The 57451-nt window shown below is 63.8% G+C and carries 49 protein-coding genes and 2 tRNA genes (2 of these 51 cut by a window edge); 17 read left to right on the top strand and 34 right to left on the bottom strand.

Annotation, left to right across the window (positions count from 1 at the left end; translation table 11 throughout):
* The 7 genes from secA to mtrA form a co-directional block, all read right to left on the bottom strand.
* Positions 1–194, bottom strand: the start of a protein-coding gene (secA, locus tag ACIPV6_RS04965; protein ID WP_400269798.1) for a preprotein translocase subunit SecA. The gene continues 2548 nt to the left of window position 1, outside the view; 194 of the gene's 2742 nt are visible here — the first part of the coding sequence; the start codon lies at positions 192–194; its stop codon lies beyond the left edge, outside the window.
* A gap of 42 nt (positions 195–236) precedes the next feature.
* Positions 237–1517, bottom strand: coding sequence for a winged helix-turn-helix domain-containing protein (locus ACIPV6_RS04960; RefSeq protein ID WP_400269797.1), 1281 nt, complete (start codon positions 1515–1517; stop codon positions 237–239).
* Positions 1518–1546: 29 nt separating this feature from the next.
* On the bottom strand, positions 1547–2275 hold the full coding sequence (gene hpf, locus ACIPV6_RS04955; RefSeq protein ID WP_400269796.1) for a ribosome hibernation-promoting factor, HPF/YfiA family: 729 nt from the start codon (positions 2273–2275) through the stop codon (positions 1547–1549).
* 143 nt (positions 2276–2418) lie between these two features.
* On the bottom strand, positions 2419–3438 hold the full coding sequence (locus ACIPV6_RS04950; RefSeq protein ID WP_400269795.1) for a ComF family protein: 1020 nt from the start codon (positions 3436–3438) through the stop codon (positions 2419–2421).
* 67 nt (positions 3439–3505) lie between these two features.
* Positions 3506–5218, bottom strand: coding sequence for an LpqB family beta-propeller domain-containing protein (locus ACIPV6_RS04945; protein WP_400269794.1), 1713 nt, complete (start codon positions 5216–5218; stop codon positions 3506–3508).
* The gene (gene mtrB, locus ACIPV6_RS04940) at positions 5215–7011 is read right to left on the bottom strand and encodes an MtrAB system histidine kinase MtrB (RefSeq protein WP_400269865.1); all 1797 of its coding nucleotides are present in this window, start codon (positions 7009–7011) and stop codon (positions 5215–5217) included. Before mtrB ends, ACIPV6_RS04945 begins: the two co-directional genes overlap by 4 nt.
* Positions 7012–7150: 139 nt before the next feature.
* On the bottom strand, positions 7151–7825 hold the full coding sequence (mtrA, locus tag ACIPV6_RS04935) for an MtrAB system response regulator MtrA (RefSeq protein ID WP_347107889.1): 675 nt from the start codon (positions 7823–7825) through the stop codon (positions 7151–7153).
* 223 nt (positions 7826–8048) lie between these two features.
* Here mtrA and ACIPV6_RS04930 point away from each other — a divergent pair, with 223 nt between their 5' ends.
* From ACIPV6_RS04930 to ACIPV6_RS04905, 6 genes are all read left to right on the top strand, one after another.
* Positions 8049–9344 (top strand): glycerophosphoryl diester phosphodiesterase membrane domain-containing protein, encoded by a 1296-nt coding sequence (locus ACIPV6_RS04930; protein WP_400269793.1) that lies wholly within the window; start codon positions 8049–8051, stop codon positions 9342–9344.
* Entirely contained in the window at positions 9341–10021 is a 681-nt protein-coding gene (locus ACIPV6_RS04925; RefSeq protein WP_400269792.1) for a DUF4129 domain-containing protein, read from the top strand. The genes ACIPV6_RS04930 and ACIPV6_RS04925 overlap by 4 nt, the downstream gene beginning before the upstream one ends.
* Positions 10018–11220, top strand: a complete 1203-nt coding sequence (locus ACIPV6_RS04920; protein ID WP_400269791.1) for a DUF4350 domain-containing protein — start codon at positions 10018–10020, stop codon at positions 11218–11220. The genes ACIPV6_RS04925 and ACIPV6_RS04920 overlap by 4 nt, the downstream gene beginning before the upstream one ends.
* A gap of 77 nt (positions 11221–11297) precedes the next feature.
* Positions 11298–12302 carry an AAA family ATPase gene (locus tag ACIPV6_RS04915; RefSeq protein WP_400269864.1) on the top strand — a complete coding sequence of 335 codons (1005 nt, stop codon included), beginning with the start codon at positions 11298–11300 and terminating at the stop codon, positions 12300–12302.
* Positions 12303–12354: 52 nt separating this feature from the next.
* The gene (locus ACIPV6_RS04910; RefSeq protein ID WP_400269790.1) at positions 12355–13647 is read left to right on the top strand and encodes a DUF58 domain-containing protein; all 1293 of its coding nucleotides are present in this window, start codon (positions 12355–12357) and stop codon (positions 13645–13647) included.
* Between the two features lie 15 nt (positions 13648–13662).
* The gene (locus ACIPV6_RS04905; protein ID WP_400269789.1) at positions 13663–14373 is read left to right on the top strand and encodes a DUF4166 domain-containing protein; all 711 of its coding nucleotides are present in this window, start codon (positions 13663–13665) and stop codon (positions 14371–14373) included.
* Here ACIPV6_RS04905 and ACIPV6_RS04900 read toward each other — a convergent pair.
* Together ACIPV6_RS04900 and ACIPV6_RS04895 are read right to left on the bottom strand one after the other, a co-directional pair.
* Complete coding sequence (locus ACIPV6_RS04900) at positions 14370–15398, bottom strand: hypothetical protein (protein ID WP_400269788.1); 1029 nt, start codon at positions 15396–15398, stop codon at positions 14370–14372. The genes ACIPV6_RS04905 and ACIPV6_RS04900 overlap by 4 nt on opposite strands.
* A 2-nt stretch (positions 15399–15400) precedes the next feature.
* Entirely contained in the window at positions 15401–15790 is a 390-nt protein-coding gene (locus tag ACIPV6_RS04895) for a chorismate mutase (RefSeq protein WP_400269787.1), read from the bottom strand.
* 148 nt (positions 15791–15938) lie between these two features.
* Here ACIPV6_RS04895 and ACIPV6_RS04890 point away from each other — a divergent pair, with 148 nt between their 5' ends.
* Positions 15939–16595, top strand: coding sequence for an NADPH-dependent F420 reductase (locus ACIPV6_RS04890; RefSeq protein WP_400269786.1), 657 nt, complete (start codon positions 15939–15941; stop codon positions 16593–16595).
* A gap of 2 nt (positions 16596–16597) precedes the next feature.
* On the opposite strand, the gene ACIPV6_RS04885 is transcribed toward ACIPV6_RS04890, so the two are convergent.
* From ACIPV6_RS04885 to ACIPV6_RS04870, 4 genes are all read right to left on the bottom strand, one after another.
* The gene (locus ACIPV6_RS04885; RefSeq protein WP_400269785.1) at positions 16598–18304 is read right to left on the bottom strand and encodes an ABC transporter ATP-binding protein; all 1707 of its coding nucleotides are present in this window, start codon (positions 18302–18304) and stop codon (positions 16598–16600) included.
* On the bottom strand, positions 18301–19281 hold the full coding sequence (locus tag ACIPV6_RS04880; protein WP_400269784.1) for an ABC transporter permease: 981 nt from the start codon (positions 19279–19281) through the stop codon (positions 18301–18303). The genes ACIPV6_RS04885 and ACIPV6_RS04880 overlap by 4 nt, the downstream gene beginning before the upstream one ends.
* A gap of 2 nt (positions 19282–19283) precedes the next feature.
* Positions 19284–20375: an ABC transporter permease gene (locus tag ACIPV6_RS04875; protein ID WP_400269783.1), complete on the bottom strand. Its 1092-nt coding sequence runs from the start codon at positions 20373–20375 to the stop codon at positions 19284–19286.
* A gap of 125 nt (positions 20376–20500) precedes the next feature.
* On the bottom strand, positions 20501–22129 hold the full coding sequence (locus tag ACIPV6_RS04870; RefSeq protein ID WP_400269782.1) for an ABC transporter substrate-binding protein: 1629 nt from the start codon (positions 22127–22129) through the stop codon (positions 20501–20503).
* Between the two features lie 319 nt (positions 22130–22448).
* Here ACIPV6_RS04870 and ACIPV6_RS04865 point away from each other — a divergent pair, with 319 nt between their 5' ends.
* Entirely contained in the window at positions 22449–23276 is an 828-nt protein-coding gene (locus ACIPV6_RS04865; RefSeq protein ID WP_400269781.1) for a caspase domain-containing protein, read from the top strand.
* Between the two features lie 24 nt (positions 23277–23300).
* Here the strand turns inward: ACIPV6_RS04865 and ACIPV6_RS04860 are convergent, their stop codons facing one another.
* Both ACIPV6_RS04860 and mnmA read right to left on the bottom strand, forming a co-directional pair.
* A complete protein-coding gene (locus tag ACIPV6_RS04860) occupies positions 23301–24926 on the bottom strand; it encodes a hypothetical protein (protein ID WP_400269780.1) in 1626 nt (541 codons plus the stop codon).
* Between the two features lie 92 nt (positions 24927–25018).
* Entirely contained in the window at positions 25019–26158 is a 1140-nt protein-coding gene (gene mnmA / locus ACIPV6_RS04855; protein WP_400269779.1) for a tRNA 2-thiouridine(34) synthase MnmA, read from the bottom strand.
* A gap of 162 nt (positions 26159–26320) precedes the next feature.
* Between mnmA and ACIPV6_RS04850 the strand changes: the two genes are divergently transcribed.
* On the top strand, positions 26321–27574 hold the full coding sequence (locus ACIPV6_RS04850; RefSeq protein ID WP_400269778.1) for an NAD(P)/FAD-dependent oxidoreductase: 1254 nt from the start codon (positions 26321–26323) through the stop codon (positions 27572–27574).
* A gap of 9 nt (positions 27575–27583) precedes the next feature.
* Here the strand turns inward: ACIPV6_RS04850 and ACIPV6_RS04845 are convergent, their stop codons facing one another.
* The 4 genes from ACIPV6_RS04845 to ACIPV6_RS04830 form a co-directional block, all read right to left on the bottom strand.
* Complete coding sequence (locus tag ACIPV6_RS04845; RefSeq protein ID WP_400269777.1) at positions 27584–28807, bottom strand: cysteine desulfurase family protein; 1224 nt, start codon at positions 28805–28807, stop codon at positions 27584–27586.
* A gap of 26 nt (positions 28808–28833) precedes the next feature.
* Complete coding sequence (locus ACIPV6_RS04840) at positions 28834–29514, bottom strand: helix-turn-helix transcriptional regulator (RefSeq protein ID WP_400269776.1); 681 nt, start codon at positions 29512–29514, stop codon at positions 28834–28836.
* A 63-nt stretch (positions 29515–29577) separates the two neighbouring features.
* Positions 29578–30255, bottom strand: a complete 678-nt coding sequence (locus tag ACIPV6_RS04835) for a hypothetical protein (RefSeq protein ID WP_400269775.1) — start codon at positions 30253–30255, stop codon at positions 29578–29580.
* A gap of 45 nt (positions 30256–30300) precedes the next feature.
* Entirely contained in the window at positions 30301–31224 is a 924-nt protein-coding gene (locus ACIPV6_RS04830; RefSeq protein ID WP_400269774.1) for a diacylglycerol/lipid kinase family protein, read from the bottom strand.
* Between the two features lie 121 nt (positions 31225–31345).
* On the opposite strand from ACIPV6_RS04830, the gene ACIPV6_RS04825 reads away from it, so the two are divergent.
* The 4 genes from ACIPV6_RS04825 (at position 31346) to ACIPV6_RS04810 (ending at position 34453) form a co-directional block, all read left to right on the top strand.
* Positions 31346–32281: a J domain-containing protein gene (locus tag ACIPV6_RS04825; RefSeq protein ID WP_400269773.1), complete on the top strand. Its 936-nt coding sequence runs from the start codon at positions 31346–31348 to the stop codon at positions 32279–32281.
* Between the two features lie 46 nt (positions 32282–32327).
* Positions 32328–32795, top strand: coding sequence for a tRNA (cytidine(34)-2'-O)-methyltransferase (locus ACIPV6_RS04820; protein WP_400269772.1), 468 nt, complete (start codon positions 32328–32330; stop codon positions 32793–32795).
* Positions 32796–32982: 187 nt separating this feature from the next.
* Positions 32983–33588: an ECF RNA polymerase sigma factor SigK gene (sigK, locus tag ACIPV6_RS04815; protein ID WP_400269863.1), complete on the top strand. Its 606-nt coding sequence runs from the start codon at positions 32983–32985 to the stop codon at positions 33586–33588.
* 1 nt (position 33589) lies between these two features.
* Complete coding sequence (locus ACIPV6_RS04810; protein ID WP_400269771.1) at positions 33590–34453, top strand: anti-sigma factor domain-containing protein; 864 nt, start codon at positions 33590–33592, stop codon at positions 34451–34453.
* Between the two features lie 84 nt (positions 34454–34537).
* Here ACIPV6_RS04810 and ACIPV6_RS04805 read toward each other — a convergent pair whose 3' ends face one another.
* From ACIPV6_RS04805 to ACIPV6_RS04780, 6 genes are all read right to left on the bottom strand, one after another.
* Positions 34538–35953 carry a gluconate:H+ symporter gene (locus ACIPV6_RS04805; protein WP_400269770.1) on the bottom strand — a complete coding sequence of 472 codons (1416 nt, stop codon included), beginning with the start codon at positions 35951–35953 and terminating at the stop codon, positions 34538–34540.
* Positions 35950–36498 carry a gluconokinase gene (locus ACIPV6_RS04800; protein ID WP_400269769.1) on the bottom strand — a complete coding sequence of 183 codons (549 nt, stop codon included), beginning with the start codon at positions 36496–36498 and terminating at the stop codon, positions 35950–35952. The genes ACIPV6_RS04805 and ACIPV6_RS04800 overlap by 4 nt, the downstream gene beginning before the upstream one ends.
* Before the next feature lie 74 nt (positions 36499–36572).
* Complete coding sequence (locus tag ACIPV6_RS04795) at positions 36573–37352, bottom strand: PIG-L deacetylase family protein (protein WP_400269768.1); 780 nt, start codon at positions 37350–37352, stop codon at positions 36573–36575.
* A gap of 4 nt (positions 37353–37356) precedes the next feature.
* The gene (locus tag ACIPV6_RS04790) at positions 37357–38310 is read right to left on the bottom strand and encodes an electron transfer flavoprotein subunit alpha/FixB family protein (RefSeq protein WP_400269767.1); all 954 of its coding nucleotides are present in this window, start codon (positions 38308–38310) and stop codon (positions 37357–37359) included.
* Positions 38311–38326: 16 nt separating this feature from the next.
* Complete coding sequence (locus ACIPV6_RS04785; RefSeq protein ID WP_400269766.1) at positions 38327–39142, bottom strand: electron transfer flavoprotein subunit beta/FixA family protein; 816 nt, start codon at positions 39140–39142, stop codon at positions 38327–38329.
* Between the two features lie 248 nt (positions 39143–39390).
* Positions 39391–40980 carry a S1C family serine protease gene (locus ACIPV6_RS04780; protein ID WP_400269862.1) on the bottom strand — a complete coding sequence of 530 codons (1590 nt, stop codon included), beginning with the start codon at positions 40978–40980 and terminating at the stop codon, positions 39391–39393.
* Positions 40981–41466: 486 nt separating this feature from the next.
* On the opposite strand from ACIPV6_RS04780, the gene ACIPV6_RS04775 reads away from it, so the two are divergent.
* Together ACIPV6_RS04775 and ACIPV6_RS04770 are read left to right on the top strand one after the other, a co-directional pair.
* Positions 41467–43521: a TPM domain-containing protein gene (locus ACIPV6_RS04775; RefSeq protein ID WP_400269765.1), complete on the top strand. Its 2055-nt coding sequence runs from the start codon at positions 41467–41469 to the stop codon at positions 43519–43521.
* 118 nt (positions 43522–43639) lie between these two features.
* On the top strand, positions 43640–44428 hold the full coding sequence (locus ACIPV6_RS04770; protein ID WP_400269764.1) for a PspA/IM30 family protein: 789 nt from the start codon (positions 43640–43642) through the stop codon (positions 44426–44428).
* A gap of 91 nt (positions 44429–44519) precedes the next feature.
* Here ACIPV6_RS04770 and ACIPV6_RS04765 read toward each other — a convergent pair whose 3' ends face one another.
* The 5 genes from ACIPV6_RS04765 to ACIPV6_RS04745 all read right to left on the bottom strand — a co-directional run bounded on the left by ACIPV6_RS04765 (position 44520) and on the right by ACIPV6_RS04745 (position 50160).
* Entirely contained in the window at positions 44520–45317 is a 798-nt protein-coding gene (locus ACIPV6_RS04765; RefSeq protein WP_400269763.1) for a GntR family transcriptional regulator, read from the bottom strand.
* A gap of 116 nt (positions 45318–45433) precedes the next feature.
* Positions 45434–45507 (bottom strand) — tRNA-Met (locus ACIPV6_RS04760).
* Between the two features lie 164 nt (positions 45508–45671).
* A tRNA-Met gene (locus tag ACIPV6_RS04755) sits at positions 45672–45745 on the bottom strand.
* Positions 45746–45896: 151 nt separating this feature from the next.
* Complete coding sequence (locus ACIPV6_RS04750) at positions 45897–48893, bottom strand: UPF0182 family protein (RefSeq protein ID WP_400269762.1); 2997 nt, start codon at positions 48891–48893, stop codon at positions 45897–45899.
* 130 nt (positions 48894–49023) lie between these two features.
* Complete coding sequence (locus tag ACIPV6_RS04745; protein ID WP_400269761.1) at positions 49024–50160, bottom strand: PDZ domain-containing protein; 1137 nt, start codon at positions 50158–50160, stop codon at positions 49024–49026.
* 211 nt (positions 50161–50371) lie between these two features.
* Here ACIPV6_RS04745 and ACIPV6_RS04740 point away from each other — a divergent pair, with 211 nt between their 5' ends.
* On the top strand, positions 50372–51808 hold the full coding sequence (locus ACIPV6_RS04740; protein WP_400269760.1) for a zinc-dependent metalloprotease: 1437 nt from the start codon (positions 50372–50374) through the stop codon (positions 51806–51808).
* A gap of 44 nt (positions 51809–51852) precedes the next feature.
* Here the strand turns inward: ACIPV6_RS04740 and ACIPV6_RS04735 are convergent, their stop codons facing one another.
* Genes ACIPV6_RS04735 through nudC form a run of 3 tightly spaced genes read right to left on the bottom strand, consistent with a single transcriptional unit; the run spans position 51853 to position 55564 of the window.
* Positions 51853–52446 carry a M48 family metallopeptidase gene (locus ACIPV6_RS04735; RefSeq protein ID WP_400269759.1) on the bottom strand — a complete coding sequence of 198 codons (594 nt, stop codon included), beginning with the start codon at positions 52444–52446 and terminating at the stop codon, positions 51853–51855.
* Complete coding sequence (locus tag ACIPV6_RS04730) at positions 52446–54566, bottom strand: ATP-dependent DNA helicase UvrD2 (RefSeq protein WP_400269861.1); 2121 nt, start codon at positions 54564–54566, stop codon at positions 52446–52448. The genes ACIPV6_RS04735 and ACIPV6_RS04730 overlap by 1 nt, the downstream gene beginning before the upstream one ends.
* Positions 54567–54574: 8 nt before the next feature.
* The gene (gene nudC, locus ACIPV6_RS04725) at positions 54575–55564 is read right to left on the bottom strand and encodes an NAD(+) diphosphatase (RefSeq protein ID WP_400269758.1); all 990 of its coding nucleotides are present in this window, start codon (positions 55562–55564) and stop codon (positions 54575–54577) included.
* A 168-nt stretch (positions 55565–55732) separates the two neighbouring features.
* On the opposite strand from nudC, the gene ACIPV6_RS04720 reads away from it, so the two are divergent.
* Complete coding sequence (locus ACIPV6_RS04720; RefSeq protein WP_400269757.1) at positions 55733–56932, top strand: macrolide 2'-phosphotransferase; 1200 nt, start codon at positions 55733–55735, stop codon at positions 56930–56932.
* Positions 56933–56999: 67 nt separating this feature from the next.
* Here the strand turns inward: ACIPV6_RS04720 and ACIPV6_RS04715 are convergent, their stop codons facing one another.
* Positions 57000–57451 carry the 3' end of an ATP-dependent helicase gene (locus ACIPV6_RS04715; RefSeq protein ID WP_400269756.1) on the bottom strand. Its footprint extends 3049 nt past the window's final position, so the window shows 452 of its 3501 coding nt (coding positions 3050–3501); its start codon lies off the right edge, out of view; the stop codon is at positions 57000–57002.

Raw genomic sequence — 57451 nt, 5'->3', positions numbered from 1 at the left:
TCTGGGAGGAGGTCGTTCAGGGCCTCGCCGTCTTCATGCCTGGAGCGCAGGCGATCTGTTTCCTCGCGGAGTTCGGCATCGGAGAACGTCTTGAAGGACTCTTCAAGGGCATTGATGGAATCGGCATAGTTCCGCAGTTGCTTCAGGGTTTTTTTATCACCCGTGCGGAGAAGTTTTTCGATTAGTGATGCCACGTGAAATTGCTCCCAGTCTCATGCTGCCGAATTCTGGCTGTTTCAGTCTACGGGAGAGACCAAGGCCACGTTGTCGGTTTTCCCTGTCAGCGGATTGTCTGCGGAGACCAGCCGGGAAGGCCTTGCGGACACGGCCTCGGCGAGCCCGGCAGCAAGGTCGCCAACGGGCTCCACCACAATGTCCTGCAGTCCCAGCCATTCGGCCATGAGGTTGAGTTCGGCAGAAAGCTCGACGGCGGTGTCCGCCGGTGCGCCCGGCTCGCCGAACGCCGAACGGACCAAGAGGCGTCCGGTTGCCCTGTCGGCTTTAAGGTCCACCCTGGCAACCATTTCTTCACGAAGCAGGAACGGCAGGACGTAGTAGCCGAAGCGTCGTTTGGCTGCCGGAGTGTAGATCTCAATGCGGTAATGGAACCCGAACAGTTCCTCGAGGCGGCGTCGCTCAAAAACCAGGGAGTCGAAAGGACTCAGCAAAGCACGGCCCTCGGCCTTGCGCGGGACCCTCGCTTCGACATGCCTGTAGGTATCCCGGGCCCAGCCCTGCACCGATACTTTCTCCAAGCGTCCAGCCTCGACCAGCCGCTGGACTGACGCCGCACCGGCTTTCACCGGCGTCCGGAAGTAGTCCGCGAAACACCGCACTGTCCCGATTCCGTGGGCACGGGCTGCGGCCTCGATCAACCGGTCCATGGATTCTTCCAGGTCCGTGGACGGGGCGGGGTCCCCGGGGTAGACCCTTGACGTCAGCGTGTAGCGCCGTTCGAATTGCGTGGTCCTGGAGGCCGCCGAGACGCGCCCTTCCTCAAACAGGTGTTCAAGCACCCGTTTGACGACGTTCCAGTTCCAACCCCAGTTATCCCGTCCCGGGTCCTCGTCATGTCCCAGGGTGGCCGTCAACTCAGCGGCTGTCATTGCCCGGTTTCCTGCCAGTGCGGCCATGATCCGTGCTTCCATGTCCGCGCGGATGGCCGGGTCCATGCGGTGCGCTCCCACCCAGACGCGTTTCTGCCACAGCAGCAGGTCCTGGAAGTGCTCCGGCCTGATGAAACTGGCCTCGTGCGCCCAATACTCCATCATCTTTCGGGGTGGCCGCCCTGCCATGGCTTGCAGGATTGCGGGGTCATAGCTGCCCAGCCTGGAGAAGAAAGGCAGGTAGTGGCTCCTCGCCAAGACATTGACCGAGTCGATTTGGACCAATTGCAGTTGGGCAAAAGTCCGGCCCACCACCCGTCTTGTGACAGGTCCGGTGGGCCGGGCTTTTGCTAATCCCTGGGCTGCCAATGCCATCCGCCGTGCCTGGGACAGGCTCAGCGAAGCGGTCATTGAAGTCCTTTCATAGGGGCGGCTGTGCCCTACTTGGCTGTGGCCGCCTGATCATCGGAACGGTAAGCGTGGATCTTTTCCTCAACAGCGTCCTCGCCGGGTTCGCACGTTGAGTCAAGGGTAATCACACCATAGGTCCAGCCGCTTCGCCGGTAAACCACGGATGGTGCGTTGGTTTCCTTATCCAGGAACAGGTAGAAGTTGTGTCCCACGAGTTCCATGTTGTCCACGGCGTCGTCGAGAGTCAGTGACGCTGCGGGGAAGACCTTCCTCCGGATAAGGACCGGTGAGTCTCCAGCCGGAATGTCGTTCTCGATGTCGTACGGCGACGATTCATCGGCCTGCGATACGGGAGCCTGGTGGTTGCCTGCTTCGGCGTAGATCGGCTCAGTGGCGCTGGCGGGCTCCAGGGATGCCGTTGCTTCCCGAACTGCCTTGGGCGTGTGCCGCCCGTGGTGCACCTTCTTCCTGTCCTTGGCACGACGCAGCCGCTCAAGGAGTTTGTTGTAGGCGAGATCGAAGGCAGCAAATTTGTCAGCGGCTGTGGCCTCTGCGCGGATAACGGGGCCGCGGCCCAGGACGGTCACTTCAACGGTGAGCTGGCCAGGTATCTGGCGCGGGTTGGTTTCCTTGGAAACCTTGGCGTCTACCCGCTGGACTTTATCCCCAAGCGACTCAATCTTTGAGATTTTCTCGCCGGCGTATTCGCGAAAGCGATCGGAAACGGTCAGGTTTCGTCCGCTGATCATGAACTCCATGGTGCCCTCCAAATAACTCAGGTGACACGACAACGACTCTGTTTGGGGCCGGTCTGACGGACAGTCGAGCCCCTTTCCGAGCCGCTATCGACAGGTACATCTGTTCTTGGTACCCATAATCGACGTTAGTTCATCGGCACGAGTTATTCATCCTTTGGCCACTTATTTTTTGTTTGCGTCTTCCTGACTGCGGAAGGCTCGTCCCCAGCATCGAAAGAGGCGTAGGCTGGTGGCCTCGTGGCCGCCAGGACAATGGCACCGCAAACTGTCGCCCCTGCCGCCTGCAAGGCCCTGTTTGCTTCAGCCAAGGTGGCCCCGGTTGTCAGGACATCGTCAACAATGATGCACTTCCGCCCGTGGACTTTGGACCGGAATCCCGGCTTCACAACCATGGAGCCGGCCACCCGCCGTGCCCGTTCACCACGTCCGAGTCCTTTCTGCCCACCGGTGCCTTGCCGCCCGGCCTGACCAACAACCACATCCATGGCCTTGGCAAAGAACAACGTGGCGTCATGGAACTGGAGTCCAGGACGCGGACAGACGCCCTTCTTTCGCAGGGCGTCCCACGTGGGGCAATCCTCCAGGAGGCGTCGACGCCGCACCGCGGCCAGCAGGACGCTGACAGGACTGAATCCACGTTTGCGGAACGCTTTTCCGCTGCTCGGTACCGGAATCAGGATCAGGCCCTGTTCCCGACCGACAGCAGCTTTGACCGCCCTGCCCAGGCAAGGTCCCAGGACCGCGGCCATCCGTCCCTGGCCAGCATGCTTGAACGACAGGATTGCCATGGCAAGCTCGTCCCGGTAGGGCCCCGCAGCAACCACGCCGAGTTTCGCGGTTCCGTTGAGCTCCACCAGGAAGGGCGATTCCTGCTCGGCTCGGAATGGGTTCCTGCACAGCAGCCGGATGCGCTTGGCGCAGACGCCGCACAGCACGGTGTCTTCGACCCCGCAACAAACGCATTCCACTGGAACCAGGACGTTCAGGACCTCGCAGAGGCCCAGTTGGATCGCCGCGACCATCCGGTCCACCGGGCGGGCATGGACACCGCGCCTGGCCGCCATAGCGGGAAGTCTTCCTTCAAGGTCCGGATCCACCCTTGCCTTCCGGCGTTTGGCCACGTCATCGCCGGAGTTCCTTGGGCGGAGGCGTTGGGAAGACATGCTCCAAGCTTGCCCGTGCAGGACAAGCCCGGCACTGGCGCCCGGCCGCTATGTGGAAAGCAAGCGCCTAGCCCGGGAATGCGGGTTCGGTGGGACCCTTCAGCTGCAGTTCCCAACCGTTGCCGACGCGTTGGAAGACGCCGGCCGCCGACTGGCCGTAGATCTGCTCAGAACCGTTTCCGGCGCTCAGGCTGGTGAGCCCGTCCCACGGCGCCAGTTGCTGCGGATCCCCCGAAGCGAGCGAAAGCAATTCCGGCATAACCGTCCCCGTCGCTGAAGCGGCCATCACAACCACCGTGGACCCGTTGACCCAAGCCCCTTGGTCCGGAGACGAATTGGTGAAGAGGCTAACGGGAGCCGTAAGGTCCTTGGGCGTCCCATCGGGGTTCCGGACGATGCCGGCGACTTGGACCGCCGTCTTGCCGTTGGCCACCGAAATGATCAGCGCCCTGGCGCCCTCGCGCGAAACCCTGAACTCCTTGACGGTCCGTCCGGAAAGCCATGCAGGTGTGATCGTGGTGGAGGGGATCGCCATCCCGGGCGCCACCCCCGTTGGTTTGAACGCCACGATTTCGGTGGCTCCGTTGGCCCCGGGCCCCGACGTCCACACCCAATCCTGGGGGCTGAACGATGGACCGGTGAGGGTACTCCGTGTTGTCAGCTGACGTGCCGGTTGGCCTGGTTCGACCGAGTAGAGGGTTGTCCGGTCTCCATTGAGGAAGGCTGCCGTTTGCGAAACGGGCGACTCCGCCGGCGAGTGGGGTCCCAGCCCCGCCACCGATTGGATATCAGGAAGGGGAGAGACCCTGTTGTTCTCGTAGCGGACCAGGTCTCCGTTGTTGACGGCGATTTGCCGGGCCGGAACACTCTTATCCACCACGGGCGGCAGGACCGAACCGTCGTCGTCCACGCGTACCAAATCCTGGTCCGCGCGGAGCTGGACGTTTATGACATCCGGCTGGCTCCTGAACGTCAGCGCCAGCTGGTTCTGCATCCGCTGCCGGTCTTCGGCCGAGGCATCGAAAAGCTCTTTGGCGGACAAGTCCACCTGGGCTGCACCGGAAACCACGGGAACCGACTCGCGCGCGAGTTTGATTCCCGACGGGAAGGCGCTCACGACGGCGCCGCGCAAGTAGGGTGCCGGCCCGGCCAGCAAGGCGCTGGTCATCGACTTGACGGTCTTCTTCTTGATGAACCAACGGTAGTCGGGAACCGCATAGGTAAACGTGGGGTCATAGAAGTAGATGGGGTACGCCCCGTAGATCACCTTGAAGGTCTCCTCGGGGATGGCCGTGCCATCGGGCACCTTGGAGATGCGCCACTCCCCCTCCACCTGGTCAAGAGTGACGGGTATTGATTCCTTGGTCCCCGCCGGGTACTGGGTGGCGATGCCGTCGGCATCCACGGAGTAGGCGAGGTCGAGCTCGTAGACGTATTCGTTTTCGACCGCGGTTTTGACCACCTGCGCTTCACGGAAGACCAGGGCCCGCTTGTCCGGCTTCCAGGTCACGGACTGCGCCTGCGTCAGGTACTGCCGTGCCACTGGGTAGTCGTCTTCATAGCCGCTGCCGGCCATGTAGAAGTCCTCGATCACGGCTTCCGGGCTGGCACCGGCCCGTGGCGCGGCCGGGAAGAAGACCGGGGCGTTCGAATTTCCGGCGCTCTCGTCCTTGCTCTTTCCCACGGGTCCGGACCGCGGAATCTGGGCGCAGGACGCCAGGAGGACCACGAGGGCCGCCATCATCGCGATGGCTACCCGCCGGAAGGGCTTGGCACTCATTCCTTGCCTCCCGTCGTGCTGGGCGGCAGCTCGGAACCGGCGGGGTGACCGATTGTTCCGGATTTGTCCGTCCCTGGGCCAGGTTCCAGGACGAGCACCTGGTGCTCGATGCCGGTGTCCGGGAGGTCTACGTCAGCCGGCTCCAACTGGAGCGGCGATTTGAGGATGGTTCCGCCTTGGCGCAGGGGAAGCGTCAACCGGAAGTTGGAACCGGCCCCCTTGCGTCCCCAGGCCTGCAGCCAGCCGTTGTGGAGTTTGGTGTCCTCCGCCGCGATCGAGAGCCCTAGGCCGCTGCCGCCCGTGGTTCGGGCACGGGCGGGATCCGCCCGCCAGAACCTGTCGAAGACGCGGGCGGCCTCGGCCTGGCTCATCCCGATTCCGTGGTCACGGACAGCCACGGCGACGGCATCCTGGTTTGCGGCTACCGAGATGTGGACCGGCCGGCCTTCACCGTGTTCCAAAGCGTTGAGCAGGAGGTTGCGGAGAATACGGTCGATCCGGCGGGAATCCATTTCCACGACGATGGCCTTGTCCCTGGCGTTCAGGCGGACGTCGGAGCCATACTCGGCTGCCACCGGCGCAGCGCCCTCCATGACATGTCCCAGGACTTGGAAAATGTCCTGCGGCTCGGCGTCCAGGATGGCCGCCCCCGCATCGAAGCGGGAAATCTCCAGCAAATCGGACAGCAAGGACTGGAACCTCTCCACCTGGTTGTAGAGCAGTTCCGCCGACCTCTTGTTCATGGGGTCGAAATCTTCGCGGGCATCGAAAAGGACCTCTGCCGCCATCCGGACGGTGGTCAGCGGCGTCCGGAGTTCGTGGGAGACGTCGGAAACAAATCTCTGCTGCATCTGGGACAACGTGGCCAGCTGGGTAATCTGCTCCTGCAGGCTTGCGGCCATGTGGTTGAACGAGGCGCCAAGGCGTGCCACTTCGTCCTCGCCCTTGACCACCATGCGCTCCTGGAGTTGGCCTGCCGCCAATTTTTCGGAGACTACTGCAGCGTGGCTGACAGGGCTCACGACGTTTCGCGTCACATACCAGGCGATGGCACCAATCATGAGGACCAACGCGGCACCGCCGGCCCAGAGGACGTTCTGGATTTCGTCCAGGGTCTTCTGGGCGGTGTTGAGGTCATAGATCAAATAGAGCTCATACATGGTCCCGTTGAACGTGACCTTGTTTCCCACGGCAATGCCCGGCCGGTCCTCGTTCCCTACGGGGAACTCCATCGACGCCCAGAACTGCTGCTTGCCGCCATCCTGGACGGCTTTCCGCAGTTCGGGTGGAATGACCCGCACGGTCAGTTGGTCGGAGGCCCGGGACTCCACCCACCGGTTGCGTGGCTTGGTTTGTTCAGGAACTGCTTCGAAAACATAGCGCCGTTGAATAACGGATCCCCGGCCCTCGACTGCCGTAAGGGTGTCGTAAACCAAGGTGATGACGCTGGACTGGTCGGTGACCTGCGCGCCGTCGAACGTGTCCTGGACCTGTTTGACGTTGTAGCGCGATTCCGATTCCGCCTGGGCCAGGCGCTCTTGGAAGAGGTTGTTTGCGATCTGGTTGGAGAGGTAAGCACCAACGATCGCGAAGGACGTGATGGCGAGCAAGAGCGTGGTAAGCACTGTCCTGAACTCAAGGGACCGCCGCCACCGCCGCAACAGCGACCGCCACAGGAACCGGAGGCCCGGCCGGATCTGGCGTATGCCGATCGCCACGAGACGGGACACCCGAAGCACCAGGATGAGTCCACGCCGCGTCCAGATCCTGGCCCTGGTGGCCAACCATTTCACGGTTCCGTGGCTGCGGCGGGAGCCGGGGCCCGTTGGTTGTTCAGGCGTTTCCCCAGGGCTCGCCAAAGGTGCCCCGGTGGTTTCCGGGGCTGAGGGTCCGCGCTTGGCCCCGGCCGTTTCGGCGTCGCCGGCGGGTGAGTCAGGAACCTGCTTTATATCCGACACCACGCACCGTCAAGACAACCTCGGGCGCTTCCGGATCACGCTCAATCTTGGAACGCAAACGCTGGACATGGACGTTCACCAAGCGGGTGTCGGCAGCGTGCCTGTATCCCCATACCTGTTCGAGGAGCAACTCCCGGGTGAAGACCTGCCACGGTTTACGGGCCAGGGCCACCAAAAGGTCGAATTCAAGGGGGGTCAGCGATATCCGCTCCCCGCCACGGGTTACCAGGTGGCCCGCCACGTCAATCGTGACGTCGGCGATGCGCAAGGTCTCCGGCGCCTTCTGTTCTCCCGGACGAAGTCGGGCACGGACGCGGGCAACGAGCTCAGCGGGCTTGAAGGGTTTCGGCACGTAGTCGTCTGCGCCCGATTCCAAACCACGGACGACATCCGACGTGTCAGACTTCGCGGTGAGCATCACGATGGGAACATCCGACTCGCCCCGGATCTGGCGGCACACTTCGATTCCGTCCGAACCGGGAAGCATGAGGTCGAGGAGGACGAGGTCCGGCTTGGACGAACGGAAGACGTCGAGGGCTTGGCCGCCGTCTGCGCAGAACACGGGCTCGAAGCCGTCATTGCGCAGGACGATGCCAATCATTTCTGCGAGCGCTTCGTCGTCGTCTACTACCAGAATGCGTGCCTTCATAGTTATATGTTCCCTTATCGACAACCCTTTGTCCTGTTGGCGGGGGCGCACGGCATGGCGTCCCCCAGGAGCACTTCCACCGTACTGCACTGGCCGTAGCCCCTCTTGCCTGCGGGGAATCGAGCGAATGCTAGGAGTGATGGCAAAGGGATTATAGGCTGGGTGCCAGGTCCGTTTGGGGGACGTCGATGGTCGGCGGTCGGGGCCTCATGGGGAGGAACTCGTGACACAACCAGAGCATGGCCAGCCGCCGCAGGCCGGCGGACAGGCAGGGTGGGGAAGCCAACCGCAATGGGGCGGCCAACAGCAGTGGCCGGCACCTCCCGGGCACGGTCCTTGGCAGGGCCAGCCACCCAACGGAATGCCCGGCGGCCAGCCCCAGCCATACGGCCAGCCGTACGGTCCACAGCACGGCCAGCCTTACGGCCAACCACTGTACGTCGCTCCGCCCAAACCCGGGGTCATTCCCCTGCGGCCCTTGCAGTTCGGCGAGTTCTTTGACGGTGCCTTCCAGACCATCCGCCGGAATGCCGCATCGATGGTGGGCTCGGCCCTTATTGTGCAGGCAGCCAGCGGGATCCTTGGCGGCGTCCTGACCGTGGCAGTGCTGCCGGCCCTGGAGTCACTGCAATCCGTGAACCGGCGCGCAGACCTCGACGACTTCCTGGGTCCGGTCATCGGCTTTATTGCTGCCATTATGGGCGTTGCCATCCTCGCCGCCCTCCTCGGCTCGGTATTGCAAGGAGTCTTCGCCGTGCCGGTCCTGCGCTCAGTGTTGAACCGGCGGACTGGCTTCCGTCAGATGTGGAAACTTGCGGCGCGGCGGATCTGGCCGCTGCTCGGCGTGGCGGCGCTCCTCACCTTTGTGGGCCTCTTGGCTGTTGCCGCAGTTGTGGGAGTAGCCGTGCTCCTGGTGATGGCCATGGGGCCTGCAGGAATCGCCTTGGCAATCCCGTTGTGGATCGGCGGACTGATCCTGTTTGTCTGGATTGGCCTGAAGCTCATGTTCGCTCCTGCCGCCATCGTGGTGGAACGGGTGGGCGTCTATGACGGCCTGCTGCGGTCCTGGCAATTGACCAAGAACAGTTGGTGGCGCATCCTCGGCATCACCCTTGTAGTGAGCATCATGGTTGGTGTCATTGGCAACGTGGTCCAGATCCCGGTGAACCTGGCAACCGAAGGCGTTGGAACGGTGTTCTCCCCACACCCGGATGCTGCCTCCATGAGTTCAAATTTCCTGGTGGCCACCATCATTTCCACCATCATCGCCGTCCTTGTCGGTTCGGTGACCTTCGCCTTCCAGACGTCGGTCACCGCGCTGATCTATGTGGATCTCCGGATGCGGCGTGAGGGCCTCGATGTGGAACTGATGCGCTTGATGGAGACGGGCGCGGACCCTGACGGCGTACCGGGTGGGCCTCTGGCCCGTCATACCGGTACGCAGCCGCACAGCGGTTCGTGGCCTGTTCCGGGTTCACCGACGCCGGATGCCCCCTATGGGCCACGGCCTCCGGTATGACAGGACTTCTGACGCTGGCCGTCGCGCAAGAACCGCCCGTGGCGCCGGACCGGGACGAAGCCCGGCGATGGGCTGCAGAAGAGCTCAGCAAGAGCAAGTATGCAGAAGCGCGTCCCAGTTGGCTGGACCAAGCATGGCGTGACTTCCTTGACTGGCTCAACTCCCTGGGAGGCGACGGCACCCCAGGCGGAAATGATGTGGCCGTCCCCCTCATCATCACCCTCGCCGTGGTGCTCATTGTGGTGGCCGTTGTCCTGGTCCGTCCACGCCTGAACGCACACCGCAAGGCGCCCGCTTCCGGAATGTTCGGCAATGAGCCCGTAATCGGCGCGTCCGCGTACAGGCAACGCGCCGCAACTGCCGCCAAGGACGGCAACTGGCGGGCCGCCGTCGTCGATCAATTCCGCGCCCTGGTGCGCGCCGCGGAAGAACGCGACGTCCTCGAGTCGCGGGCAGGCAGGACTGCCGATGAAGCTGCCGCCCACCTGGGCGGGTCATTCGGAGCCGTCCGCCATCGCCTGGCTGACGCCGCCAGCGTTTTTGACGCAGTCCTGTATGGCGGCCAAGCGGCGCGGGAGCAGGACTTTGAGGCCCTTCGACAACTGGACGCCGAACTGCAAGGCATGTCCCCCACCTACGCTGCCCCTGCCGGCAATGGATTGGCTGTGCCGCGATGACGCTTATCGAGACGTCCGCCGGCCCATCGGCGCCGGATGTACGCACCAACGAGGGGCCCGGCACCACCCAAGGCAGCTGGTTGCGGAAGAACGTGAAGTGGGTGGCGCTCGCCGTCCTGTTTGCCGCGCTGGTGACGTTCCTCGTGGTGCAGCAGCAAGCGCCCAAAACCGACTCGCGGCCATTGTCGGCAAACAACCCTGGACCGGAGGGCGCCATGGCCTTGGCCGAGCTCCTGGGCCAGCACGGAGTCCGTGTCACCAGCACCGGCTCCCTTGCCACAACGTTGGGCGCTGTTGAGGACAATCCGGAGTCCACTGTGCTGGTCTACGACCCGCGTGGTTTCCTGGGCCGGGAACAACTCACGGAGTTACGGGACTCAGACGCCGCCAAAGTGGTTGCGGTGTCACCACGGCTGGGGACCGTGCGCGGACTCGATGCACAGATCCAGGCAAGCGGCGTGGTTCCCGATTCCACCAACGTACTGGCTCCCTCCTGCAGGCAGGCCGATGCGACAGCAGCAGGCAACGTCGCCGCCACGGGCACCGTCTACACGGCCCCGGTCACGTGCTACACCACCCGTGCCGGGGGCCCAGGGCTCTACGCGGCCTCGGCCACGGGCAAGGTAGTGGTGCTCGGAAGCACGGATCTGCTCAACAACGCCCACCTCGCCGAGGAGGGCCACGCCGCGCTCTCGCTCCGCACGCTGGGCTCCACCGGTCACGTCGTCTGGTACCTGCCTGGCGTCGTCGATCTGGAAGCCGACGGTTCCACACCCACCCTCAATGATTTGGCACCACCCTGGCTGGCAGTCGGGGGTCCCTGGCTTGCCCTCGTGGCGGTACTGGCCATCGCATGGCGGGGACGCCGGCTGGGTCCCCTGGTCCACGAGCCCCTGCCCGTGGTAGTGAAAGCGGCTGAAACAGCGGAAGGGCGGGCCCGGCTCTATCAGGATTCCCGGGCCGTGCAGCGGGCCGCTGACAATATCCGGGCCGGGACGCTGTGGAGGTTGGCCAGGTACTTCAACCTCGGTGCGGAAGCCACACCGGACGCCGTCATTGAGGCTTTGGAACGACGCTTTGGAAAACCTGTTCCGGAGCTCCGTTTCACCTTGCTCAACGCAGAGCCCCAGACTGAAGGACACCTCGTGCAATGGGCACAACACATGGAACGAATCGAACAGGAGGCGACAGCCCAATGAGCAACCAGCCAGGCAGCTACACGGAAAGCGCCGAGCGATACTCCGGCACTGCGGCGCCGGAAGCCGGCCACTCCGGAATGGATGCCGCATCCGCCGATCGTCACGGTGGCCACGCTGCGGCCAATGGCGCCGGAGACCCGGCCCGGCAGTCGCTCCTGAACGTCAGGAACGAGGTAGGCAAGGCCGTGGTGGGCCAGGACCCCACGGTGACGGGAATGCTTATCGCCTTATTGTGTGGCGGCCACGTCCTCCTTGAAGGAGTCCCGGGTGTAGCGAAGACGTTGCTGGTGCGGGCGTTGTCCACCGCATTGAGCCTGGATACCAAGCGTGTGCAGTTCACCCCGGACCTCATGCCCGGCGACGTCACAGGTTCCTTGGTCTATGACGCCCATTCCTCGGAGTTCTCTTTCCGGGAAGGTCCTGTCTTTACCAATATCCTGCTGGCTGATGAAATCAACCGGACGCCGCCCAAGACCCAGGCCTCGCTGCTGGAGGCGATGGAGGAGCGGCAGGTTTCCGTTGACGGTGTGTCGCGGCCCCTTCCTGAACCCTTCATTGTGGCTGCAACCCAGAACCCCGTGGAGTACGAGGGCACGTATCCGTTGCCCGAGGCCCAACTGGACCGTTTCCTCCTGAAGCTCACCATGCCCTTGCCGGGCAGGGCAGAGGAGATCGAGGTGATCCGCCGCCACGCCGCAGGTTTCGATCCCCGGAACCTCGCCGCAGCGGGCGTGCGGCCGGTTGCCGGCGCCGCTGAACTCTCGCAGGCACGCCAGGCTGTGGCCCAGGTTTCCGCTGCACCGGAAGTCCTTGCCTACATCGTGGACGTGGTCCGGGCAACGCGGTCTGCACCCTCTTTCCAGCTCGGCGTTTCCCCTCGCGGGGCCACCGCTTTGCTCAACACCTCAAAAGCGTGGGCTTGGTTGTCCGGGCGATCGTTCGTGACTCCGGACGATGTCAAGGCACTGTCCCTCCCGTGCCTCCGGCATCGTGTGGGACTGCGCCCGGAAGCCCAGATGGACGGTATCAACGTTGATGACGTGCTGGGCAGCATCCTGGCTTCCGTTCCGGTTCCCCGGTGATCCAGCTTCCGGCCCGGCACAAGGCCCCTGCGGTGCCACCAAGGAGTCCCGGATGGCCGTAACGGGTCGCTTCGTCCTTCTGGCCTTCGCTGCGTTGGCCCCGGTTGTGCTGTTCCCGGCCTGGTCAACCGTGCTTGTGGTCATCGCTGCCTTGCTTGTGCTCGTCGTCGTTGACGTGGCATTGGCAGCTTCCCCGGCCAAAACCGTGCTCGAGCGTATCCAACCGGCGAACGTCACCCTGGAGAACCACGTGGAATCGGTGGTTATTATCACCAATCCAGGTCGCCGAAAGCTCCGCGCATTGGTCCGTGATGCATGGCAACCCTCCGCCGGCGCGGTCAACGCCGTCCAGAACCTGGTGGTTCCTGCGGGCGAACGCCGACGGATGAACGTCACGCTGGTCCCCCGGCGGCGGGGCGAGCTCGCTGCACCGCACCTGACCATCCGTTCCCTTGGGCCATTTCGGCTCGCCGCCCGCCAGCGGACCCGGCAGCTGCCCGGCCTCGTCCGGGTCCTTCCGCCGTTCCATTCCAAACGGCACCTGCCCTCCAAGCTGCGGAAGCTCCGTGAGCTCGATGGCAGGGCGGCTGTCCAGATCCGTGGTGCCGGCACGGAATTCGACTCCCTCCGGGACTATGTCCGCGGGGACGATGTCCGTTCCATCGATTGGCGCGCCACGGCCAGGCGCAGCTCCGTTGTTGTCCGCACGTGGCGGCCGGAGCGGGACCGCCGCGTGGTGATTGTGCTGGATACGTCCCGGACGGCCGCCGCACGGATCGAGGACGAGACGCGGTTGGACACGGGCATCGAAGCTTCCCTGCTTTTGGCGGTCCTCGCTGAACGCGGCGGGGACCGCGTGGATTTCCTCGCCTACGACAGGCGGCTCCGCGCACGGGTGGAATCGGCGTCGAAGGGAAACCTCCTGGGACACCTCGTCCAGGCCATGGCACCGCTGGATGCGGAACTGATCGAACTCGATTGGCAGCAGATCCCGGGCCAGGTACGGGCCGTTTCGGCCCACCGCTCCCTGGTGGTCCTGTTGACCGCGCTCGACGGCGGCGCCCCCGAAGAGGGCCTGCTCCCCTTGGTTGCCCAGCTGGCTACCCAACACGTGGTTGTTGTGGCGTCGGTCCGCGACCCCGTGCTTGCAACGATGAAGGAAGAACGTTCGACAGCCAGCCAGGTCTTCCGCGCGGCGGCCGCCGAACGGGCCCTGCTGGAACGGGCAGCCGTCACGGCGCAGCTCCGTCAGTTGGGGGCAGAAGTAGTGGACGCGGATCCACAAGACCTGCCTCCCCACCTCGCAGATACCTACATCCGGCTCAAAGCTGCCGGACGCCTCTAGGAAGGACTCCACGCCATGGGCGATGCCATCTACCAACTGGCTCTTCGCGGCGACTTCGACCGCCTGCAGCCGGAAGTCCGCGACTACTTTTCCCTCGCTGCCGGCTCCGGCACGTACGGCATCGGCCAAGGAGTGTTCGATGTGGTGGGCTGCCGGCAGAAGTGGCTGCGCCCCTTGCTTGCACTGACGGCCAACGAGGAAGCCTTCTTTCCCGAGTACGGCGAGGGCATTCCCTTCCGGATCGAAAACCACGCGCATGTGGACCCTTTTGGCCGGCCAGCCCTGACGGCGCGGCGCGAGATCCATTTCCCTTCCGGTACCCGGCTGTTCCACGACACAACCAGCGCCGTCACGGGTCTGTCAGGGCACCCTGACAGGCTCGTGGACCATCTGGGCCGCTACCGGCGCCTCGTCACTGACTTGGAGGTCAGTGTCACTCCGGAAGGAAGGTTGCGTGGCGTTTCGAAGGCCAGCCGGCTCTTCCTGGGTCCGCTTCGGGTTCCCCTGCCGGACGCCCTCGACGCCCGCGCCTATGCCGAGCAATGGTGGGATGAAGCAGAGGGCAAACACCGGATCCAGGTAAAGGTGATCCAGCCACAGGTAGGTTTGGTCCTCGTGTACGCCGGCCGCTTCGACTACCGGCTGGTCCCCTACCTTCCGGGGAGTGCTCCCGGAACGGGCCTGCCCCGCTACGCAGAGCCTGACCGGTGGGAGGAACGGATCTAGCCCTGGGCCAACTGGTCCAGTCCGTCCGCGACGTGTGTCAGCTTGGTCAGTACTGCCTTTGCCTCGGCGGGCTTCAGGTTCTCGAGGCCCGTCGCCGGAGTTACCCGGAGTCCGGACAACGCCGACGCCGGCAGGCCCACCTGCCGCCATGGCCGCCAGATGCGTTCCACGATGTCCGCGGTCCGTGGCAAGGAAGGACCATCGGTGGGCAGTGCGCCCGCCCACACCCGCTTGCCGGATTCCACGGCCGCGGCCAATTGCTCCCACTGGCGTGTGGTCAAGGCCTTCAGGGGCACGGCGACACCGTCCGCTCCCGCTGACAGGATGCGTTCGATCGGCGCTTCGATCTCCGGTACCGAAATAACGGTTTCGACGACGCCGGCCTCCTTGAGTGCGTCGAGCACCAGCCGCCACGCTGAGCTGACCTCGTCACCGGCGATCGACCGCAAGGTCCGGTAACCGCTCGCCGTCGGAATGGTTCCACCCATCACTGCAGCTATGGCAGGTTCATCCAGTTGGACAACAATGCCGGCCCCGGGGACCGCTGCGCGGATCTTCTGCACGTGATCGGCAACCCCGGCAGCCAAGGACCCGGCAATGTCACGACGCGCACCGTAGTCCAGGAGCGCCCGCTCGCCGCTGTGCAAATACAGTTCCGAGGCCAAGGTGAGTGGTCCCACCAACTGGACCTTCACTTCCGTGGCCGAAACGTCTTCTGCTCCTGCCACGTCGGCAAGGACATTGATGTCCGATGCCAGGGCCGACCGGGCCCGCAGGTGGTCCTTTCCGGGCCTGTCCACCAGCCGCCAGCCATGCGGTTGGACGTCGATGGCCAAATCCACCAACAGGCTGCCGGTCCGGGCTACGGCGTCGGAACCGACACCGCGGCCGGGCAGTTCGGGGAGAAAGGGAAGGTGGGGCTCCCCCAACTCCCCACGGATGGTTCGGAGGGCCTCCGCAGCGTCGCTGCCCGGCCACGGGCCAAGAGCCGTGGCACTGGCCCGCAAAGGTTGCGTATCCGCCACGCCTACGCCTGCTGGCTGGAGATCTGGTGGTTCTCGGCGATCGCCTCATGGTGCCGGATGACTTCGCTGATGATGAAATTCAGGAATTTCTCGGCGAAGGCGGGATCCAGGTGGGCGTCCTCGGCGAGGCGCCGCAACCGCGCGATCTGTGCCGCCTCCCGGCCCGGGTCCCCGGCAGGAAGCTTGTGGGTGGCTTTGAGGACGCCGACCTTTTGGGTGGCCTTGAAACGCTCGGCCAGCAGGAACACCAGCGTGGCATCGATGTTGTCGATGCTGGACCGGATGGACAGCAATTCCTCCATGATTCCCCGGTCCACCTGGCCGGACAGGGAACTCGCTGCCGGGTCGAAGGATTCGGCGTCATCGGGAAGGGCGTTGCTCTGCTCGGTCATGCCTCCCAGTCTATGGTGTGCGGCCGGTGGCTCCGTTGTTGTTACCTCGCGCCGAAGCCTCACCGGGATGGCGGGAAGGGCAGTGTTGCCGCCACGCAATCGGGTGCAGAATGGGCTCCATCACCTGCGGATCGGCAAAGGAGCTTCCATGAAGATCGCCGTTTTGGGAACGGGAATGGTGGGGCACGCCCTCGCCGGAAAGTTGGTGTCCTTGGGCCACGAGGTCACCATGGGTTCCCGCGAACCGGGGAATCCCAAAGGCCTCGCCTGGGCGGAAGAGGCCGGAGACCTCGGGCATGCGGGATCCTTCTCGCAGGCCGCAGCCGGCGCCGAATTGATTGTCAATGCCACCCCCGGAGCGGTGAGCCTTGCGGCGCTGGCCGAGGCAGGCGAAGCAAACCTGGACGGCAAGGTCCTCCTGGACGTTTCCAACGGCCTGGACAACTCCAACGGCTTTCCGCCAACGCTGACGGTGTGCAATACGGACAGCATCGCCGAAACCATCCAACGCACCTATCCCGGCGTGCGCGTGGTCAAGTCCCTGAATACGGTCAGTGCTCCGGTGATGGTGGAGCCCGGGCGGCTGCCGGGAGCGCACCACATCTTCATGGCCGGCAACGACTCCGGGGCGAAAGCCACAGTTTCCGCATTGCTGCAGGACTTTGGTTGGCCGCAGGAACACATCCGGGACCTTGGCGGACTGGATGCCGCCCGCGGGATGGAGATGTGGCTTCCCTTGTGGCTGCGCATCTTCATGCAGCAGCCACAAGGGAAGATGTTCAACATCGGGATTGTGTCCGAGTAGCTTCAGCCGCCCAACAGCGCCCGGTGTGCCTCCCGCCGTCGTGCTTGTTCTTCAGGGTCCGGTACCGGCAGCGAGGCGATCAGCCGCTTGGTGTAGTCGTGCTGCGGCGCGCCCATGACGTGGTTGCCGATGCCCTGCTCCACGAGCTTGCCCTTGTACAACACACCCACCCAGTGCGAGAGCATGTCCACCACGGCGAGGTCGTGGCTGATGAACAGCGCGGCGAAACCGTACTCTTCCTGGATGTCCTTGAAGAGGTCCAGGACTTTGGCCTGTACGGAAACGTCAAGCGCGGAGGTCGGTTCGTCGGCAATCAGGAGCCGGGGGCTCAGTGCCAGCGACCTCGCCAGTGAAGCGCGCTGCCGCTGCCCACCGGACAGCTCATGCGGGTAGCGTTGCGCGTACGACGCCGGCAACTGGACTGACTCGAGCAGCTCGCCTACCCGTTTCCGCGCCTGTGCTGCGCTCGGCTTGGTATGGATGAGGAGCGGTTCGGCAACGCACTCACCGATGGTGAGGTGCGGGTTGAAGGAAGCTGCCGGATCCTGGAACACGAAGCCGATGTCCTTGCGCAGCGGGCGGAACGTCCGCTCCTTGAAGTCCAGCATCTCGTAACCGAGGACTTTCAAGCTGCCACCGGTCGCCCTGGTCAAACCGGCGATCGCGCGGCCAATAGTGGATTTGCCGGACCCCGATTCACCCACCAGGCCGAAGACCTCATTTTCGGACACTGTGAAGCTCACGTCGTCCACGGCCTTGAAACCGTGGCGGCCAAAACGGCCAGGGTATTCAATGGTGAGGTTCTTGGCTTCCACCAGCACTTTTCCGTCCTGGTGGAGGCGGGCCCGGGCCCCTTCGGACGCCGAGTTGCGGCCCAAATGGGGAACAGCGGCGAGCAGCTTCCGGGTGTACTCCTCACGGGGTTCGGCGAACAACACACGTGATGGAGCCTCCTCCACCACATCACCCTGGTACATCACCACCACACGGTCCGCGAGGTCCGCCACCACGCCCATGTTGTGGGTGATCAGCACGATCGACGTTCCGTAGTTGTCCCGCAGCTCACGCAGGAGCTGGAGGATTTCGGCCTGCACCGTCACGTCCAAGGCGGTAGTGGGCTCGTCCGCCACAATGAGCCCCGGGTTCAACGCCAACGCGGCGGCGATGACGACGCGTTGCTTTTGGCCACCGGAAAACTGGTGCGGGTAGTAGTCAACCCGCGCTTCCGGATCCGGGATACCCACCTTCCGGAGGGCCTCGGTGGCGCGCGCCTTGGCTTCCTTGGCGGAGACGCGATGCCCGTCTTTGGCGTGGGCGCGGATGCCCTCGGCAATCTGCCATCCTACCGTGAAGACGGGGTTCAGGGCCGTTGACGGTTCCTGGAAAACCATGGCAACGTCCCGGCCGCGGATCTTCCGCAGGGCCGGCTTTCCGAGACTGATCACGTTGTTGCCCTTGATCACCACGGCGCCGGAACTGATGGCGGTCTCCGGCAGCAGGCCAAGAATTGTCTTCGCCGTGACGGTCTTGCCCGATCCCGACTCCCCTACGATGGCCACCACCTCGCCGGCCTTCACGTCGAGGCTGACGTCCTTGACTGCGTGGACGTCCCCGGCATCGGTAGCGAAGGTAACTTGGAGCTGCTCGATCGCCAGGACCGGCTCCGAGGCACCGCCCTGGTCCGCAATGTTTCCGAGGTTGGTGGTCATGGCTTACCTGCTTCTACCGGCGCCGGGGAGGTTCCACCGGCGCGTTTGCGACCCCGGATCCGCGGGTCGTTGAGGTCATTGATGCTCTCTCCAACCAAGGTCAGGCCGAGGACAGTGAGGACTATGGCTATGCCGGGGAAGACACCGGTCCACCAGATGCCGGAGGATGTATCCGCCAGTGCCTTGTTCAGGTCGAAGCCCCACTCGGCAGCGGACGTGGGCTCAATGCCGAAGCCGAGGAAGCCCAGCCCCGCCAAGGTCAGGATGGCTTCCGAGGCGTTGAGGGTGAACATGAGCGGCAAAGTCCTGGTGGCGTTCTTGAAGATGTGGCGCCCGATGATGCGGATGCTGGAAGCACCCAGGACCTTGGCCGATTCCACAAAAGGCTCGGCCTTGAGGCGGATGGTTTCTGCGCGGATCACACGGAAATACTGTGGAACGAAGACCACGGTGATGGAGAACGCACAGGAAAAGATGCCGCCCCAAAAGCTGGATTGCCCCCGGCTGATCACAATGGAGATGACGATGGCCAGCAGCAAAGTGGGGAAGGCATAGATGGCGTCGGCCACCACTACCAGGATGCGGTCAAGCCAGCCGCCGAAGTAGCCGCTGAGCAGGCCCAGGGCCACACCCAGGAACAGGGACATGGCCACGGAAACCACAATCACGGTCACGGCCGTCTGCGAGCCCCAGAGAACCCGCGAAAGGACGTCATAGCCGCCGACGGTGGTGCCCAGGAGGTGCTTCGCGCTGGGCGCCTGCTGGGTGGGGAACGATCCCGAAGCATCGCTGAGCTGGGAGTATCCGTACGGTGCCAAAAGCGGCGCCAGGATGCTCGTCAGAAGGAACAGTCCGCTCAGGACCACGCCCGTGACGAGCATGCCCCGTTGGAGCCCCACGCTCTTCTTCAGGTGGGACACCACGGGAAGCCGGGAGGAAAGGGGCTGCTTGGGTGCAGCCAGTTCAGGAGTAGCCATGGTCAGTACCTCACTCGGGGGTCGATGAGCGCGGCAATGATGTCCACGATGAAGTTGGTGACAGCCACAATGACCGCGAGGAGCACCACGATGCCTTGGACGGCCACGAAGTCACGGGCGTTCAAGTATTGCACCAGTTGGTACCCCAGCCCTTTCCATTCGAACGTCGTCTCCGTCAGGATGGCACCGCCCAGCATGAGCGCGATTTGGAGTCCCATGACGGTAATGATGGGGATGAGCGCGGGCTTGTAGGCGTGCTTGGTCACCAGCCGGAATTCGCTCACGCCGCGGGAACGGCCCGCCTCGACGTAGTCCTTGCCCAGTGTCCCAATGACGTTGGTCCGCACGAGGCGAAGGAAGACGCCGGCAGTGAGCAGGCCAAGGGCAACGGCCGGAAGGACGGCGTGGGAGGCAACGTCGCCGAAGGCCGTGAAGTTGCCGCTGCGCAAGGCATCCAGCCAGTAGATTCCCGACGGCGCCGACAAGTTGCTCATGGCCAGTTCCGTGCGCGTGGACGCCCGCCCCGCCACGGGGAACCAGCCGAGCCACACGGAAAAGGTCAGCTTCAAGAGGAGTCCCGAGAAGAACACGGGTGTTGCGTAGCAGAGAATGGCAAAGAGCCTCAGGAAGGCATCCGAGGTCTTGTCCCGGTACTGGGCGGCAACCAGGCCCAGCGGGATACCTACCGCGAGCGCCACGATCAGTGCGTTGATGCTCAGTTCCAGGGTTGCGGCTCCGAAGGTGAACAGCACCTCCACCACCGGCCGGCGGTCCGTGATGGTTGTTCCAAAATTACCTGTGAGCAATTGGCCAAGATATTCGAAGTACTGGACCAGGACAGGGCGGTCGTAGCCGGCATCGTGGATCCGCTGCGCCAGGACATCGGGAGGCAATCGTCCGCCTTGCGCTGCGGTGATCGGGTCGCCGATGACCCGCATCAGGAAGAAGACCAGGGTCACCAGGATGAAGACCGTGGGGATGATCAGGAAGAACCTGACCACGATGTACCTGCCGAGCCCTCCCCCGGACTTGGTCTTGTTTTTCGGAGCCACGATGCCGGGTTCGGCGTCGGGCACATCTATGAGAGTTGTCATGTGTTACCTGCGTTTCCTGCCCGTGGATTGCGCGGGACTGGCTCGTGCGTACTGACGACGATGAGTCAGCAAAGGAGGCGGGACACCTGATGAGTGTCCCGCCCTCTTTGGTCTTGGAGGAGTGGTTACTTGGAAATGGTTCCCAGACGGAACTTGAAGGAAGCGTCCAGCGTCTTGTCGACGCCGTTCACACCGCTGCCTGCGATGGCCACCTGCGCGCCCTGGAGCAGCGGCAGGGTGGAAATATCCTTGGCCAGGGCGTTCTGGACATCCTGGATGTCCTTTTCACGCTTGGCTTTGTCCGACTCGGTGAGCTGCTTGCTGATGAGCTCGTTGACCGTGGCGTTGTTGTAGTGGTTCTTCAGGAAGCCGCCCTCCGGGAAGAACGGGGTCAGGTAGTTGTCGGAGTCGCTGAAGTCGGGGAACCAACCGAACTGGAACAGCGGGTACTCATCGGCACGGCTGGCCTTGCTGTACGTGACCCACTCGGTGGACTGCAGGTTCACCGTGAACAGGCCGGACTTCTCCAGCTGCTCCTTGATCATCGCGTACTCGTCACCCGAGGATCCACCGTAGTGGTCCGGGTTGTACTGCAGGTTCAAGGCAACCTTGTCCGTGATTCCCGCGTCGGTGAGTACCTTCTTGGCTTTGTCGGTGCTCGGCTTGCCGTTGTCACCATAGGCATCCTTGAAGGACTCGTTGGCGCCAAGGAAACCGTTCGGAACGTTGGAGTACAGCGGCAGGTACGTGCCCTTGTAGACCTGGTCGGCAATGGCCTGCCGGTCCACGAGGTTGGCGATGGCCTGGCGGACCGCCGTCGCCTTGGCAGGGTCGGCCCCGGTTGCCTTGGTTCCGAAGGGCATCGTGTCGAAGTTGAAGGTGATGTAGCGGATCTCGCCACCCGGCCCGGTGAGGACCTTGACCTTCGAGTCCTTCTTGAGGTCGTCCACGTCGGTAGCGCTCAGGCTGCGGAACGCGACGTCGATGTTGCCCTGCTGGATGTCCAGCTTCAGGTTGGTGGGGCTCGCGTAGTACTTGATGGTCGCTTCGTCGTTGGCCGGCTTCCCCAGGACACCCTGGTAGTCGGGGAACGCCTTGAAGCTGACCAGTTCGTTCTTCTTGTAGCTGTCGATGGTGTATTGGCCATAGAACGCCTTGGCCTTGATGATGTCGTCGTCCGAGAGCAGCTTGTCCGCCGGGAAGACTTCGTCGTCAACGATCGGGGCAGCCGGGCTGCTGAGGATCTGGGCAAACGTCTGGTCGTTGGCCTGCTTGAGCTTGAACACGACGGTGGTGGCGTCTGGCGCCGTCACGCTCTCGATGTTCGTCAGCAGCGATGCGGGACCTGCGGGGTCATTGATGGCCACCTGGCGATCGAAGGAGAACTTTACGTCCTTGGAGTCGAGGGTGTGCCCGTTGGCCCACTTCAGGTTCGGCTTGAGCTTGACGGTGTACTCGGTGGGTGCCGTGAAGGATGACGATTCCGCCAGGTCCGGTACCGGCTCGGCCCCACCCGGTTTGGAATTCAGCAGGAAGGAATAGATCTGGTTCATCACCATGAATGAACCGTTGTCGTAGGACCCCGCGGGGTCAAGGGCAGTGACTTTGTCTGTGGTGCCGTAGGCGACGGGTCCGGCAGCGGCCGGCGCAGAGGAGCTCCCGCCGCCCGAGGGCCCGGTGCATGCCGTCAACGCCAGTGCGGAAACGCCCGCGAGCGCGATAACGCCGTGCAGGGCCTTCTTCTTCAGTGCCATCTGGTGAACCTTCTGTTCGATGGAATCGGCGCGCCGCCGTCGGATATTTGTGACGGCGCACACATTTGATTCCACGATTCAATCAGACTTCGACGACGCGGAACCCCCGATACGGGGATTCGAGACACAAAATTTACCAACTAGTAGCTTCCTTCGATCGTTAAGGCCCATTGCCCGCGCCTGCGCCCGGGAATATCTTTAGTGTCGAGTTGGCAAGCGCTGTGCCACGGCATGAACGGGTGACGTGCACAGTATCCAGGCGGTGGTTTGCGGGGCCGCCACGATGGGGAATGCAGCACCGAGTCCGAAGGACAGCCACATGAGCAAGTCAGCCCTTTGCGTAGGGATCAACAAATTCAAGTTCCTGCCTCAATCCAGCTGGCTCCAGGGCTGCGTCAACGACGCAGAAGACCTGTCTGCGCTGCTGGCTGGTGAGTACGGTTTCGCCGCGTCGGACATCACCGTGCTCAGGGACGCCAAGGCCACCAAGAAGGCGGTGATGGCAGAACTCACCAAACTTGTGGAGGCGGCCACAACGGGAAAGGCGGACCATCTGGTCTTCACCTTCTCCAGCCATGGAACCCAAATTCCGGACACCAACGGCGATGAAGCCGATCGGCTGGACGAGGCATTCGCCTGCTACGACATCAACAACACCGGGGACGCGTGGGATCCTGCCACTGTCATCGCCGATGACGAATTGGCGGACGTGTTCGCCAGCCTGCCCGACGGCATCCGCATGGATGTTGTCCTTGATACCTGCCACAGCGGCACCGGCCTGAAATCGCTGGACCTGGTTCCTGGACGCCGTCCCCGCTTCCTGCCGGCGCCCACGCCCAGGGCCGTCATTGCCACGGAGTTCAACGATTCGCGCACGTTGCGGGACATGGTCAAGTCGGCCAAGCTGTCCAAACCCGTGCTGATGGCCGCCTGCCGTTCGGACCAGACTGCCGCCGACGCCTTGATCGACGGGCGCTACAACGGCGCCTTCACCTACCACTTGGTCAAATCCTTGAGGAGCGACGCCACGCTTGGCCGCGCAGAAATCCTCAAGCTCGTCAGCAAGGGCCTCAAGGCCGGCAACTTCGACCAAGTGGCCCAGCTGGAAGGCACGACGGCGGCACGCAAGGCCGCGTGGGGCAGCTGACGGCCACCCGTCCCCGGCTGGGGTTCAGTCCCCCGTGCCATGGAACTTGTTCCTCACCCCCGACGACGCGGCTTCCTCGGCGTCCCGCCGCACATCGGATCGGAATTGGAGCGTTTGCCTGTCCCGATCCATCACGGGTTTGAGGGCGGCGTAAACGAGCCTCCCACCGGCGTCGAACCTCAGGAGGCCACCGCCGCGGATGTCCACGTAATCCCGGCGCGTCTTCAACCCCAGGCGAACGTAAGCCTCCCGCCGGCTCATCCGCACTGTCTGGATGAACGAGGCACCGATCTCGGAGATGATGAAGCCGTCCGGCGATACCCGTTCGGAGGTCCGCACCCGCGTTGAGCTCAAAGGCGTCCTGCGTTCCAGCCGCGCGGCATCGAGCAGCCGCGGGTTCTCCCAGACGAACCGCTGGACTTCCTGCGGATCCGAGCCAAGGGCCGAGAGCCGGATCGGGTATCGCAGGCCCTGGTAGTTGTCCACTCCGCTGATGTTGTTCAGGGACACCCTTCGAACGCCGATCGCGGAGAACTCGGCCTGCAGCGTGTCCCGGTAGCCGTGCGGATCCTCCGGCACCATATCCAGGTCCGCGGCTATGATTCCGCGCAGGAGGTCGCGCCAGCCAACGTCCACCGGCGGCATGTAGGACAGGCCACGGATCACCATGCGCAGGATGCGGGTGGCCACAATGGATCCTGATTCGGCTTTCTGCTGCAGGCTTTGGTTGTCGCCGAACCGGGCGTTCCGTTCGGACCAGAGCTTGTGGACGGCACGAAGGACCGCGCCCACCACCACGGCCCCGCGTGCGTGCGGCTCCTCCAGCTCCTGCCAGTCCTCGGGAACCGCCCCCACGAAAGGTTCCCGCAGGGGACCGCGGGCGAAGAGGTCCCGGGCGAAGTCGAACAGCGAGCGCTGCAGCACGGCGTCGTCCACCACCTGCCCTGCTTCGAACCCGCCGGCCGCTGCTTCCAGTTGCCGGTACACCACTTCCCAGGAGGAAAACACCTGCAGTATGGCCACCAGATCCGCCAGAGCTTCATGGAGGGCGAGTTGTTCTATGGTGGCGAGCTGGTCAGCCCAGGCCGGCCGGAATCCGTCCAGGATGGCGTGGGTGACCTCGTGGGCCACGATGTCCCGAAACAATGCCGTGGGAACCTTGTACCCCATGCGGTCCACTGATCCGAAGCGGATGATATTGGTGCCGCGCTCGTAGCCGGTATCCGTCGCAGTCACCAGGTCCCTGGCCTTGAGGACCACCCGGCCCTCGGGATTCCAGGGCATGCGGCGTCCCAAGGTGGATTCGAAGACGTCCAGCGTGCTCATGGCCACGCCGTAGACATGTTGCGCCAGGAACCTGGTGTCATCCAGCAACGCCCTGAGTTCTGCCGGCGGCGGTTCGGAAACAAGCTGCCACGGATCGCCCTGGCTGGTCAGGGTTACTGGAGACACAGTGGTGCCCCGCCACTTCCTGATGTGTACCGCGTAACGGTGACCGGTGGGGCCGCGCCGGAGCCGCTCCACCGGAATGCGGACCTGCGCGGTCAACGGTGGTGCACCGCCGGTCCCGATGGGCCCTTCGGCCAGAACGGTCACCGAGACCATCTGCCCAGCCTTGATGTCTCCCGGGCTCTTCTTTGGAAATGCCACAGTCATCGCCGTCCCGAATGCGGACCCCACAACACCGCAGCGGTTCAGCTGCTTAGGCCAGTATGGAGGTCCCGCCAGACGGAGGCAATGATCTAGAGGGCTGCCCTCTGCAGCGACCGGGCCGCGTCAATGGTCGCCTGGCCGAGCACCCTGCTGCCTTGGTACAGGACCACGGTCTGCCCGGGGGCCACGCCCCTGAGGGAGTCCTCCAAGGTGACTACCAGACCGGCCCGCTCCACGCCGTCCTCGTCCACCACACTCTCAACCCGTGCAGTGGCAGGAACGGGGTCGCCGTGTGCCCGCACCTGGGCGTAGCAATCGAAGTCGGCGCCCGTGGACACTTCCGCGATGGGCAGGCCCGCCCAGGAAACCTTGATGCCGCGGATTTCGTCGATGGCGAGCAACGCCTCCGGACCCACCACCACCTTGTTTTCCTTGGGGCGGATCTCCAGCACGAAGCGGGGCTTGCCATCAGCAGCCGGACGCCCGAGCTTGAGCCCGCGACGCTGGCCCACCGTGAAGGCGTTCGCGCCGGGGTGTTCGCCTACCTTCGCGCCTGTCTCATCGACGATGTCGCCGGTGGTCATCTCGATCTTTTCGGCCAACCAGCCCCGGGTGTCGCCGTCGGAAATGAAGCAGATATCGTGGCTGTCCGGCTTGTTGGCAACCGACAGGCCGCGACGCTCCGCTTCCGCGCGGACTTCGGCCTTGGATGGGGTGTCCGCCAGCGGGAACATGGAGTGCTTGAGCTGCTCGTGAGTCAGGACTCCGAGGACGTAGCTTTGGTCCTTGGCCCAATCGGCTGCGCGGTGAAGTTCGCGGTTGCCATCGGCGTCCTCGATCACCTTGGCGTAGTGACCCGTGCAGACGGCGTCAAAGCCCAGGGCAATGGCCTTCTCCAGCAAAGCCGCAAACTTGATGCGTTCGTTGCAGCGCATGCAGGGATTGGGCGTTCGTCCGGCCGCGTACTCGTCAATGAAATCCTGGACAACGTCTTCCTTGAAGCGCTCCGAGAAGTCCCACACGTAGTAAGGGATGCCAAGGACATCACAGGCGCGCCATGCATCGCGGGAGTCCTCGATGGTGCAGCAGCCACGGCTGCCGGTTCGGAGCGTTCCTGGCATGCGGGACAGCGCCAGATGTACTCCAACGACGTCGTGCCCGGCCTCGACGGCCCGGGCGGCTGCCACGGCGGAGTCGACTCCACCGCTCATTGCTGCAAGTACTCGCATGCTGGCTTTCTGTGTCAGGGATTGTTTGAGGGGTTCGCCCGCTGGTCAGACGGCGTGCCCATCCATTCTAGCCGAACAGACCATAGCGCCCTTAAATTCCCTTGACGGCGAGCTGTTGCCCTTCTAAAGTCAAATTCACCAGTTTTAGAACGAGGCGATGACATGGCAACCGAACGGATGGTCATAGTCGGCGGCGGGCTCGCCGGAGCAACCGCGGCAAAGACCCTGCGCGCCGAGGGTTTCGAAGGCCCCCTCACGCTCTTGGCCGCGGAGGGCAGGATCCCCTACCTCCGCCCACCCCTTTCCAAGGAATTCCTGCTCGGGAAGGCGGAGGACGACGCCGTGGACGTGGCGCCTGCGGATTGGTACGCGGACAACGGAGTTGAACTCCTCACGGACCACCCGGCAACGGAACTCGATGTCGCCGCGCACACAGTAACGCTCACGGACGGGAAACACATCGACTACGCCAGGCTCCTGTTGGCCACGGGCGCCCAGCCCCGGCATATCCCACTGCCGGGCCATGAACTTGAAGGCGTCATGACTTTCCGGACATACCAGGACAGCGTCCGCTTGCGCTCATTGCTGCAAGAAGGCGGACAACGCGTGGTCATGGTTGGATCGGGATGGATCGGCATGGAGTTGGCGGCAGCCGCGCGGAGCTATGGCAACGAAGTCTCCCTGCTTGGGCTCGAGGACGCGCCCCTCAGCGCCGCCATTGGCCCACACTTGGGCGCACGATTCCAAAAAGTCCACGAGGACCACGGTGTCGTATTCCACCTCCCGGCCAGCGCAGCCTCCATCGAGGGCCGGGATGGCCGTGTCTTATCCGTCCGCACCAACACAGGCATCTCCTTGCCCGCGGACATCGTCGTCATCGCCGTCGGCGTCGTTCCTGACACCGCACTCGCCGAGGCCGGAGGCCTTGAACTCCACAATGGCATCCTGGTTGACGCCTCCCTCCGAAGCAGCGCGCCGGATGTCTTTGCGGCCGGAGACGTGGCCAATGCGCTGCACCCTTTCACTGGTGAACACCACCGCAGCGAGCACTGGGCCAATGCCTTGAACGGTGGAAAGACAGCAGCACGGTCCATGCTGGGGCAGGACGCCGTACTTGACACCGTGCCCTATTTCTATACGGACCAGTTCACCCTGAGCATGGAGTACTCGGGTTTTCCCTCACTTGCTGCCAAGGTGGACCCCGTCATCCGGGGCTCCCTTGACGACGACAGTTACATTGCTTTCTGGCTTAGGAACGGAGGGCAAGGAGACCTGCAGGTGGTAGCCGGCATGAGCGTCAACCAGCGGCGGGTGCAGAAGCCCATCAAGGCCTTGATTTCCGGCAGGCATCGCGTCGATGTCCAAAGACTTACCGATCCTGGCATCCCCTTGGAGGAACTCCTGCCTGGCGCCTAGTTGCGCAATTCAGCGACCCGGGTTGCGGGCTTCGGTGGCGGCCGTCTGGATTCTCGATTCGTGCCCCGCCATGCCCGCCTGGCGCGCCCTCGCGCAGGCTTCGGGAAGCGCCTTCAGCAGGGCGTCAACATCCGCTTCGGTGGACGTGTGGCCCAGGGTGAAACGCTGCGCACCCCGCGCCGCGTCCTCCTCCAGGCCCATGGCCAGGAGGACGTGCGATGGCCGGGGCACTCCCGCCGTGCATGCGGACCCCGTGGAGGACTCCACGCCGGCCAGGTCCAAAAGGAACAACAGGGAATCGCCCTCGCACCCCGGGAAGGTGAAATGGGCATTCCCGGGGAGCCTGCCCTCGCCAGGCGCACCACGAAGGACGGCCTCCGGGACCACCTCGCCAACGCCTGCGATCAAACGGTCGCGGAGGCCGGACAGCCGCCCAGACTCAGCGGCAAGGTTCCGCACCGCGCCGGCGGCAGCGGCCGCGAAGGCAGCTATGGCAGGTGTATCCAGCGTTCCGGAGCGGACGTCCCGCTCCTGTCCCCCGCCGTGTTGGACCGGCGTCAACGTCACTGCGCGTCCAAGGAAGAGCGCGCCAACGCCCACAGGGCCGCCAATCTTATGGCCTGACACGGACATCGCTGCCAGCCCGGACGCACGGAAATCCACCGGCAAGGAACCGAAGGCCTGCACGGCATCGCTGTGCACCGGAACCCCGTATGGCGCGGCCAGCCCGACGATTTCCGCGACGGGCTGGACAGTGCCTACTTCGTTGTTCGCCCACATGACGGTAACCAGGGCAACCGACTCCGGATCCCGGCTCAGCTCATGTTCCACGGCTTCCACTTGGACCAGGCCTTCGGCGTCAACAGGCAGCCACACCACCTCGGCGCCTTCGTGGCGTTCGAGCCACTCCACGGTGTCCAGGACAGCATGGTGCTCGACGGCGGAACACAGGATCCGTCGCCGACGCGGGTCCGCGTCATGCCGGGCCCAGTAGAGGCCCTTGACAGCAAGGTTGTCCGCCTCAGTGCCGCCCGAGGTGAAGATGACCTCGGATGGGTGGGCGCCCGCAGCCGCAGCCAGGGTTTCGCGGGCATCTTCGACGGTTCTCCGCGCACGGCGCCCCGCGCCGTGCAGCGAGGAGGGGTTGCCGGTCCGCGCCAATTCGCGGGTCATGACCGCAAGGGCTTCGGCCGACATGCTGGTGGTTGCGGCGTGGTCAAGGTAAACGGACACCCTGCAATTCTACCGACGCCGCACCCTCAAGCCCGGGGAGGAGCCTCGACCCTGGCGATGCGGGCGCAGCAACGGCCCAGACCCTCATCCGGCACCACGCAGTCCGGGTCCTGTCCCGAGGCCACAGCAGCGCCCTTCAGAAAAGCGCCGTTCATGGTGCAAACCACGTCCTCATGGTTCCTCGACAGCCGGTGGAACGGACAGTTCAGGAGACGGTACCCACCCTCGTCCGGCATGGGTTGGTATCCGAAGTCTGTCAACGCGCCAAGGAAATCACGCTGCCGTCCGGCCTCGACACCCTTGCGGTGGGCAACCTCCAACAGGGCTTCCCTGACTGGAATCCCCGCGTTGATGGATTCCGAAACGGCAGAGGCCAGGACATCCCCGGCCAGGTCATAGCGACGGTCCGGGATCGATGCGCTGACTTCGTCCATGGCAGCGAGGTAGAGCTTCGCGGGCCTGCCCGAGCCGGGCCCGGCTCTGCCCGGGGCCTTCCGGAACTCGACCCTCAACACACCCTCCTCCACCAAGCGGTCCAGGTGGAAGGACGCCGTGCTGCGGGGAAGATCCATGGCCTCAGCCGCCTCATCCCGCCCCACCGCAACGCCGGCAGCCAGGACATAGGCGTAAAGTGCCCGGCGGTTGCCGTCATCCAGCGCCGCGATGGCGGCAATTCTCCTGCTCCACGAAGGACCCGTGACGCCCATGGCAACAGGATATCTCTAAAAACAAATCTCGTTGATTATTTCAAGGGCTGCTTCCAGCAGCCGTCAGGACGGCGGAACGACGACCACCTGGGCTTGGACGTCTGCCTTCGCTTTGGCCAGGGCGGACGCATCCGGGCAGGCAATCGAGACATACACAGAGGACGCAGTCCCACTGAACAGCCTGGCCATCACCACGGCAGGTTTTCCTCCGGCGGTCGACGCCGACTCCAAGGCCAGCAGTTCCACGGAGCGCTGTGGCTTTTCTGAGTCCTGCCCCCAGCGCAGGGTGGCCGCCTTCAGCTTTTCCGGATCGATCCCGGCATCGAGGTACTGGAACAGTGCCTTGGTGGAGGCAACATCGTCTCCGGGAACCACCAAGGGACCCTGGTTGACCGTGATCCTTGCCAGCGCAACGCAGCCATCGGCTTTCGCGTAGCGGTTCTCACCCTGCAGCCCCGTGTGGACCACCGACCAGCCCGGAACCTCCTCAAGCCTGCTGGCATACGTGACCGGTTCTCCCGGCACCAGCGTTCCGCCAGCACCAAGGGGAAGGTCCTTGGCCGCCACGGCGGCTGCATCGTGGCCAGGGGTAATGGTGGGCGTGGACAGGGTGGACCCTGCCGGCGAAGGTTTCGGAGCCGCGGGGTCCGGTACGTTGACGCTGCATCCGGCCATCAGCAGGCCGGTGGTTGCCACGGCACCCAAGGCAAGCAGCCGCCGTCGAACGTTCTGTACCACCATTGCTCCTTATTCACCGTCCCTGCCCGATCAGAGTCTACCGACGCGTTACGCCAGGACACGCAAACCTCCCGGAACCACCTCAACCTCAACAGGCAGCGCCGTAATCCGTTCTCCATCGGCATAGACGTTGATTCCGGCGGCCTCGAGGCGCACGCGCTTGACCCGGTGGATCTCTACCGCCGGATGTCCTGTGTGCCGGCCAGTAAAGACCTTGGGAAAGACCGCCAGGAAACTCAAGCGGGATAGCGGCTTGACCACGAACAGGTCCAGTTCGCCGTCATCGGGCGCCGCCTCCGGGACAATTCTCATGCCACCACCGATCGACTGTCCGTTGGCAACGGACATCAACATGGCGCGCTGGCGCCACTGCCGTCCGTCCACAGTGACCACGTACTCGATAGGCCGGAAGGAAGCCAACTCCCGGATCATGGCCAGGTTGTACCGGTTCCTGCCGCGGGGCCAGCGCCAGGAGTTGGCCCGTTCGTTCACGGCGGCATCGAAGCCTGCGGAAAGCACCCCGGCAAAGTAGGCGACTCCTGAGGCCGACGTGGTCCGTGCAAGATCAATCCGGCGACCACCCGCGTCCAAGGCGTCAAGCACGACGCGGCACGCTGCCGCGATGTCATCGACGGGCAGTCCCAGCGACCTGGCGATGTCGTTGCCGGTTCCAGCCGGGACGATGCCCAGGGGAACATCGGTTCCGGCGAGCGCATTCACGGCGAGATTGACCATGCCGTCCCCACCCACCACTACCAGGGCTTCGATGCCCGCCGTGACCGCTTGGTTCACACGCTTCCGCAGGGCTTCAGAGCTGACGTCCTGGAGCACGACGACGTCGGTACCGGCGGCGCGGAAAAAGGCGGCGGCCTGGTCCCCCGCATTGGGCAGGCGGCCGAACGAAGCGGCCGGGTTGACGGCGAGGGCAAGCTTTCCGGGCCTGCGGCTGTTGGGCGGGGCCGGAGTGTTCACAGCACGAATTATGCCAGCCGGGAACCACCGGGCCCCCTGCCGACGTTCATGGAGTGGCTGGATAAACTGGCTGGTACCGCCCTCCCGGGGCGGACAACCGAACCTAGAGAAGGGCCCGTGCTTGGCCGAGGGCAGCAGTTCGCACTATCAAGTCCTTCGTGTGCCCGTCACTGCGACAGACAAAGAAATCAAGGTGGCCTACCGCAAGGCCGCGAGGAAGGCCCACCCGGATCACGGCGGCGAGGCTGAAGCGTTCCGTCGGGTGACCCTGGCCTACGAAACCCTGATCGATCCGCGGCGCCGGGCGGAATACGACCGCCGGTATGCAACCGGGGCAACCGGCGGGTCCGTCCCCGGTCACGACGCAGCTCCCGACGATCGAGGGCCGGCCACTGCCGCGGGTGTCAGGCGCCCGCAACAGCAGCGCAACACCGCCGGCGACCCCGCCGTGTACGTGCCACCGTTCGATGACCCCCATGAAGTGCCCCTCATTTCCAAGGCGGAAGCCGCCCTGCAGGTCCATGGGATTCCCCGCAAACGCGGCATCTTTGGCGCGGAGGCCCGGATCCAGCGCGAATTGCGCACGGTGCAGCTCATCTCGCGGCAGGTCCTGACGGCCATTCCGGCAGCACGCTTGGTGAACGGCCTGCGGTCACCCTCTGACAACAGCCACATAGACCACGCCGTACTGTCCGGATACCGGCTTGCACTGGTCGGCTCCATGCTGCTGCCCAAGGGTGCCTACGCCTGGAACGGCCAGTCATTGCGCCATGGCGGCAGGACCATCGCACCGCCGCAGCTCGGCCATATAGTCCGGCAGATGCAGGACATCTTTCCCGAATTGAACGTTACGGGGTGGGTGGTCCTGCACAGCCCCGACGGCAACCTGCACGAGCCAGTGATCGACCATTATGGAAAAGCCCCGGAGTCCGGCATCGAAGTTGTCAATGGCGCGGGCCTCGCCCGGGGCCTCAAGCAGTTCCTCAGTTCCGGTCCCGCGCCGAACACGGTAGTGGTGCCTGTGCTGGCACGATTGCTGCGGGGCATGCACCAGTAGCCCGCCCCCAACCGTTTGCGCGGCAAAGGCTGGATAGGATGGACCAGTGTTCCGTATCCTCTTCCACACCCCGGAAATTCCAGGCAATACCGGGAATGCCATCCGTCTCGCAGCCATCACCGGCGCCGAACTGCACTTGGTGGAGCCACTCGGCTTCGACTTTTCCGATGCCAAGCTGCGCCGCGCGGGCTTGGACTACCACGACCTCGCTGTTGTCACGGTCCACAAGGACATCGACGCGGCGTGGGACGTTCTTCAGCCGGACCGGGTTTATGCCTTCACGTCGGACGGCGAAACGTCCTATACGGACATCGAGTACCGCGAAGGCGATGTGCTGATGTTCGGGCCTGAGTCCGTGGGACTCCCGGCCTGGCTGAAGCAGGATCCGCATGTGACCGCACGGGTGCGGCTGCCGATGCTGCCCTCGCTCCGCTCGCTCAACCTTGCCAACGCGGCCTCCATCGCTGTCTTCGAGGCATGGCGCCAAAACGGCTTCGCCGGGGCCAAGATCTAACCCATCCACGCGGGCTGCGGCGCCGAATAACGGTTGCAGGAGAATTCCGGCGAAGGATTGCGGATGAGGAGCCCAAGTGAGTGTGCTGGAGAGACAGGTGGCTGCAGTAGTCAACCGCACGGCTTCGCCCACCACGCCGGAGGGCCGTCCTGCCGCTTTCAAAGCCGACCACATATGCTGGACAGTAATGGACACCCCCAACACCCCAGGTCCCCCGGTCTTCGAAGCCGCAGGGCCCTCGACCGACCTGAACTCGCAGTTGTCAGGCCTCCTTGAGCTGATCGCTGCCGGAGACCAGCAAGCCTTCGCGGAATTTTATCGGCTGACCTCCAGGCGGGTGTTCGGCATGGCCAGGCGTGTGCTGATCGATCCCGAACTGAGCGAGGACGCCACCCAGGAAGTGTTCATGCAAGTCTGGCAAGGTGCCGCGAAGTTCGACCGCGGGGCGGGAACACCTTTGGCTTGGTTGATGACCATCGCACACCGCCGGGCCATCGACCGTGTCCGTGCCGTGCAGGCAGCCACGGACCGGGAGGCGCGATACGGCGCTTCCAGCCAGGACCCCGACCGCGACGTTGTAGCCGAAGAAGCCGGCACCAACCTCGAAGCCGAAGCTGTGGGCCGCTGTTTGGGAACCTTGACCGAAACGCAGCAGGAGTCTGTCCGGCTGGCCTACTACGGCGGCCTCACCTACCGCGAAGTTGCCGAACGGCTCGGCGCAGCCGTGCCCACCATCAAGTCGCGGATCCGGGACGGCCTCCTGCGCCTCAAGACGTGCTTGGGGGTGGGCTGAGATGAGTGAAAACACCGGTGGAGGATTTATCCGCAAAATGTTCGCGAACGACATCGCAACCGACCTTGCCGAGGGCCGGGTCCTCGAACTTGCCGAAATCTATGCCTTGGACGCCTTGACCGAGGAAGAACGTGTCCTGGTCGACGATTACGTCAAGGACGCACCCGAGGGCCCGGAGTTCCGGGAGAGGGTTCGCCAGGCGCACGAAACGCTGGCTGTCAGCTTTGCACCGGAGGAGGAGCCCCCCGTCGGCCTGTTCGACTCCATCATGGACAGGATCGCGCTGACCTCACCCGCAACGCCGTCCACTGCGGAGCCTGTTGCTCCGTCCGCCGGAGAGACGTCCCGAGAGCCCTCCGGAGGAGCGGCCGTCGCCGATCTCGCCGGTGCACGGCTCAAGCGCAAGGAACGTCGCGGGATGGCAGGAGCGCGGGCCTGGATCGTCGGCGCTGCCGCCGCAGCCGCTATCGCGGTGGCAGGAGTCGGTGTCGGCGCGTATGTTTCTGCCCAGAACGATCCCATCAACCAGGTCCTCCAGGCGCAGGACGTCCAGAAGAAGACCGCGGACGTTCCCGGAGGCGGCACCGCCACGATCTCTGCTTCCTCGGCGAAGGACTCGTTCGTGGTGCTCATGAACGGGGTGGCTCCTGCCCCCAGTGGCAAGGTCTACCAGCTGTGGACCCTGCCGAAGGATGGTTCCGCGCCGGTGCCCCAGGGCACCATGGATGCCGAAAGCCTGTCAAAACCGGCCGTTGTGAAGGGACTGTCATCGGCCTCATCGGTAGCCATCACGGTTGAGCCCACGGGTGGGTCCAAAGAGCCCACCAGCGCTCCTGTCCTGGTGGTTCCTTTGGGCGCCGCCTGAGTCCAAGCCCGTCTTAACGCCCGACGGCGGCCGTCCCACCCACGGGACGGCCGCCGTCGTACTTCGCGTTGCGAAAGGGCGTCGCTACAAAACGAGCGACAACAGCATCACGAAGCCGAAACCCACAACGGAGATCAGGGTCTCCATCACGGACCAGGTCTTGAAGGTTTGACCTACCGTCAGGCCGAAGAGTTCCTTGACCAGCCAGAAGCCGGCGTCATTCACGTGGGACAGGAACAGTGAGCCGGCACCGATCGCCAACGCCAGCAAGGCCGCGTGCGTAGGACTGAGGCTGCCTGCCAGGGGCGCTACGATTCCTGCAGCGGTCACGGTAGCCACCGTCGCTGATCCTGTGGCGAGGCGGAGCGCCACGGCGACGATGAAGCCCAGGACCAACACGGACATATTGGCGCCTTCGGCCCATTTCTTGACGGCGTCGCCCACGCCCGCGCCGATCAGGGTCTGCTTGAAACCGCCACCGGCGCCCACGATCAGGAGGATGGCCGCGATCGGTCCCAGGCTGTCTCCAAGCTTGGCGGTGATCTTGCTGCCTGTGAAACCTACTGCGTACCCGAAGGTGACGATTGCCGCCAGCACGGCCAGCGTCATGGCAACAAGGGGCTGCCCCACGAAGTCGAAGAAGATCCTGATGGCCGGAGCAGTGGCAGCATCCGGCCACATGATGCCGCCCAGCGCCTTCAGGAGCATGAGTACCACGGGGAAGATGATGGTCAGCAGCGTCACGAGGAACGATGGCTGGCGTTTCACATCGCTGAGGTCGGCACTGTGCTGGGTGTCGATGCCGCCGGCTACAGCCGGAGCGTCGACAGGTACCCATCGGGCAGCCAACCGGGAGAACAACGGACCACAAATGATCACGGTGGGGATAGCCACCAGGATGCCCAAGGCCAGGGTCGTCCCCAATTCTGCTTTCACGGCACTGATCGCGATAAGGGGCCCCGGGTGCGGCGGCACCAGTCCATGCAGCACCGACAAGCCGGCCAAGGCAGGGATGGCGATGCGCATCAGCTTCATCTTGGAACGCTGCGTCACCAGCACGATCACCGGGAGGAGCAGAACCAAGCCGATCTCGAAGAACATGGGCAAGCCGATGATGACCGCAACCAAGGTGATCATCCAGACCAGCTTGTTGCCGCTCGCCTTGGCGATGAGCGTATCCACCACGCGGTTCGCTCCCCCGGAGTCGGCCAGGAGCTTGCCGAGCATCGCGCCCAAGGCGATCAGGAGCCCCACTTCCTTGAGGACCCCGCCCACGCCGTCTTCGAAGTTGGTGATGACCTTTCCGAGCTCAACGCCGGAGGCCAGGCCAACGAAGGCCGAACCCAGCACCAGGGCCAGGAAAGGATGCAGTTTCAGTTTCGCGATCAGGACAACGATCAGCGCGATTCCAAGGGCGGCCACCACCAGGAGTTGCGTGTCGTGGCCGGTCCAGCCCTGGACCTCTGCGGGCACCAGCGCTGCCGTCTTCAGCGCAATCACAAGGCAGTCGTTTCGTTGCCCTCGACGGCGGCGGGCAGAAGCCCCAGCCGTTCGATCACTTCTTCCGCTTCCTCAGCGGGAGACGCCGAGACACACAGGGAGATGTAGTTCTCCTCCTCGGTGGGCTCTTCAAGCGCCTCAAACTGGGACTCCAGGAGCGAAGGCGGCATGAAATGGCCGTGCCGGGAGGCCAGACGGTCCGAGATCTTGTCCTTGCTGCCCTGCAGGAACACAAACACGACGCCTTGTCCGCGAAGCACGTCGCGGTACTTCTTCTTCAGGGCCGAGCACGTAATGATCGCCGGCGTTCCGCTTTCCGTGCGCTTCCGGATCCATGCGGCGATGATCTCGAGCCAGGGCCAACGGTCCTCGTCCGTGAGCGCCTGTCCGGAGTGCATTTTGGCTACGTTTGCTTCGGGGTGGAGATCGTCACCTTCGGCAAGGTCCCATCCGAGCTTCCCTGCCAGGACGCCGGCAACGGTTGATTTTCCCGAGCCGGAAACTCCCATGATCACAAGGACCGGCTGCTGTGCAGTCTTCGCCATCAAAGTCTGCCTTCCTCAAATAAATATGATTTAACCGAGGTCAAGCATATGGCAGGGGTTACATGAGGGCAATATTAGAAGCCTGCGATGGTGCTGGAACCGTTGATCGCCACTACGTGGAAGCGCTCAGCACACCGCCCTTCCGGCAGCCCGGCGAGTTGGCCGTTGGCCAGCAGGTTCCCACGGACCACGCGTTCCATCCCCTCGATGTCCGGGTGCTGGCTCGCATGGATCCTGATGGCGTCCAGCTTGGCATCAACGTGTTCCGTGATGTCCACGGCATGGTTCTCGAGGGCCTCCGGGCTGGAGATAAACCACAGCCAAGGCAGCTTGAAAGCCTCGAGTCCTGCCTCTGCGAGTTCGGGGTAGGCGAAGGGATTCTCCACGGCCGGGTACACGGCGCGGGTCACGGCCTCCCCCGCCGCAAGGTGGTCCGGGTGACTCTTCTGGATCCGGTCCCAATTCCTTTCCGGATGCATGGTCAGCACAATGTCCGGACGGATTTCCCGGATCAGCTTGACCACTTGCTTGACGACCTTGTGGGTGGGTTCAAGGTAGCCGTCACGTTCGTGGAGGTAGTGAATGTCATGCACGCCCACCAGCGCGGCAGCACGCTGCTGTTCTTCGGCCCGGAGCTCGATGATCCTTTCCCGGTCCACCGGATCGAATCCACCGGCGTCGCCGTCGGTCATGATGCAGTAGCTGACCTGGACTCCCGCAGCCGTCCAGGCTGCGATGGTGCCCGCCGCTCCAAAGTCGATGTCGTCCGGATGGGCAGTAAAACAAAGCACCCGCTCAACACGCTCCGTGGAGGTATTGAACGGGCTCTTCGCTGACGAAACGCCAGAAGTCAAAGGATCAGCCTTTCCGCTTCTTGATCTCGGCCGTAGCCTGCGGCAGGACCTTGAAGAGGTCGCCAATAATGCCAAAGTCCGCTATCTCGAACACGGGAGACTCGGCGTCCTTGTTGACGGCAACAATGACCTTGGACGTCTGCATGCCGGCCTTTTGCTGGATGGCGCCGGAAATGCCCGCCGAAATATAGAGCTGCGGCGAGACCGTCACACCAGTCTGTCCAACCTGCGCGTCGTGGCCGATCCATCCGGCATCCGTCGCCGCTCGGGAAGCACCCACCGCGGCGCCGAGTGCGTCAGCCAACTCTTCGACAGGACCGAAGTCGCCATCCACACCTCGGCCACCGGCCACCACGATGCGGGCTTCGCTCAGTTCGGGGCGTCCGCTGACAGGCTTGTCCGACCGCGACGAGATCCGCGCAGAACCGGCGGCAGCGTCGTCAGGTACCTCCACCGTGGCCGTGGCGGGCGCTGCAGCAGCGGCAGCCGGCTCGGGTTCAATCGTGTTCGCCTTCACCGAGTACACGGACACCGGCGTGGTCGCCTTGGCCGTGGTGGTGTAAGAGCCTGCCAAAACCGACTTGTGCGCCGTGCCGTCCGCTTCCACGTCCACAACGTCCGTGATGACGCCCGCGCTGAGCTTGATGCCGAGACGGCCGGCGATTTCCTTGGCCTCGGGCGAGTTCTCAAGCAGCACGGCGGTGGCACCGGAGGCTCCCACTGCCGCAGCCAGGTAGGCGGCCTTGGGACCGGCAAGGTAATCGCCAAGGTCGTCCGACGACGGCAGGAAGATCGTGGTGACGCCGTAGGCACCCAGGGAGGCGGCGACGTCGTCGGTCACGCCACCGTTGATGGCGACGGCGGTCTCCCCCAGTTTCCGGGCAAGGGTCAGGAGCTCCAGGCTGCTCTTCTTGAGCGCAGCCCCGGGGTTGTCAATGAATACAAGTGCGTTTGCCATGGTTGTGGTGTCCCCTTTAGAGCAGCTTCTGTGCGGCCAGGAAGTCGACCAGCTTGATGCCGGCGTCGCCTTCGTCGGTGATGATGGTTCCGGCGCTCCGCGGCGGACGTACCTCAGCCGATTCCACCACGGTCCAGGAACCAGCGGCGCCCACCTGCGAGGCCTCAACGCCGATGTCCGCGAGGGACAGGGAAGCGATCTTCTTCTTCTTGGCGGCCAGGATGCCCTTGAAGTTGGGGTACCGCGGCTCGTTGATCTGGTCGGTCACGGACACCACTGCGGGCAGCTGCGCCTCGATGGTCTCCGAGTGGATCCCGGTATCGCGGCGGGCCACCACGGTGCGGCCGTTCACCTCCAGGCTGGAGGCGAATGTCACCTGGGGCAGGGACAAGCGTTCAGCGAGCTGCGCCGGAACCAGCGACGTCTCGCCGTCCGTGGAAGCCATCCCGGTGAGAACCAGGTCAACGGGCCGGCCATCCGCGGAGAGATGGCGGATGGCGGCGGCAAGTGCCAGCGAAGTGGCTGCCGCGTCGGAGCCCGCCAAGGCCTCGTCGCTCAGGTGGACGCCGGAGAAAGCACCGATTTGAAGCGACTTCTTCACGGCATTCACTGCACCGGACGGGCCCATGCTCAAGGCAATGACCTCGTTGCCCGCCTTCGCGCCGCCGCGCTCTTCGGCCAGCTGCAGCGCTGCCTCCAGGGCGTACTCGTCAAGTTCGGACAAGATGCTCTCGTCACGATCGGTGGTGTTGCCTGGTCCGGTGATGTGCCGGTCGAACTGCGCGTCCGGGACGTGCTTGACCAGGACCACAATCTTCAATGTGTCTTCCACTGTCTTCGAAGCAGCCTTCCATGCTTGTGGACGGCCAACCTTCAAAGCGTGGCCGTGAAATTGCCCAACACGTGGGCTTCCCCTAGCTAAGCATATTGCCCGCAAAATTCCATGGCGGCGTTAACGCCTGTTTCGTCGCCTTGGGGAAGCGCACTTGCCGGTAAAGCACGACGACGGGCCGCGCCTCCCAGGTGCGGCCCGTCGTCGATGGTTCTTTCTTACGGTGCGGCTGATTCCGCCGGTGCCCGTTACTGCTGGGCTGCATCCAGGGTGACGTCGACATCCTGCGACTGTCCGTTCCGGACGATGGTGACTTTCACCTTTGCCCCTGCCGACTGCTCACGCACGGCGGCGGTCAATTGGTTGGGATCGCTGATGGTGTAGTCGCCGAACTTCGTGATCACATCGCCGACTTTGATGCCTGCCTTGGCGGCCGCGGAACCACTTGTCACCGAAGCAACTTCGGCGCCAACCGAGAAGCCCGAGTCGCTGCCCGTCGAGGACTTGGCCCGGACCGAGACGCCGAACTGGCCGTGGCTGGCCTTGCCCGAATCAATGATCTCCTGGGCCACCCTCTTGGCGTGGTTGATCGGAATGCTGAAGCCAACACCGATGTTGCCGCTGGACGAAGTGGCGGAGCTGCTGCCAGCCGAAGCAATGGCCACGTTGACGCCGATGATTTCACCCTTGCTGTTCACCAAGGCACCACCGGAGTTGCCGGGGTTGATCGCGGCATCAGTCTGGATGACGTTGATGGAAATCGAACCCTCGTTGCTGGTGCTCTGGCTCTGGCCGCCTCCCGGAGGTGCGAACTGGAAGCCCTGGTCATCGCCCTGGGAGTTGTCCGAACCGTCCTTGGGCGCCGCGGAAGACGCCACGCTGATGGTCCTGTTCAGGGTGGAAACGATGCCGTCCGTCACTGTTCCCGTCAGGCCGAGCGGCGCGCCGATGGCCACTGCGGTGTCCCCCACGTTGACTTTGGAAGAGTCGCCCAGGGTGGCAGGAACCAGTCCCGACGCATCCGAGACCTTGATGACAGCGAGGTCGGACAGGGGGTCCGTGCCCACCACTGTCGCTTTGAGGACCTTGCCGTCGCTGGTACGGACCTCGATGGCTGCATTGGACGTGGCGCCGTCCAGCGTGACCACGTGGGTGTTGGTCAGGATGTGGCCTTGGTCGTCAATGATGATGCCGGAGCCCGTGCCACCTTCGTTGCCGCTGGTGGCCTTGATGGTCACCACGCTGGGCGACGCTTTCGCAGCGGCCGCCGTAATGGCGTTCACGTCGTCCTTGTTATTGACGATGACCGTGCTGGGCTGTCCACTGCTCGAAGACGTGGTAGTTGGTTGATCCCACAGCATGTTGCTGCCGGCCACCACGCCGCCGCCCACCAGGCCTGCCGCGAGGATGCTGGCAACCAGAGTGCCCACGCCGAAGACGGGCTTGCGCTTGGTGGCAACCGCTGTGTGCTGGCCGGGAGCCTGATGCATGCCCTGTCCCTGCGGGGCTCCGTAAGGCCCACCTGGGACGCTGTTGAAATGCGCTTGGCCCTGGGTGCCCGGAGCCTGGCCGCCTTGGGACTGCCCGGGCGTTCCTGGGTTTTGACCGGAACCGTAGAACGGATGGTGCTGTGGATAGTCCGGGCGCTGACCGCCCCCTTGGTACATGTGGCCTGCATAGGGCGGCTGCTTCTGAGCCTGGTGCGCACTCGTATGGGGGTGGGACGCAGTCGGCTCCCCGGACGCCGCATTATGGTTACGGTTGGCGTCCTGGCCGCCGTTGGGGTTCTGTTCCGGAGCCTCGGCCTTCGCAGCGGCAGGCGGCTGGAATGCCGGCATCGGCGTGGTGGGATGGGACCCCGTCCGCTGATCGGAGTTCCAGGCAGGCTGCTGCTGTGTGGGAGTTGCATCCGAAGTGCTGGCGGCAGGATCGCGCGGCTCGTTCGGCTCGCGGTTTTCCGAAGCGGCGCCCTGTGCTGGGTTCTCCGTCATGGGATTTCCTTTCGTTCTCGTCTCCCCTAACTATGGCCCTATTTACTGGAACAATTTCGGACGTTCGCTGGGAGCTTCCTGAAAGCGTGGATGGGTTGGGTGGTACACGTCGCTGGAACCTGGAATCCTGCTTTAACGCGCGATCCTTCGGGCTTTCTCCTTCATTTCGCTGGTGGCATATTCACCCCGGTGGACGGGGTATCAGGTGCACCATAGAATCAAGAGGAATTGCCACAGCGACCTGCGGCTTTACACACCATGCGTGGGGGCGCTGAGCATTCTGTGACGATTGGTTCGCCTTGTTCCAGTCGCAGACGTGCTGAAGGGTTGCACATGCGGTCAATAGTGAAACGTGTACTCGCCGTGATTGGCGTGGCTGGAGTGCTGGCCCTCCCGGCCGGCGCGGCATGGGCCGCTGATCCGGTCACCATACCATCGGGCCAAAACATCGTCGATGATGCCAACGTCCTCGGCAGCCGGAAGGGCGAAGTCCAGGACGCCATCCAGAAGACGTTGAAGGACCACAAGTACAACCTCTATGTGGTGACGGTGAACTCTTTCGAGAACCCGTCATCCCCAGCGGAGTGGGGTCAAGCCGTGGCTGCGAAGAAGCAGATGGGCCCCGCGGACGTCATCCTGGCCATCTCGACGGCCGGTCAGTACTACTTCGCCCCGAACTCCGCGAGTTCCATCTACTCCAAGCGGACGAACATCACCCAGAACGCTATCGCGGCGAACCTTGGGGCGGGCAAGAAGGACTATGCACAGGCTGCCATCGACACCGCGGCAGCCATTGGTGACGCGGCCGGCGGAGGCAGCGGAACCGTACCGAGCGGCAACGCAGGCGTAGGCGTCCTGGTGGGTGTCGGCGTCGTTGCGGCCGGTGGCGTAGGCACCTACCTGTACCTGCGCAACCGGCGGAAGAAGTCCGGGCAGGCCTCCAGCGCCAGTTACGGACCGCAGGGCGAACAGCTCGATCCCCTGGCCGGCCTCAGCATCCCGGAACTCCGGCAGCGGAGCGGCTCGCTGCTCATCGAAGCGGACGACGCCATCAAGTCCAGCGAACAGGAACTGGGCTTTGCGCAGGCGCAGTACGGCGACGCCGCGATCGGCAACTTCACCAAGGCCCTGCAGGAAGCCAAGGGCCACATGACTGAGTCCTTCAAGCTGCAGCAGCAACTCGATGACCACATTCCGGACACCGAAGAACAACAGCGCAGCTGGCTCGGCGAAATCATCCGCCGCTCCGAAGCCGCCCTGGCGTCACTGCGGGACCAGAAGTCCGATTTCGATTCGCTGCGCGAACTGGAAAAGAATGCACCGCAGGCCCTGGCCGCGGTCACCGCCGGCGCCCGTGAGGCAGACGCAAAAATCGCGACTGCGGAACAGTCATTGGAGACGCTCCGCGCCAAATACGCCGACTCGGCCGTCGCGCAGGTCTCGGACAACATCATGCAGGCCAAGGAACGCCTGGCCTTCGTGAACAACGCAGCCGCAACAGCACAGGAGAAGCTTGGCTCGGGCGAGAACAGCCTGGCCGCCGTTGCGGTTCGCGCCGCAGAGGAGAGCCTGCACCAGACCAACGTGCTGATCGACGCCATTTCCAAGACCGCAGGAAGCCTGGACGAGGCCCGCACGACCTTGGAGAGCGCCGTTGCCGAAACGAGCCAGGACCTGGCGCAGGCGCGGGCCATGATCCAGTCCGGCCAGCACCCGGAACTTGCCGGACCGGTAGCCGGCGTCGAGGCGGCCTTGGCTCAGGTCAAGACGGAAATTCAAGGCGGCAGGATCGATCCCCTGGCAACACTGAACCGCGTGGAGACAGCACACCAGGCGTTGGACCAATCGCTCTCCGGCATTCGGGACCAGGAAGAGCAGGCACGTCGTGCCCAGGCATCCCTGCAGCAGACCATCATGGCAGCGCAAGCACAGATCAGTGCCACCTCGGACTACATCACTGCACGCCGCGGAGGGGTGGGCACCGAAGCGAGGACCCGCCTGGCAGAAGCCCAACGGAACCTCGATTACGCTTTGTCGATCTCACGCAACGATCCTGTGACTGCCCTGACCTACGCCCAGCAGGCACACTCGCTCGCGGCGCAGGCGGCTCAACTGGCACAGGCTGACGTTGACCACTTTGGCTACGCCGACCAAGGCTACGGCCGGGGCGGCATGTTTGGTGGAGGCGGCGGAGGCGGAGGCCTCGGCGGCGCCATCCTTGGCGGCATCCTCATCAACTCCATCCTCAACGGCGGCCACGGCGGCTGGGGCGGAGGCCACAGCGACGGCGGTGGAGGCGGCGGCTTCTTCGGCGGCGACTCAGGCGGCGGAGGCGACTGGGGCGGTGGCGGCGGAGACTTCGGCGGCGGCGACTCCGGCAGCTTCTAGGCACCACACTGGTTCCGGCCAGCACAAACTAGGTGGGGTTTCCACCCCATGTAGAAGCGGTACAACAACTGATCACTGATTTCAGTGGGCTCCACTGAGCAGGACGAAAGGCAACACCATGGTTAAGCAGTCCATTTTCGGTCGGATCGCACAACTGGCCAAGGCAAACATCAACTCTTTGCTTGACCAGGCCGAGGACCCGCAGAAGATGCTGGACCAGATGGTCCGCGACTACACGAACAACATTGCCGAGGCCGAGTCAGCCGTTGCCCAGACCATCGGCAACCTGCGCATGCTGCAGGCCGATTACAACGAGGACGTCAAGAACGCCCAGGACTGGGGCAACAAAGCTCTCGCGGCATCCCGGAAAGCCGATGAGTACCGTGCGGCCGGCGACGCGGCAGACGCACAGAAGTTCGACAACCTGGCGAAGGTTGCCATCCAGCGCCAGATGACGGCCGAATCCGAGGCCAAGGCGGCCGAACCGAGCATCGCTTCCCAGACCGAGGTTGTGGACAAGCTCAAGAGCGGCCTCGACCAAATGAAGAACAAGCTCAACCAACTCACAGCCAAGCGCAACGAGCTTGTGGCCCGCTCCAAGACCGCTGCTGCCCAGTCCCAGGTGCACGATGCCCTCAAGAGCATCGACATCATGGACCCCACCAGCGAGGTTGGCCGTTTCGAAGAGAAGATCCGCCGGGAAGAAGCCAAGGTCCTTGGACAGCAGGAACTGGCGGCTTCAAGCCTCGACGCCCAGTTCAACCAGCTCGAAGACCTGGGTGAGCAGACGGAAATCGAAGCCCGCCTGGCAGCGCTCAAGTCCGGTGGCAGCAAGCCTGCGCTCGGTGCCGGGGCCCCTGCTGCCTCCGGTGCCACCATCGACGAGGCGGACTTCGACAAGCTCTAAGTCCGCAAGTCCCATGCGAATGGCCGGGTTCTGCTGGACCCGGCCATTCGCCGTTTAAAGGCTTGGGCTGCCTGCGTCCGTCCGCCTGTGCCTAGCTCGCGGGCACTCCAGCGCTGTCCGTCCCGGGGCTTGCTTCCGTGGCAACTTCAGCCCGGATCTCAAACCCCTTGGGATGGAAGTAGGTCACGGTGCATTCCAGGACTTCGCCATCAGGCCCCAACGTGGTCCGCTCAAGGCGCGGCACCAAGGGGAAGCCCCGCACGTTGAGGGCATCGGCCAGGTGCTCGGGTGGAGCATGCATGGTCACGGTAATTTCGGCCCGCTGGAGCGGCTTCAGGGTCCTGTCCTGGATCACCTGGTAGATGGAGTTCTTCTCCGCATCGGCGAGGCTGATGTGGCGGCCAATGTGGGAAGGAATGAAAATCTCTGCGATCGCATAGGGCCATCCGGCGCTGGAGTACGAGCGGCGAATAACCAGTACCAGGTTGTCCTCGGATACGAGCTTGGCTGGAACCGTCCGGTCCTTTTCCATCCACTTGTATTCGATCAAGCCTTTGACCGTCTTCATTCCGGCAGCAGTGAACGTCTCCATGAAGGGTGCCAGGCGGTTCAGCATCCGCACGGGCCGCTGGGCCATGACGAAGGTTCCCTTACCCTGGCGGCGGACCAACAGGCCCTTTGCCACCAAGGTTTCAATGGCCTTCCGTACGGTGGTCCGACTGATCCCGTACTGGTCCATCAACGACTCTTCGGTGGGGATGCGTGAACCGGGTTCCAGCCGACTCACTTGATCTGTCAAAACGTCCGCTACCTGCTGGTATACGGCCACGGGGCTGTCCCTCTGCAGAACCTGGGGTTCGGGTGCGTCGTAGTAGTCTTCTTTGACCATGCGGACCTTCCTGGCGTGACATGCACGGGTACCGGCGGGAACATGATGCCGGCACCACGGCTGCGCGGATAAAACAAAGGCCCGGACCAGTACATACTGATCCGGGCCTTTCCCAGTTGCGGGGACAGGATTTGAACCTGTGACCTCTGGGTTATGAGCCCAGCGAGCTACCGAACTGCTCCACCCCGCGTCGCTCCATCAACTTTACCCTATGGAGTCTGCGGTTTTGACCACTTCGGCACCATCGTGCCGCAGATCACTTTTACTGTCGTTCAGCACGACGATGCTCGAGGAGCATTCTCCAGGCAAACAAAAAGTCCGGATCAGCGTGTGCCGATCCGGACTTTTCTCCAGTTGCGGGGACAGGATTTGAACCTGTGACCTCTGGGTTATGAGCCCAGCGAGCTACCGAACTGCTCCACCCCGCGTCGCAAGAACAACATTACCGTCCGGTGAATGGGAGACCAAATCCTGGCGACGTGATGTGCATCTCCCCATACGCAGCAGGTGCCCGTTCCTGGAAGGAACGGGCACCAGCCTCAGTGAAACGGGCACCTGCCTCAGCGAATCGCTGCCGGGCTAGTTGCTCGGCGAGGGAGACGGCGTCGCACTTGGAGTGGCGCTGGGGGTAGCCGTCGGCGCGGGCGTCACACCGAGCCGGGTTTCAGCGTCAAGGGCCTTCTTGAGGGCTGCAGACAGCTTGTTCTGCTGATCTCCATAGCCCGCAAAGTCGCCCTTGGCGAGGGCGGCCTGGCCATCAACGATTGCCTTGTTGGCCTCATCCAGGGCTGCCTTGAGGTCGGCCTTGGCATCAGTGCTGCCTTCAGGCGGCGTGGTTGTTCCCGGCGGAGTGGTCGGGGTCTGGCCGTTGTTGTCCGAGTCGCCGGCTGTGGCACCGGAGTTCCCTCCAAACAACTGGTCGAGGGCTTCGTCCAACGTCGGCGCAAAGCCGATCTTGTCACCGAAGGCCACCAGGACGCGCTGCAGTGTTGGGTAGGAGGTCTCACCGGTCGACTTCAGGTAGACCGGCTGCACGTACAGCAAGCCGCCACCAACAGGCAGGGTCAGCAGGTTGCCGTTCAAGACATCCGAAGCACCCTGCCGCAGCAGGTTCAGGGCCTGCGACACTGTGGGATCGGAGTTGAACTTGTTTTGCGCCTGGCCTGGACCCGGGACCTGCGTGTCAGTGGGCAACTGGAGAAGCCGAAGCTTGCCATAACTGTCAGCCTTGACCCCCTTGACGTTGCCGGCATCGGAATCAGCAGCCAGGAATCCATACAGGATGTTCCTGGCACTGCCGTTGACCGTCTGCGGAATGAAGGAGGACGTCAGCTGGAAAGCAGGCTTTTCCTGGTCCGGCATCTGCAAGGACATGTAGAACGGCGGCTGCTTAACTGCTTCCGACACTGTGGGATCGTTCGGAACGCTCCAAGCATCGTTGTTCTGGTAGAAGCTGTCCGCATCGGTGACGTGGTAGCGTCCCAGCAGTTCACGCTGGACCTTGAAGAGGTCTTCCGGGTAGCGGACGTGGCTCATAAGATCACCGGACATCTCGGTGAACGGCTTCAACGAGGTGGGGAAGACTTTCTGCCAAGCCTTGAGGATGGGGTCTTGGTCGTCCCATGCGTAGAGCGTTACGGAGCCGTCATAGGCATCCACAGTGGCCTTGACCGAGTTGCGGATGTAGTTGACCGAGCTGTTGGGCAGGGTAACGGTGCGTCCGGCGCTCGTCTGCGAGTCGGCAGTAGCGTTCTGGAGCTGCTGCGGCTGCGAGTACGGGAAGTACTGGCTGGTGGTGTAGCCGTCAACGATCCACTTGACGCGTCCGTCAACTACGGCAGGATAGGCATTTCCATCCACGGTGAGGTACGGCGCCAGCTTCTCGACGCGGTCGCGGGGGTTGCGGTCATACAGGATCTGCGACTTCTCATTGACGCCGTCGGACAGCAGCAAGTCCGAAGACTGGAACTTGATGGAGTAGAGGATCCTGTTGAGCCAATTTCCGACGTTCGGCCCGCCGTTGCCGGTGAAGGTGTACTGGGTTTCACCGCTGCCTTCCCTGCCGGCCGGACGGTCCTGCTCACGGTGTGGAGCACCTTCCGGAGCACCCACGATTGAGTATTCCGGCGAGTTTTCACCGAAGTAGATCCGCGGCTGGTAGCTGGAGTCGTTACCCAGGACACCACTGGAAGGGATTCCCGATTGGAGGAAATCCGGCTTGCCGTCAGCGGTGAACTTGTTGCCCTTTGCGGCCACCACGCCGTAACCGTGCGTGTAGACAATGTGCCGGTTGACCCAGGTTTGCTGGTTGGCGCTGAGGCCATCCGGGTTCAGTTCGCGAACAGCGATGACAGTGTCCTGCACCTTACCGTCGATCGTGTAGCGGTCTACGTTGAGCGTCTGCGGGAACTGGTAGTAAGGGCGGTACTGCTCAAGCTGGGAGAACGCCGACGAGATCAGGTTCGGGTCCAGGAGACGGATGTTGGCGGCAGTCTGCGCGTCCTTCGCCAAAGCACCGCTCGTCGCGGTGGTGGTGGCGTTGTACGCAGACACATCAATCTTGTCCAAGCCATAGGCAGCCCGGGTCATGTTGATGTTGCGGCCAATGAATTCCCGTTCAAGCGTGTTTTCAGACGGGCGTACCTGGAACTGCTGGATGACCCATGGGTAGACGCCGCCAGCAAGGATGGCCGTGATGATCAGCATGGCTGTTCCGATGACCGGGAGACGCCAGCGGCCGATGACCGCTGCCACGATGAACAGGATGGCTACGAGGCCGGCGGCCACTGCGAGGATCGCCTTGGTGGGAACAACTGCGTTGACATCGGTGTAGAGCGCACCGGCCCAGCGTCCCGAAGCGCTCTGGACCGTCGTGTAACGGTCCAGCCAGAAGTTGACGCCGAGCAGCAACAGGAAGAAGGCGCCCGTGACGGCGATGTGGATCTGTGCAGCCCGGCTGGTGAAGATTCCCCGCTCCATGAGGCGGATGCTGCCGTAGAGGTAGTGCGTCAGGATGCCGGCGATCCCGGCAACCACCGCGATGCTGATGAGGAATCCGGTGATGAAGCCCAGGAAGGGCAGGGACATGAGGTAGAAGCTGATGTCCATGTTGAACAGCGGGTCAGTTTGGCCAAACGGTTCCTGGTTGAAGAACAGGAGGACTTTCTGCCATTGGCTCGCTGCGGCGCTCCCGGCAAAAAGGCCGAAGAGGATGGGCAGGCCGATCATGACCACGCGTCGTACCGGCTCGAGCTGTGCCTGGTACCGGTTGAGGTTGTCGCGCGACTCCGCGTCCGGGGCATAGACCGGGCGTGAGCGGTAGGCGATCCGGATGGCGAAGAAGACGGCCGCGAACATCATGGCGAAGCCAACCAGGAACGTCAGGATCCGTGCAAGGTTCTCGCGGATATAAACCTCGAAGAAGCCCAACTGCTGGTACCACAGGACATCTGTCCACACGTTGGCGAAGAATATGAAACCGACGACCGCCACGGCAACGACGATCAGCGTCGGAGTCAGGGCACCTCGTCTCAGCGGCGATCTTCCGGGCGGGCTGGAGCTGGCGGGACGGGACAAACTCTGTACCTCATTGGTGGTCGTCAGTTAATAGTCGGTGTGCGTGTGTTTCAACAGCTTCCACCGCTGGGTGCAGGCAGAGCCGTCATATATGCCACGAGTGGCGGTGGAGCTAAGTTCCACCGCCAGTCTAGTTGTTTGTGCAGGTGGGAAGGCTTGACGTGTCCTTGCCCGCGCCGAGCCGTTCCACGGCAGTGGTGGCATCAGCCAAGGTCTCCACCTTGACCACTTGGAGACCGTCGGGTACATGTCCAACCACGTCTGCGCAATTCGCTGCAGGGGCAAGGAACATGGTGGCTCCGTGGTCCCGGGCACCGATCATTTTCTGCGCGATCCCGCCGATGGCCCCCACGGCCCCGTCCGCAGTGATGGTTCCCGTTCCGGCCACGTGCTTGCCTCCGGTCATGTCCCCGGGCGTCAGGCTGTCCACAATCCCGAGAGCAAACATCATCCCGGCACTCGGTCCGCCAACGTTCTCCAGCGAGATTTTCACATCGAACGGGAAGGTGAAATCACTGGAAAGAAGGACCCCCAGCACGTATCGGTCGTTGGAGTTCTTGGTTGGCGTCACGGTTTCCGTGATAGCGGAACCGTTCCGTTCAAGCACGATCGTTGCCGGAGCGCCGGCTCCCGCTGACAACTCCGCCTGGATGACGCTCATGGATGTGATCGGCTTGCCGTTGATGGAGACCAACCGGTCCCCGTCCTGGATTTTGCCGGCGGATGGTGAAGCATCGGAAAGACCCGCGACGGTAAGACGTTGTTCGAACGGGATGTCCAGCTCGCGCAGAGCCGCGGCAACGGCGTTTTCCTGGGAGGTCTCCATGGCGATCTCGCCTTGTTGGACGGTCTGCTCCGCAGTTGTTCCCTTGGGATAAATCAGTTCCTCGGGGTAGATTGCCTTCGATTTGTCCAGCCAGGCACGGAAGACGTCAAAGATGGTGGCCGGGCTCTTCGGGCCTCCCGTCATCACCACGGTGGTGAGGTCCAGATTGCCCTTCGCCGGGAAGGACTCGCGTCCCGAGATGGTGATGACCGGCTTGTCGCCGTCCTGGCCCAAGGTGTTGAAGGTGGGGCCTGCAGACTCCACCACATAGGGAACAGGCAAGGCAGCGGCTCCCACACCGAGTCCCAAGGCAAGGAGTCCGGACACGATCATGATCATGTACCGGCTGCTGCCCGGCGGTGACGCAGGCGCGGAGGAGGGATCGGCGTCGGGCGTTTGACGCGGGTCAACCGAGCCCTCGGGACTGGGCGAAGTAAGCATTGAGGCCTCTCTCAGCCGGCACTGCGTGACGGCAGTTTCGCTCCTGCCGCCGGCAGCGGCACAGGGAACATACCAAGCATCCACACTACGCGGTCCGGACCTTGCAGGGCTGCTTTGCCTACAGCGAACTACGCCGCCCGCAGGCAGACAGCCCCTCCCCTGCGCGGTACGGTGAAAGTGATCACCAGCCAGTTCGACGATCGGCGGCACCATGTCTACCAACCCCAACAACCCGTCAAACGACGATGACAACCCCAAGGACCCTCTGGCAGAAATGCTGCAGAACCTGATGGGCGGCCAGGGAATGGGCAACATCGATCCCGCCGAACTCGCCAAAGCGGCCGGACTGCCCAACGATCCGCAACTGTTGCAGCAGATGTTCGCCCAGGTGCAGGCCATGATGAGTTCCACCTCCGAAGGACCCGTCAACTGGCAACTGGCCCACGAGAACGCCCGGCGCGTCGCCGCCGCGGGCAGCGACCCCTCCGTGAACTCCACGCAAAAGCGCGAGATCGACGAGGCCCTCCGGCTGGCGGAACTCTGGCTGGACCCCGTGACGGACCTCCCCTCAACCGGCCTGATCGGCCGGGCCTGGTCCCGCGCCGAATGGGTCGAGGCAACGTTGGGTACCTGGAAGCGCCTGACCGAACCCGTGGCCAACAGCATTGCCAACGCCCTCTCCGGCGCCCTCAGCCAGCAACTGCCGGAGGAAATGAAATCCATGATGGGCGGTGCCTCGTCCATGTTGCAAAACATGGGCGGCGCCATCTTCGGCATGCAGCTGGGCCAGGCGATCGGAGCCCTCTCCGCCGAAGTGGTCAGCTCAACGGACATCGGAGTTCCCCTCGCCGACCTGGAGATGGCCTTGCTGCCTGCCAACGTTGCGAAGTTCGGCGAAGGACTCAGCCTGCCCGAGAACGATGTCCGGCTGTTCCTTGCCGTCCGCGAAGCCGCCCACGCCCGGTTGTTCGTCCAGGTTCCCTGGCTCCGTGGACATCTGCTGGGGGCCATCGAAGCCTACGCCCGCGGTATCCACATCGATATGTCCCGGATCGAGGACCTGGCCCGGGACCTTGACCCCAGCAACCCCGAGGGTATCCAGGAAGCCCTGTCCCAGGGTGTCTTCACGCCCGAACGCACCCCGGTCCAGACGGCCGCCCTCGAAAAGCTCGAAACGGCGCTGGCACTGGTGGAAGGCTGGGTTGACGAGCTCACCGCGGAAGCCACCGAGAAGTTGTTGCCGTCCGCCACTGCATTGCGCGAGATGGTGCGGCGCCGGCGCGCTACCGGCGGACCTGCGGAACACGCGTTCTCTTCCCTGGTAGGCCTGGAACTGAGGCCCCGCCGGCTCCGTGACGCTGCGACGCTGTGGGCCACGCTCAAGGAAGAACGCGGGATTGCGGGACGGGACGCCATTTGGCACCACCCGGACCTCCTGCCAACGGGCGAGGACCTGGACGACCCCAAGGGTTTCTCGGAACGCCGCCGTCTGGCGGAAGCGAGCGACAGCGAAGTGGACGATGCTCTGCAGAAGCTCCTGAGCGGTGGATACGACTCTGCGGAAGAAGCGGGCAGTGACTCGCCGTCCGACGAACCTTCAGGTGGGTCCGGCCCTGATGAGGGAGAACCTGAATCGCCCTCCAAATAGCGCCTGACAGTGGCCGCCGCGGAAAACCGGGCGGCCACTGCTGCTTAATCTTCGTCTGCGTCCACCGAGGCGGGGCCTTCGCCCAAGCCGCGGGAGGTGGCAAAGCTCACGCCTTCGAGGAACGCCTTCGCCCTCTCCGTATCCGGGTAGGCCTCCAGCAGACGCCAAAACGCGGCGTTGTGCCCGGCCACCAGGAGATGCGCCAGTTCATGCAGCAGTACATAGTCAACAACCCATTGGGGCATGGGCTGCAGCTTGTGCGAAAGCCGGATGGTGCCCTCGGACGGAGTAGCCGAACCCCAGCGTGAGTTCTGGTTGGTCACCCAGCGGACCGACGTCGGAACAGCGCGGCCGCCAAGGTAGGTGCGGGACAACAAGGCAGCGTGCTGCGCCAAAGCGGAGTCGGACGACGGACGCCTTCTCCCGTCGCCGCGCCCCCGGCGTTCACCCTTGGCTTTGAGCTTGGCCAACATCCGGCGAACCCATTCGCGTTCCTGCGCCTTGGTGAAACTGGCCGGGATGGCCACGACGGCATTGCCGTCCTCCCAAAAAGCTGCCACCGTGCGCCGACGGCGCGCGGAACGGCGGACTATGACGGGAGCGCCGTCATCGGTGCGAAGGGGAATCTCCTCCGCCATCAGAGCTCTGCGCTTTCAGTGAGTACCTCCAACACGGCTTCCCCATAGCGCTCCAGCTTCGACGGTCCCACTCCGGCGAGTCCCGCCAACTGCTCCAGGGTTTCAGGCCGTGCCTCGGCTATGGCCGTCAATGTTGCGTCCGTGAAGACCACGTAGGCGGGCACGTCGGCCGACTGGGCCTCCTCGCGACGCCACTGGCGCAGCGCTTCGAAGGTCTGTTCCTGATAGCTGGGGGGACATTGGTTGCAGCGCCCCACTTTGCGTTCGGCTCCCGTTGCGAGCATGCTCCCGCAGACACGGCACGACGCCGGTGCGGCGGCTTTGCGCCGCGGCGCACCCGCGCGGCTCCTTGCGTTCGCCGATGCGACAGAATCGGGGCGAAGGCCGTCAAGGAACCGTGATGGCTTGCGGTTGGCGCGGCCACCGGGTGTCCGGGCCGCCGACCACGACAGGTTGAGGTGTTCCCGTGCCCGGGTGATTCCGACATACAGCAGCCGGCGTTCCTCATCCACGTCTTCGGGAGAATCCGCGAAGGATATGGGCATGAGTCCTTCGCTGAGCCCAACCAGGAAGACGGCGTCCCATTCCAGGCCCTTCGCGGCGTGGAGGGAGGCAAGCGTGACTCCTTGGACAGTGGGAGCATGCTGGGCAACGGAGCGCTCCTGCAGCTCATTGACGAACTCCGCCAAGCTGAAGGACTCCCCCCGGCTGACAGCAAGTTCGTCAGCCAGTGCCACCAAGGCAGCCAACGATTCCCAGCGCTCCCGGAGGGCTCCACCGCTATGCGGGGCTGTGTCCGCATAACCGAGGGAGGCGATGATGTCCCTGACAAGCTGGCCCAGGGGTTCCGGCGTTCCTTCCTGAACGGCCCGGGTAGCAGCCCGCAACTGAAGGATGGCATCGCGGACCTCCTTCCGGGCGAAGAACCTCTCTCCGCCACGGAGCTGGTACCCGATGCCGGCCGATGCCAAGGCCTGCTCGTAGGCTTCCGACTGGCCGTTGGTGCGGAAGAGGATGGCAATCTCGCTTGCCTTGACACCAGCATCCAGCAATTCCTGGATCTTGCCGGCAACCACTGCAGCTTCGGCCTCGTCGTCCGGACATTCAAGGAAACGGGGCTCGGGTCCGGAAGGCCGCTGCGCCACAAGCTTGAGCGGCGAGGCCCACGCGGCATCTGCCACCGGCCCGCCGCTGCGCCTGGAACCGAGGAGGTCGTTGGCCAGTTTCACCACCTGGGGCGTTGAACGGTAATCGCGGACGAGCTTAACCACTGTGGCTTGGGGATACTGCGCCTTGAACCCGAGGAGATGCTTCGGGGAAGCTCCCGTGAACGAATAGATGGTCTGGCTGGCATCACCCACCACGCACAGCTCGTCCCGGCCGCCCAGCCAAAGATCCAGGAGCCGCTGTTGGAGCGGCGAGACGTCCTGGTACTCATCCACCACGAAATGCCGGTATTGTTCCCGGACGGTGGCCGCCACCTTCGGATCCTCTTGCAGGATGCCCACGGTAATGAGCAGCACATCTTCAAAATCGATGACGTTGCGGTCCGTCTTGATGTCCTCGTAAGCCTGGAACACCCGTGAAACGGCCGTCAGGTCGAAACCGCCGGGGGTGCCCCTGTCCCTTGCGTTCTCGAGGTAGTTCGCCGGGGTCAGCATGGAAACCTTGGCCCATTCAATCTCTGCGGCAAGGTCCCGGATGGAAGCACGGTCCGTGCTGAGCCGAAGCCTGCGCGAGGCCTCTGCGATCATGGTGGCTTTGTGGTCCAAAAGGTTAGGCAAGGTTCCGCCGATCGCCTGCGGCCAGAAAAACTGCAGCTGCCGCAGGGCCGCAGCGTGGAAGGTCCGTGCCTGGACATTGGGAACGCCGAGATCACGGAGCCTGCTCCGCATCTCGGCTGCCGCCCGTGCAGTAAAGGTAACGGCCAGCAGCCTTTGCGGGGAGTACACCCCCGAGAGCACCCCATAAGCGATCCGGTGCGTAATGGCCCGCGTCTTGCCCGTGCCCGCACCGGCAAGGACGCACAGGGGCCCAGTCAGGGTGCTGGCTACTTCCCGCTGTTCTTCATCCAAGCCACCGAGGATTCGTTGTTCCAGCGAACCGTCGGCGTCAACCATGCTTTCGGTCACGGCTGGAGGTCTTCGATTACGCCGCCATACCAATGCTCAATCAGGGACCGTGCGATGGACAGCCTGGTGGAAATGGTGATGTCACCGCTCAGCACGGCCGCCTGCAGTTCCTCGCGGCTGAACCACCGCGCACGGGTGATCTCGACGCCGTCGGGCTTGGCGATGGAATCACTGGTGGTGGCCGTGAAACCCAACATGAGCGAAGCCGGGAACGGCCAGGACTGCGAGCCCAGATACTGGCACGCGGTCACGCTAACACCGACTTCCTCACCGATTTCCCGGACCACTGCCTGCTCCAGGGATTCACCCGGCTCGACGAATCCGGCCAGGGTCGAGTAGTTCTTCGCGTCCGTGGGACCGCCGCCGCCCAGGAGCAGACGGCCATCCGGGCCCACCACCGTGACAATAATGGCCGGGTCCGTCCGGGGATAGTGCTCGGAGTTGTCCCTGGGGCAGCGCCTCACCCAACCGCCTGCTTCCAGGTCCGTCGGGGTACCGCACTGCGGGCAATGTGTGTGTGTTGCATGCCAGTTGCTGATGGCGCTGGCTTCGATGAACAAAGCAGTATCGCTGGCGTCGAGCCTTCCGGCGACTTCGCGGAAGCCCGCCCACTCAGCGTCAGCCGGTATCAGCGACGTCCCTGGCGCTGGGGGTTCAGTGACCGTGAACAACAGCACTGCGCTGCCTTCCGGAAGGGAGGACGGACCCAACGTGGTGCCCAGGTATATTGCAGTCGCCGGGTTGTCTTCCGCCAGGTTCAGGGCCTCCCACAGGCGGAGCGCATCCCCAAACCAGAGGCCCTGCTCCGTCACAAGGGCCTTGCGCTGCGAAATGACCATGGCCTTGGCGGTTCCCGAGGCGATCAGGTCCTCCACCATGCCGGGCTTGAGGCGGGCACCCGAGCCACGGTCCACCACGGCAGGACGTACTGGAAGGACAGTGTCCATGAGGTGATTGGCCGGCGCAGGAGACTCCGTGTAGCTCATGTATCTACCGTACTGACTCACGCCGACAAAGAACATTTGGCGAGGCCTTGATGTGGATAGGGCCGGACAGCCGCTTCGGGATGCCCTGGGGCCCTGTTTTGCTACGGATCTGGAGACTCGCCGCACTGCATCATGGCCATCGGCTCCGCTCAATCTACCGTTGGAGACGTGAGAAGAACACCGCTTGAACTGGCCGCTGTAGCAACTGCGGCGGTGCCTGGATTGGCGCCGACGGCTACGGCTCATTCTTCCGATGACGACGCCGACTTCGACTCGGCGCTGTTGCTTGACGCGGAAGGCAAGCGGTGGCGCGTCCGATCCCCCCGGCATCCCGAAGCCAGCACCCGGCTGGAATCTGAATTCATGATCCTGCGCGCCTTCGCCCCGGCCATCAGGGCTGAATTGCCGTTCCACGTGCCCACCATCGCCGGGACCGTCCGGCAAGGAGACCTGACGACTTTCGTCTATGCCCATTTGCAGGGTGCCACGCTCTCCATTGAGGAACTGTCCGCCGGCAACGCGGACCTCGCACGGGACATCGGTTCTGCCCTGGCAGCGATCCATGACCTGCCGCTGGCGCTGGTCACCAGCGCCGATCTGCCCAGCTACTCGGCCAACGAGTTCCGTCAACGCAAGCTCAACGAGTTGGACCAGGCCGCAACCACCGGCAAAATCCCTGCGGCGCTGCTTCGGCGCTGGGAGCACGCCCTTGAAGACGTGGCCCTATGGCGCTTCAATCCCTCGGTGGTCCACGGAGATCTGCACGAAGACAATCTGATGGTCCAGCACGACGCCGTGACAGCGGTCACCGGCTGGACGGATCTCCGTATCGGCGACCCCGCCGACGACTTCGCCTGGCTGGTGGCCTCCAACGAAGCGCCGTTCATCGACGCGGTCCTGGCACGTTACACCCAGGTCCGACGCGAGACGCCAGACGGCCACCTGCTGCGGCGGGCAGCGTTGCTCGCCGAGTTCGCCCTGGCCCAATACCTGGTCAAGGCCATGGCTGCCGGGCACGAGGAGATGACCGCAGAGGCGGAGTCAATGCTCCAGTCCCTAGCCGACGACATCGAAGAACAGGCAAGGCTGGATGAAGCCGAACGCGCAGAGCGCGCGTCCGCCGAAGCCGCCATGCCCGCGGGATCACCCGACGGCGTGCTGCCGGCGGTCAGCGTCGCAGCCATTCCCGATGCCGGAGCCGCCTCCGTGTCCGTGGCCCCGGTCCCGATCCCGGCAGAGGAACAGCCAGCCGAGACCGACGCAACGTCCGGCCACTCAGCAGACGGGGCCTCCGATGACGCTGCTGGTCCCGAGGACACGTCAACGGCCGCCATCGGCATAGTGAACGTGACCCCGCTCAGGGGCTGAAACCCAATTCCCCTGGCAGTTGGTTCTGGAGGCCCGGCAAAACTGCTCCAGCCTCCGCCTACTGGGTCTACTGTGCTGGATGGCGCGGGCCGTGATGGTTGAGTGCACGCGCGATGATTCCTTCAAGGTCGGCTGCCTGTCCAAGGTCGTGCGGACGGACCACGGCATCTTCAGCGACGTAATAGAAAGCTGCGCTGACATCTTCGAGCGGTACGCCCTTGAGCCGCGACCAGGCCAGCCGGTAAACGGCCAACTGGACAGCCCGGGTAGCCAATTGCTTACCGGCGGGCCGACGGCCGGTTTTCCAGTCGATCAGTTGCCACCGACCGTCGGCGTCACGGAACACAGCGTCAATCCGGCCACGGACCACCACGTCCCCGATTTTTGTCTCGACAGGAACTTCCACGAACGCCGGCGCACGGTTGGCCCACTCGGACTGCTTGAAGGCTTCCACCATCTGATCAAGTCCGTAGGCTTCATCGATATGCGCGTCCTGCCCGGGAGCCTCATCGAGATCAA

Origin of the sequence: Paenarthrobacter sp. NPDC089988, from assembly GCF_044748465.1 — a bacterium.
Classification (GTDB): domain Bacteria; phylum Actinomycetota; class Actinomycetes; order Actinomycetales; family Micrococcaceae; genus Arthrobacter.
This window is presented reverse-complemented; position numbering and strand designations above follow the sequence as displayed.

What these genes read in the sequence shown, in the direction of transcription:
- ACIPV6_RS04960 (WP_400269797.1), bottom strand. Translation starts at nt 1,517, where the DNA reads ATGACCGCTTCGCTGAGCCTGTCCCAGGCACGGCGGATGGCATTGGCA.
- hpf (WP_400269796.1), bottom strand. Translation starts at nt 2,275, where the DNA reads ATGGAGTTCATGATCAGCGGACGAAACCTGACCGTTTCCGATCGCTTT.
- ACIPV6_RS04950 (WP_400269795.1), bottom strand. Translation starts at nt 3,438, where the DNA reads ATGTCTTCCCAACGCCTCCGCCCAAGGAACTCCGGCGATGACGTGGCC.
- ACIPV6_RS04945 (WP_400269794.1), bottom strand. Translation starts at nt 5,218, where the DNA reads ATGAGTGCCAAGCCCTTCCGGCGGGTAGCCATCGCGATGATGGCGGCC.
- mtrA (WP_347107889.1), bottom strand. Translation starts at nt 7,825, where the DNA reads ATGAAGGCACGCATTCTGGTAGTAGACGACGACGAAGCGCTCGCAGAA.
- ACIPV6_RS04925 (WP_400269792.1), top strand. Translation starts at nt 9,341, where the DNA reads ATGACAGGACTTCTGACGCTGGCCGTCGCGCAAGAACCGCCCGTGGCG.
- ACIPV6_RS04920 (WP_400269791.1), top strand. Translation starts at nt 10,018, where the DNA reads ATGACGCTTATCGAGACGTCCGCCGGCCCATCGGCGCCGGATGTACGC.
- ACIPV6_RS04915 (WP_400269864.1), top strand. Translation starts at nt 11,298, where the DNA reads ATGGATGCCGCATCCGCCGATCGTCACGGTGGCCACGCTGCGGCCAAT.
- ACIPV6_RS04910 (WP_400269790.1), top strand. Translation starts at nt 12,355, where the DNA reads ATGGCCGTAACGGGTCGCTTCGTCCTTCTGGCCTTCGCTGCGTTGGCC.
- ACIPV6_RS04905 (WP_400269789.1), top strand. Translation starts at nt 13,663, where the DNA reads ATGGGCGATGCCATCTACCAACTGGCTCTTCGCGGCGACTTCGACCGC.
- ACIPV6_RS04895 (WP_400269787.1), bottom strand. Translation starts at nt 15,790, where the DNA reads ATGACCGAGCAGAGCAACGCCCTTCCCGATGACGCCGAATCCTTCGAC.
- ACIPV6_RS04890 (WP_400269786.1), top strand. Translation starts at nt 15,939, where the DNA reads ATGAAGATCGCCGTTTTGGGAACGGGAATGGTGGGGCACGCCCTCGCC.
- ACIPV6_RS04885 (WP_400269785.1), bottom strand. Translation starts at nt 18,304, where the DNA reads ATGACCACCAACCTCGGAAACATTGCGGACCAGGGCGGTGCCTCGGAG.
- ACIPV6_RS04880 (WP_400269784.1), bottom strand. Translation starts at nt 19,281, where the DNA reads ATGGCTACTCCTGAACTGGCTGCACCCAAGCAGCCCCTTTCCTCCCGG.
- ACIPV6_RS04875 (WP_400269783.1), bottom strand. Translation starts at nt 20,375, where the DNA reads ATGACAACTCTCATAGATGTGCCCGACGCCGAACCCGGCATCGTGGCT.
- ACIPV6_RS04870 (WP_400269782.1), bottom strand. Translation starts at nt 22,129, where the DNA reads ATGGCACTGAAGAAGAAGGCCCTGCACGGCGTTATCGCGCTCGCGGGC.
- ACIPV6_RS04865 (WP_400269781.1), top strand. Translation starts at nt 22,449, where the DNA reads ATGAGCAAGTCAGCCCTTTGCGTAGGGATCAACAAATTCAAGTTCCTG.
- mnmA (WP_400269779.1), bottom strand. Translation starts at nt 26,158, where the DNA reads ATGCGAGTACTTGCAGCAATGAGCGGTGGAGTCGACTCCGCCGTGGCA.
- ACIPV6_RS04850 (WP_400269778.1), top strand. Translation starts at nt 26,321, where the DNA reads ATGGCAACCGAACGGATGGTCATAGTCGGCGGCGGGCTCGCCGGAGCA.
- ACIPV6_RS04840 (WP_400269776.1), bottom strand. Translation starts at nt 29,514, where the DNA reads ATGGGCGTCACGGGTCCTTCGTGGAGCAGGAGAATTGCCGCCATCGCG.
- ACIPV6_RS04835 (WP_400269775.1), bottom strand. Translation starts at nt 30,255, where the DNA reads ATGGTGGTACAGAACGTTCGACGGCGGCTGCTTGCCTTGGGTGCCGTG.
- sigK (WP_400269863.1), top strand. Translation starts at nt 32,983, where the DNA reads ATGGACACCCCCAACACCCCAGGTCCCCCGGTCTTCGAAGCCGCAGGG.
- ACIPV6_RS04810 (WP_400269771.1), top strand. Translation starts at nt 33,590, where the DNA reads ATGAGTGAAAACACCGGTGGAGGATTTATCCGCAAAATGTTCGCGAAC.
- ACIPV6_RS04800 (WP_400269769.1), bottom strand. Translation starts at nt 36,498, where the DNA reads ATGGCGAAGACTGCACAGCAGCCGGTCCTTGTGATCATGGGAGTTTCC.
- ACIPV6_RS04790 (WP_400269767.1), bottom strand. Translation starts at nt 38,310, where the DNA reads ATGGCAAACGCACTTGTATTCATTGACAACCCCGGGGCTGCGCTCAAG.
- ACIPV6_RS04780 (WP_400269862.1), bottom strand. Translation starts at nt 40,980, where the DNA reads ATGCCGGCATTCCAGCCGCCTGCCGCTGCGAAGGCCGAGGCTCCGGAA.
- ACIPV6_RS04775 (WP_400269765.1), top strand. Translation starts at nt 41,467, where the DNA reads ATGCGGTCAATAGTGAAACGTGTACTCGCCGTGATTGGCGTGGCTGGA.
- ACIPV6_RS04770 (WP_400269764.1), top strand. Translation starts at nt 43,640, where the DNA reads ATGGTTAAGCAGTCCATTTTCGGTCGGATCGCACAACTGGCCAAGGCA.
- ACIPV6_RS04765 (WP_400269763.1), bottom strand. Translation starts at nt 45,317, where the DNA reads ATGGTCAAAGAAGACTACTACGACGCACCCGAACCCCAGGTTCTGCAG.
- ACIPV6_RS04745 (WP_400269761.1), bottom strand. Translation starts at nt 50,160, where the DNA reads ATGCTTACTTCGCCCAGTCCCGAGGGCTCGGTTGACCCGCGTCAAACG.
- ACIPV6_RS04740 (WP_400269760.1), top strand. Translation starts at nt 50,372, where the DNA reads ATGTCTACCAACCCCAACAACCCGTCAAACGACGATGACAACCCCAAG.
- ACIPV6_RS04735 (WP_400269759.1), bottom strand. Translation starts at nt 52,446, where the DNA reads ATGGCGGAGGAGATTCCCCTTCGCACCGATGACGGCGCTCCCGTCATA.
- ACIPV6_RS04730 (WP_400269861.1), bottom strand. Translation starts at nt 54,566, where the DNA reads ATGGTTGACGCCGACGGTTCGCTGGAACAACGAATCCTCGGTGGCTTG.
- nudC (WP_400269758.1), bottom strand. Translation starts at nt 55,564, where the DNA reads ATGAGCTACACGGAGTCTCCTGCGCCGGCCAATCACCTCATGGACACT.